The following is a 57,671-nucleotide window of genomic DNA, read 5'->3' as shown; positions in this document are numbered from 1 at the left end:
TTTATTCTAAATCTAGTTGTGACTTTAATTCGTTTTGAACTCTTTGTTTTTCTTCTTCTGAGACCAATCCATAATAGATGTTATCAATCCTTGTTCCTTCTTCTTTTAACTCCATTTGCTCAATAGATGTTGCTACATCTTTATATCCTTTTTGTATAGCTACCATTTGATCAAAGGTAAGGTTCGTTTTTACATTTTTTCCAAGTACAGAAAAGATATCGGAGAACTTCGTTAAGCTTGATAAACTAGCCCCTTCTTTGACCACACCTTCAATAATTTGCCGTTGTCTTGTTTGGCGGCCAAAGTCGCCTCTAGGGTCTTGTTTTCTCATTCTTGTATAGCTTAACGCCTTTTTACCGTTTAGCGTCAATTCTCCTTGTGGAAAATGGTACCCATCCTGGGTGAAATCTAAGTCGTTATTGACCTTTACGCCGCCAACCGCATCGACCATGCCTGTGAATCCTTGCATGTTAACCTCGATATAATAGTCAATTGGTATATCAAGAAAGTTTTCGACTGTATCCATGGCCATTGGAATACCTCCAAAAGCATAGGCATGATTAATTTTATCCTGTTTCCCTTTTCCAATAATTTCAGTTCGAGTATCACGTGGAATGCTAAGCATTTTTATGGAATTCTTGTTAGGATTAACGGTTAATACAATCATCGTATCAGAGCGGCCCCTGTCTCCTTCTCGCTCGTCAACACCAAGCATTAATACGGAGAAAGGCTCTCTTTCCTTCAGTGATACAGCTTCCTTGCGTTTTTCTGAGTGTTTTCGTTCAATCGGCTGCTGCATCGAAGCAACAGCAGTTTTTAAAGAATTATAGACAGTGGACCCGTATATTCCCCCGCCAATCAACATTATGAGAAGGATGGTGCCGGTAACCCTTACCCATTTTCTAAGTCTTCGTTTCCTTTTTTTTAATCGCATTCATAAACCTCCAAACTATCACAATCAGTTGTTCATATCATACGATAAAAGTGTTTGAAAGTCGTCTGTTTTTGGGTGCTATTGTCAAAATGTGTCGGAACTCCTATGGAAAAAGGTTTAAAAAATGTGATTGAACCGAAGGATTCTGGTTGATTATGACTATATTTAATAGAATGAACGATGCCTGTGAATTACTAGGGATACCTCCTTTTATTTTACAAACCAAGCAATTTTCATTGATTAAATCCGGTCAATATGTTATTTCTCAATGGAGGAAATCTTAGCAAATGGAAATTTGTTTGCCTGAGATTTCCGTGATTGACACGCTGTTTTTACTATTATCGAGAATCAATTATGATAGTTCGTTTCAATCAATCAGTGACTGTGAGCAATCATTATCAGATTACAAGTATTAAGATTATGGAGAGGAGCATAAATCAATGCGATTAGAAGGTAAAAAAGTACTCAGTCTTGTGCACCATGATTTTGAAGATTTAGAGCTGTGGTACCCGATTCTCAGACTGCAGGAAGAGGGTGCCGTCGTCCATCTGGCTGGAGAAAAAGCGAATGAGAAATATATTGGGAAGTACGGTGTACCGGCTACCTCTGAATTTGCCTATGATGAGATTCGCGGGGAGAATTATGATGCCATCTTAGTTCCAGGAGGCTGGGCACCAGACAAAATCCGGCGCTTCCCGGAAGTCCTGTCCCTGCTGCAGCAAATGAATGCGGATGAAAAGCCAATCGGACAAATCTGCCATGCCGGCTGGGTCCTGATTTCTGCAAAAATTCTTGAAGGTAGAAAAGTAACTAGTACTCCAGGGATTAAAGATGATATGGAAAATGCAGGCGCCAGTTGGTATGATGAGCCCGTCGTTGTCGACGGACACCTTGTCTCAAGCCGACGTCCACCGGATCTACCTGACTACCTCCGGGAATTTATTAATGTGTTAGAACAGAAATAGTTTTTGGGGAAGAATAAGATGATAGGTGCAATAGAAGCTGGCGGTACAAAATTTGTTTGTGCCGTCGGTGATGATCGCGGTCATATCGAGGAAAAAATCCAGTTTCCAATGACCATACCAGAGGAAACGATCCCAAAGGTCATCGTAAAAGTGAGATAGCGGGTGGTTGTCCGCTGTCTTTTTTTGTGTAGCGGTTATAGCTGAGTTCACGGGAAATGATTAATCTCTAATCGTTCCCGTCAGTATCATTTTTGTAAAGGGACGGTCACGAATAACCTCTAATTGTGCCCGTCGGCATCGTTTTTGTGAGGGAACGGTCACGAATAACCTCTAATTGTGCCCGTCGGTATCATTTTTGTAAGGGAACGGTTACGAATAATCTCTAATTGTGCCCATCGGCATCGTTTTTGTGAGGGAATGGTCACGAATAACCTCTAATTGTTACCGTCAGCATGAGTTTTGTGAGCCCAAGGGCACAATTACCTTCTATCGTTACCATCAGCACCAATTTTCTAAGCTAACGGTAATGATCACGGAATGATTAGATACTTAGATAGAAAAAATAGTAAAATGATGTTCCGCCTCGACCCTCCAATCCACACCCATGAAACCTTTCCCCAGATCATTCGTATGTAATCATAAATAAACGAACGAGGGTGACACACCATACATGGAAACAAGAGATGATTTATTGCAGGAACTAGCTGTCATTGAGAAGTGGGAAAATGAACAGAGCGATTTATGGATTTGGGACCGCCTTGGACGGCTTCCATTTAAAATTCTTGATAAAATTACGCCGCAATTCATCCACAACAAAGTAGGCAATTTACTGGAAGAAATCGGCACCTATATTCAAAATGGCGGCAGTTACTTAATTAAGGAACATAATCTATTTGAAAAAATTGAAAAAGAGACAGATAAGCCGATCAACCAGATATCTGATATCGCAGATATTCCTTTAGCTACAATGGAAAAGGTAAGTCAGGAGTTGACCGGCCAACGGAAGAAGTTTGCGACGATTCAAGGGGCGAGCACGGGAATCGGCGGGATTTTTACGCTTGCGCTTGATGTTCCGGCATTAATGGGCATTTCATTAAAAACACTCCAGGAAATTGCCATCATTCATGGGTATGATCCAAACGAAAAAAGCGAACGTATTTTTATGATCAAATGCCTGCAGTTTTCATCCGCCGATATCGTCGGTAAACGTGCGATTCTCAATGAGCTTTCCAGCTACTATCAACAAGGGAGCGGCTCCAGTGAAATGATGTCGCAGCTGCAAGGCTGGCGCGAGGTGGTTTATACATATAGAGACCAGTTCGGATGGAAGAAGCTTTTTCAAATGGTTCCTGTTGCGGGGATGATTTTTGGAGCATTTACGAATCGATCGATGATTAATGACCTTGCTGAGACAGGCATTATGCTATACCGGAAAAGAAGGATTCTTGAGAGATTGGAACAGAAATAGGTCAAAGTTAGGGACAGCATTTTGTGTGCTGTCCCTCTTGGCAAATATGGAAAAATGGCCCTAAATCGGATATCCCTAACCAAAAACTCAACTTTTCAGTGAGAATATCATAGATTAAATTTGCAGTGGTTGTTTTACCGGATCCAGGCAGTCCTTCTACCAATATTAGTTTTATATTCATAAAAGCACCAAAACCTCCATTTAAAACTAGACTATCAATATTAGAAAGGGCCGAATCCCATGGACCCGACCACTAATTCTATTTAACAATCATAATAAACACAGCGATACTAGATACTAACTAGTTCTTCAGCTTTTTCCTCAAAATATTTATTCATAAGTAAGTTAAGTTTTATGGAAAGGGTAATATATTCGGAGCTGCTTGGTCCGACTTGCTTATATATTGATTGTAGTTTCGTTTTAAGAGCAACGATTTCCTGTAAAAGTTCCATGTTTTCCATTTCGATTGTTTTCATCATACACCTCGTAATATTATTTTTTTTCCATTGGTTTGGAAGGCATGATGACTTGATTTGCATCTTTTTCGTCTTCTAAAGATAATACAATTCCAATACCATTACTGATAGTAACATAGTGGATTTTCCATGTGAATAACGAATATTAAAAGTAAAAATATTAGAAAAAAAGTAAATAATATTGGTATACCAATAGAGATTTCTATCTGCTTAAAAATAAACATCCTTTTTTACGTACAAGTTATATTGTGATAACATCAACAATAAAAATAAAACTATTAAAAAAATTCAAATAATATTGACAAAAAAAGAATCCGGCCAAATGCCGGATCTCAACAGAATTTATCAAAGGGGGTTTTGAAAAAAGAGAAAGGTAAATGCTTGTCCTCTTCATGTCCTTATCTTACCCTTTAATCATGAACAAACTATGACTAAATCGTTTATATTTTATTAATTAAGTTTTATAACTAGATTAAGGCTACATTAGGTAATAGTGACTAATTAGGTAGAGGAACTACTCTAGTTGAGGATGACAAAGATGGTTTTGTCCATTGGAACCCAGGTAATATGTAAAAGAGCTAAATGAAAGCAGGGGACTATTATGCAAGCGAATCATCATGGAACAAATGAAAAAATCAGAGTCATTATTACTGGTACAACGGGGATGGTGGGGGAAGGTGTGTTGCATGAGTGCCTTCTTGATCCACAGGTAGAGAAGGTACTGGTTATTAACCGTAAGCCGGGCGGAGTATATTTCCAATAAGATTATCTGAAAAAGGCCGAGGGTCATGCCCTTGGTTTTTTTGTGTTTAGGAATAAGATGGCACTTCAAATGTCATCATCTGACTCTCGTATATGTCCGTATTTTCCGAGAGATAAATGATCTTAGAAGGTACATCCAATATTTCTTTTGCCAGATGCATAAACAATAGCTGAGGTTCTCTGATTTTATCTTTCCCTTTTTTAACATCCACAAAAAAGCGTGTTTTCAGAATTGGTTTAGATAAGAAAAAAAGGTAAATTTTGTCGAGAATTGTGTTTTTTAGTTGGTAAAGAGATGGTACAATAGAATGATGGATTTAGGTATTTTTTAATGGTCAGTTAGTATGAATGAATGGAAGATATTATTAAAGGGGATATAGAAATGCCGGTCATGAGGGAAATAAAAACACCATTAAATCTTTTTAACATTCGCTATTTTCAGGATGAAAAGGGACAATATTATAAAAAGAAGGGTGACAATCACCGTAAAAGGGTAAGACCTTTTTGGAAAATGAAACGAATTATGCTGGGGATTCCGTTGCTGGTCTTGCTGGCGCTTGGAGTGGCCGGCTATAAGATTGGGATGAGCCTCGCTTCTGAAAAAATTGTCGACGAGCTTGCGAGTCAAATCAAGAAGGAAGATTACGATAAGATTTTAAAGGATCCTAGTATTCAGCAAATCATTGAAAAAGAAGTTGGGACTGACAAAAATAGTGAGTTACTAAAGAATATTTCCTCCGATCCGACGATTAAGGATACTATTAGTAAAGATCCTGCATCAGTCAAAGGAGAAGAAACTCCTGTAGCAACGACTGTAAATACAAATAATGAAAAGAACCTGGTAACTTCAAAGACAGATTCGAGTAAAGATAAGGACAATGTTGCAACTGTTGATACGAATAAGGGCAAGACAGCGACAGAAGAGAAACAACAACCTGCAGTGGAAAAAGAAGAACCAGGATTACGGTTTAATTCCAGTTCAGAGGTAACGAAATTTCTATTATCCAAGTTTTCGATGAGTGAGCTCAGTGCTTTAGCGAAAAAGGCAGAAGGCGGGGTCACTCCACAGGAGAAAGCTGAGATCAAAAGTACAGTGTTAGGAAGACTTTCAACAGAAGAATACAATGCCGTGAAAGTTTTCGCTGTTGTTGAAGCAAGTAAAAGGAAATAATTCCCTCCCGTAATAATAGTAATTAACTAGCGCGAAACCTCTTTATCTAAGGAGGTTTTTTTCTTTGTAAAAAAAATAGAGTGCTAAACCCGATCAGGGTTTGCACTCCATTTTTATAAACTAGCGCTTTACGGTAACTTTCGTACGGCTACTTACGTTTTTAGATTTATCTGTTGCTGTTACGTATAGAACGGTACCTTTCTTTTGGGCCTTGATCTTCACGCTGAAGTTCCCTTTAGAAGATGTTGTACCAGTTGCTAATACAGTTGATCCTTTTTTGATGGTAATGGTAGAGCCCGCTTCTGCCTTTCCTTTAACTACTTTATCGTTTGAATCGACAGAGTAAACGGTTGGTTTCGAAGGAGCAGTCTTATCAAGTACCTTGATTGATTTTGCTTTACTTACATTACCAGCAGCGTCTTTAGCAGTTACATAAAGGGTTGAGCCGGCTTTTTGAGCTTTCTTCATTTTGACGCTGAACGTGCGGTTAGAAAGTGCTTTCCCTGTTCCAATTGTTGTACTGCCGTTTTTGATAGTAATAATAGAATTTGCTTCCGCTGTCCCTTTGATTACCGTGTCATTATCGTCTACTTGATAAACAGTTGGTGTTGATGGAACGGTTTTATCCAATACTTTAATCGTTTTAGCCTTACTTACGTTACCAGCAGCATCCTTTGCTGTAACTGTTAGAGTAGAGTAAGCTTTTTGGTATTTAATTGGAAGGGCGAAGGCGCCATTCGCAAAAGCATAACCAGCTGCAACATTTGTATTTCCGCTCTTAACTGTAATGTACGATTTTGGTTCCGCTTTTCCCGAAATAACAATGTCGACATTACTGAACGCATTTACAGTAGGGATTCCAGGTGCTGTTGTATCTTTTTTCGGTAGAATGGTAATTTCTTTTGTGATGATTGGTCGGTCCATATAGTAGCCGATCACTTTTACTTTCCCTGTTGTGCGAGGCACAAGCTTACCATCCTGAGTCATGGTAGCGATTGATGAGTTACTTGTCTTCCATAACACAGCATCGGTAAGGTCTAGTTCAATTGTATTATTAAACACTTTTACTTTAAAAGTATAGGCTGGTGCAGTTGTCCCTAATGTATAGGTGTTAGGACCATAGATGTCTCCACCTTTGCTGCGGATTAATCCTGAGGAAAGAGCCGCCGATGCCATTTTAGTAGGATCAATCACGTTGTCTATAGCTAATTTCATTCTAAGGGAATCTTTCACCGAGATTCCTAAATGTCGAGAGAATAGACCATCAAATTGGATAAATTCAGGTTGAGCAAGGGTAGAATCAACTGCAGCTGTTACAATTTGATCATAGGTAATGCCTGGTGTAGTGAAGGAATTCACTAACTGGGTTTTTAGGTTCTCTTCAAATGCGTTTGTTAATGAAAGGGTTTGGTTAACGGTGATCTCTCCGCCAAAAATTTTGTTAAAATCCGATTCATGATTCGTTTCAAATGCACCGATACCTGTAAGGAAATCCTCAGCACTAGATACATATTGAAGTTTAGTAAAATCTTTTGCTAGATTAATAGCTGTTCCTGGTTTTGTTTTGCCGTCGATATTTGCAATTAAATCAGGTCCAAGAATCTTGGCAAAGTCTACTTTTTCTACATTGTTATATGCTACTTTAATATCAGCAATATCAGATGCAGTCAGCTTTTTAAAGATTTCGTTGTGGAATGAGACAAGGTCAAGCGCGCTAGCATGTACAGGAGCCGGTGCAAATGCTAGGTTTGCAGCAAATGGAGTAAAGGCAATGGCACTTGCTGCGAGTAGATTGATAGTACGTTTACGAAACGATATTTTCACTTTTTTTTCCTCCAAGTTCATATTCTTACATTATTATACTTTAAAGAATCAAAGTATAAAAGAAAAATGAGGTAAAATAGGGAAAAATGTCTTATTGACACCTTTCTTAGGGAATATCAATTCAATCGTAATAGGGCCATCGGTTTATTGGGGGTGGCGAATAACGAACGTATAGATATTAGAAAGGAGCTTTGGACTATTTTTACATGCAAATGCTCTTTTATTTTGCTCGGATGGTGTAAAATACACTCTTTTAGCGAATTTTAGAAGTCTATCAGGTGGTTTTGTTGGTTTTGGGTGCGAATTTTGTAGATGCAATAGCGAATCTTTACATTGAATCAGCGAATTTGACGGTTCTATCAGCGAATTCCACATCTCAATCAGCGGATTTTATCATCCAATCAGCGAAATTGGAATATCAACGGGCGAATTTTAAGGATCAACGGGCGAATCTCTGAATGTAATGGGCGAATTTTGCTATTTAATGGGCGAATCCCTGAATGTAATGGGCGAATTTAGCTATGTAATGAGCGAATCCCTGAATTCAATGCCCGTGCCTCTAAATTCAACGCCCGAAACCTAAATCCAACGAATAACCCAAAATACGGAAAAACAAAAAGTATCGGACAACCTCACATCAAACGGTCCATCTGTTATATGAAAGGGTATTTTTTAAAATAGAAATAAAAAATATGAAACTAATTTTAGGCTTTCTCAGTCTTAAGGGTGTTAGAAAGGAGGAAGTTATTAGGTGCCTAAAAATCAAATTGCAGATCTGCCATATAGTTTTGACCAACTAAATGAAGTGGAAAAAGGAAGAATCATTGATGAACTGATGAATCAGCATTCGCGAAAGGTTTATTTATTAGCGTACTCTTACGTCAAAGATAAGGGTCTTGCCGAGGATATTGCACAGGAGGTTTTTATCAAATGCTATAAATCTCTTCATCATTTCAGAGGGGATTCCCAGATTACGAGCTGGATTTATAGAATCACCGTTAATACCGCCAAGGATTTTCTTCGGTCGAAGAGCTTTAATATCCTAAAGTATCCAAAGAGTTTTTTTGAAAATATCACCAAAAGCGAGACCCCGGAGGATGCGGTGCTTCAGCAGGACCAACGGGAAGCGGTCTTGCAAACGGTGCTTGGCCTGTCCACTAAATATCGTGAAGTGATTATCCTCTATTATTTTCAGGATGAAAAGATGGAGGATATTGCGGAAATTTTAAATATGAATCTCAATACGGTCAAGACAAGACTATCAAGGGCCAGGTCGATGTTGAAGGGAAAAATAACTTCTTTTACAGGAGATGAGTTAATTGAAAAACGATCTTAAGGAAGTAAAAGAATACTATAATGAAATGCATTTTAATGATGAGATCGCCAATCGAATAAAAGAGGGCGTCCATCTAGGAATCCATCGTAAGAAACGGAGCAGTATTGGTAAAAAAGTCATCTATGTCATTGGTGCAGCTGCAGCAGCCTTCGGGTTATTTATTGGGTTAGCGTTTTTATCACCGACAGTGGCGAATGTGGCTGCGAAGGTTCCGTTTTTAAATATGATATTTGAATCGAAGCCAATTTCGGAAGTAATCACCGAAACTCTTAATAAAAAGGGGTATAAAGTGGATGGAGTCGGTGCTCAATATACCCCCAAAAAGGTATTTTCGGTGGGACTTCAAGGTTCTGAAGAATATGTAAAAAAGGTTAGTCCAGAAGTGAAGAAGATTGTGAAGGACCTGCTGCTAACTAGAGATTTTGATGCCTATGATGTTAAAGTATACAGCTCTGAAGGTAGAATCGTTGAACCTACACCGGAGGAAAAGAAAGCGGATGAAGAATTCAGCAAGATCACGGGAATTGTCATTGGTGTCCTAAAAAGTTATGGATATAAGGATATACCACCAATTGGAATCGATGCGGACCATAAAACGCTAGATTTTAGTTTGCCGAATACGGAGTCAAAAATAGACGAGATAAAGCAACAAGTTCAAAGTCAATTAAAGGCTAATAATTATGGTACTATTACCGTTAAAGTCGATGTCTATAACGCGAAAAAAAGAGAGCGGGAAAATAGATGGTCGCCAATTATCAGTACAATTGGAGAAGGGACGTTTGGCGCGAAGAAGTATAAAGTAAACGGTGTGGGATATACAAATAGGTACGCTGAATATATGGAGATTACCATTAGTACGACGGTATCGTCATCAGACTCTGACTATGAAGAAGTCGTGAGCGATATTAAGGATACGATTCAAGAATTCTTAACAAGTAAAGAAACCAAGGCAATCATTAAGGATGATGCTTATAAAGTCGTCATCACTTCGAAGGATAAGAAAGATACTGTGATTACCTCTAACTAATCTCGGATCTGCCCCCCGCTGGTTTATAGCGGTAAAGCAAAAAGCTTCTAGTGTGGACTAGAAGCTTTCTGCTTTTTACATACCTAATTTAAGGCTTATTGCCAAACAATTTTCGATATTAAATTGTTTTATTGCTATATCAAGAGAGTCAACAAAGGTATAGCATACTAGATTCTAGAGTTACCTGTACATTCCATTTTGGCACAATTAAGTCACTAAATGCAGCAATATAGGCATGTCGCACTCTTATATTAAGATAATTAGAACTTCTACATACATTATTTTGTTATTGCTTTAAGATTCTAAAAATTCTGTCGAATACATTTACTTTGTGTTATAATTGGTATTTAATAGATATGTAGGTTAAATTTTCAATTAAATTAGGGGGAAGAGGAATGAGAAAACTACTAAAAAAGTCTTTTGTTTTAATTTCTGTTCTATTACTTGTTGCGTTAGCAGCTTGCAGTAGTAATAGTACAGAAACTTCAGGAAAGGACGACGCTGGACAAGCTAAAAAAGGCTTGAAAGCAAAAATTGGAGTCATCTCGTATTTAAGTGGCCCTGGAGCAGCTTACGGTGAAGCGATTACGAATGGTTTTAAGTTAGCTCAAAAAGAAATTAACAAAAAAGGCGAGGTCAACATCGAACTTGTTACGGAAGACTCAGCTGGAAAGCAAGAACAAGCGTTAACAGCTGCCCAAAAACTAATGAGTGACGATGACATTGTTGCATTATTGGGACCAACTTTAAGTACAGAAATGAATGTTGTAGGGCCTGAGGCGGATTTAAACGGAATTCCAATTATGGGTACTTCCACTACAGCCGTTGGAATTCCACAGATTGGAGACTATGTGTTTAGAAATTCATTGCCTGAATCACTTGCAATCCCAGCATCTATCAAAAAAGCGGTTGATAAATTTGACGTGAAGAAGGTTGCGATCCTTTACGGTAATGACGATGTCTTTACAAAATCAGGATTTGATACGATGAAAAAAGAAGCCGAAAAAATGGGACTTGATGTTTTAGCGATTGAAACCTTCCAAAAAGGACAGTCAGACTATAATGCACAATTGACTAAAATCAAGGGACTTAAACCAGATTTAATTTTATGTTCAGCTCTTTATAATGAAGGCGCTGTCATCATGGATCAGGCAAGAAAAATGGGTATCAATGTACCTTTTGTAGGAGGAAATGGCTTTAACTCACCACAGGTTATTGATATTGCAGGTAAAGCTTCTGAGGGATTAATTGTTGCAACTCCATGGTTTGGAGAAAAAGAGGATCCAAAAGTACAAGACTTTGTTAAAAAATATGAAGCAGAATACGGCAAGAAACCAGACCAGTTTGCAGCCCAAGCCTATGATGCTCTATATATCATGGCCGAAGCATTAAAAAATGCTGGAGAAGCAGATCGGGATGAACTTCGCGATGCTCTAGCTGAAATCAAGGACTTAGATGGCGTACTTGGTAAATTCTCCTTTGATAAAGATGGAGATGTTGTCATGGACCCAACAGTCCTCATCATAAAAGATGGAAAGTTCCAATTGTTTGAATAAAATAAATTCGCAGTTAAAGGGTGAGATGTCTTGCTATTAGAGCAGCTAATTAATGGTATTACACTGGGAAGCATCTATGCAATCGTTGCCCTTGGATTCACGCTTGTTTTCGGGGTTCTAGGGATCATTAATATGGCCCATGGTGAAATCTTTATGTTCGGTGCTTTTATTGGAGTAATTGTAACAAGTACGTTGGGGCTGCCACTTTGGGTGGCATTTGTTGCCGCAATCATTGTAACGATTATTTTAGGATATATGCTTGAGCGCTTTGCTTTACGCCCACTTCGGGGGAAGCAAGGCGTCTCACACCTTGCTCCATTAATAAGTACCATTGGCGTATCTATTTTACTTGAAAATCTTTCGCATCATCTATTCGGAGCAGGGAATCATCCTTTCAGTAATGCATTTTCTGAGATCCATTTTAAAATTGGTTCCATAACTGTTTATCTTGTTCAAATTTTAATTTTTGCCATTTCCGTTATCTTAATGATGTCGCTTTCGTATTGGCTTTCAAAAACAAAAGCAGGGAAAGCTCTCCGTGCTACAGCAGAAAATTTAGAAACGGCTAGTATCCTTGGAGTAAATACCAAACGAATCATTACTTTAACGGTCATTATTGCATCAGCAATGGGAGGAATCGCTGGAATTCTAGTAGGTATGGCGTTTAATTCTGTTAATCCGCAGATGGGATTATCGATGGGGCTAAAAGGTCTAGCCATTATTATTTTAGGTGGAATGGGTAATGTGAAAGGTGCAATGGCTGGAGGGTTGATTCTTGGATTGGCTGAAACGTTTATTGTTGCTTACGGAGATTCAGGATATCGTGATGCCATTGCATTTATAACAATCATTTTTATCCTTTTATTAAGGCCACAAGGGTTATTTGGCCAAAAGACATCTGAGGCGGGGCGGTGATGTTATGCTCGGAGAATTAATCAATCCATATTACTTACAAGTCGCTTCCTTTATCATGATCAATATTATTCTCGGCTTAAGCATATACATTACTCTTTCTTCTGGACAACTCTCATTAGGAAATGCCGGGTTTATGGGGATTGGAGCATATACATCTGCGTTGCTCACCATCAACTATGATGTTCCAATTATCATTGGAATCATTGCGGGTGCATTAGTTGCAGGGATATGCGGTATTCTTATTGGAATTCCTTCTCTTAGATTAACAGGTGTTTATCTGGCAATTGCCACACTGGGTTTTGGTGAAGTAATTCGTGTATTCTTTGTTAACTGGGAATCACTAACTAATGGTGCAGTAGGTATTTCTGGTATTCCTCATATAGGAAGAGAGCTGTTTAGGTTTTTTAAAGAAGCTGGTTTTGATCCAGACATGATTGGTTTAAAGAATAATCAATTTGTTTATTTATTGGTACTCATCCTCTTAGTGGTCATTGACATTCTATTAGTATGGTTTTTGATTAGACAAAAGAATTCCCGTGTTGGACGAGCTTTTGCATCGATTAAAATGGATGAGAAAGCCGCAGAGGCAATGGGAATTAATATTACATACTATAAAGTTTTGTCCTTTACTCAAGGCGCTATTCTATCCGGTTTTGCGGGAGCTTTATTTGCTCATGTTATGGCCTATATTAGCCCAGCTGATTTCTCTTATCATCGCGCTGTTGAGATCCTTATCTTTGCAGTATTCGGCGGTAGTGAAGTAATCTGGGGTGCTATTTTTGGAGCAACATTTATGACGATGATGCCTGAGGTTTTAAGGTTTATCAGTGAATATCGCTATGTCATTTATGGTCTCATTTTAATTTTAATGATGGCATTTCGTCCTCAAGGACTTATTGATGTTTCGATCTTGCAGTGGTTAAAGCTTAAGCTGCCAAAAAGGGGGAGCAGTCATGGTTCTAAATATAAAAAACATCAGTAAAAACTTTGGCGGCATTTCTGCTTTAACCGATGTATCGTTTTCTGTTAATGAAGGTGAGATCTTCGGTTTAATTGGTCCTAATGGAGCAGGGAAGACGACGATGTTTAATGTCATTACAAACATGTTTCCTCCGACATCTGGGGAGATTAGCTTTTTTGAGGATAAAATTACTGGGATTAAGCCCCATAAAATTACTGATAAGGGTATTTGTCGAACGTTTCAAAACATCCGTCTCTTCTCACAAATGACTGCTTTGGAAAATGTCCTGGTTGGGGGGCATTCTCAGAGTAAATCAGGCGTGCTTAGTGGTGTCTTTCGAACAAAATCGCAGCGCGATGAAGAAGAAAGGTTACGTGTAACGGCAAAAGAACTCCTAGAACTGGTAGGTTTATCAATCTACGAAGATGCTATCGCAGAAAATTTAGCCTATGGCCAGCAAAGAAGACTTGAAATTGCAAGAGCATTAGCCAGTGATCCTAAGCTATTATTGTTAGATGAGCCTGCGGCAGGGATGAATGAAACAGAAACAGACGACTTGTTCTATTTAATTAAAAAAGTACAAGAAAGAGGCATAACAGTACTTTTAATTGAACATGACATGCCGCTTGTCATGAAGTTGTGTGACAGAATGACAGTTTTAAACTTCGGGAAAAAACTTGCAGAAGGCACACCTGAGGAAATTCAAAACAATCCAGCTGTTATTGAAGCCTACCTCGGCCGAGAGGAGGAGGATTATATTGCTTAAAGTAACTGGAATCGAGACGTATTACGGAAAAATACAGGCACTAAAAGGGATTAGTCTTGATGTGGAACAAGGTAAAATTGTAACCATACTGGGTGCAAACGGAGCCGGAAAAACGACTACAATGAAGACAATCGCCGGTTTAATCAAGCCAAAGAAGGGGACTGTTGAATTCTTAGGAGAGGACGTTACAGGGCTAAGACCAGACCAACTTGTAGCAAAAGGGATATCTCTTGTACCAGAAGGAAGAGCTATATTATCTAGTATGACAGTTATAGAAAACCTTGAAATGGGAGCATACCAGCGAAACGATAAAGAAGTTGAAAAAGATATTGAAGAGGTTATGAAACACTTTCCAATTTTAAAAGAAAGAAAGGATCAGCTTGGTGGAACCCTTTCCGGAGGACAGCAGCAAATGCTCGCCATTGCAAGGGCAATACTTTCACGGCCTAAACTATTGTTGCTGGATGAGCCTTCAATGGGACTAGCTCCTTTAATCGTAGCGGATATTTTTAAGATAATCAGAGAGATAAAAGATGCCGGGACGACGGTACTTCTAGTAGAGCAAAATGCAAAACAAGCTCTGAAAATCGCCGACTATGGTTATGTTATGGAAACTGGAAAAGTAATTATCAAAGGAAAGGCAGAAGACCTTTTAGTAGATCCGAGAATTGTAGAAGCGTATCTTGGAAGAAGATCAGGTTAGTTGCACTATCTCTATCGAAATATAAGATAACCAGCAAAAGGGTGGTTACCAAGACAAACTATCCTTTTTTGACAACCACCACCCTGTTGGTAGAGGTTTCAGGAGACAAGTGCTACCAGCCTTGTCTCTTTTTTTTATAGTCCCTTTATTCACTGAAAATCAATTGTTAAAAATATAATTTTCCTTATATATATGGTAAGAGTCCGAAAATCAGTGCTTTATATCAGGTGGAATTTTACAAATATTGTCTAATTGCACAAAACCCCTGAATTTTGGCACAAAACCTACTTGAAATTGCACAAAAGCCTGTTAAAATCGCACAAAACCCATGGAAAATGGCACATACCCCTCCCCAAAATGCACAAATCAAAATTTTTTGATACAAAGAGCCTTCATAAAAACATGAAAACCTCCCAGCTCTTATTTCTGTAAATTAATAGACAAATTTTGATAGGAACTGGATGATAATTTCTTGAACCAGCTAGCCGTTCTATTCAATATACAGGTATAATATACTAATTAATAGTGTCGAAATTTGTCTGAACTCAGGAGGAACCATGTATCTAAAAGTAGATTCTTTAGCATTGCTTAATAGTTTTAATCAAATATGGATGGAATGTTGGCTGGAGAAAGGATATGTTTTGGAAAATGAAAGTGGTGCATCTAATCGTTACATCATCACGGATGAGAAAGATCAAAGAGTAGGAACAATTGAATTTAAGCCTTATTCTCTCGATTTACAAAATAATATTAATACCGTATTCCCGTTTCAAGAAATAGAAGAAATTGCGGTCACTCCTCATTCAGTTATTGAAATCGATAAGGTAGCCATCTTAAAACAATATCGAGGGAAAAATTTAGATCGATTATTATCGTTGTTTGTTCATTATTCAGAGAAACATCAGATTTCTCATTGTGTGGTTCTGCTCGAAAGAATGTTCTACAAAGCACTGAGAAATGTATATAAAATACCATTGCAGGCGGTGGGGGAAAAAATTTATTATAAAGGAGATTATGTCATCCCTGCGATTATTTATCCGCAAAAAATCTATCAAAATAAGAAAAATTATAGATGGATTTTAAATGACACACAAACACAAAAGAGAAAACTTATCTTTACGTAAAAACACGATTGGAGAACCACATGTTTAGTCTTAAAACAAAAAAGTTTGCCTATTCTTTTATCTTTGTTTTTATCGTTACGAACGTCCTTTGGAATATGATTTTCCATCATAAACAAGCTTTTTTAGATTGGGGCGGTATCTGTTTTCAAATTATTGCTTGCCTTACCTCTGTTTCCTGGCTTATGAATACCTTTTTCAAACATAAGGGAAGAGCTAAAAGTTTTTGGTTAATGCTTGGCTTGGGGATTCTTAGTTATCTAATCGGAACGTTAATTTGGACCTTTTATGAATTTGTACTGAATGACAAAGGCGAAGCTCACACCCTGCCGGGGATCTTTTGGATCTGTCAAAATGGCTTCTACTTTATCGCTCTGCTCGTCCTCATGAATGAAATTAGAAGTCATTTGTTAACGATACGATTTTTCTTAGATATGTTAATCGTTATGTCTGTAGCGACGACCTTTAATTGGATATTCATTATGAATCCATTGATAAATCATAAATCGATGCTTGAATTTAATCTCACAGAAATCATGTATCCAATCTTGGATTTGGGTGTCCTTGTAGGTGTTTTATGTTTTTATGCGGCACAAAATAGGATGTTTAACAAACCGACATCTTATCTGTTGATTTCTGGATTTCTCATTCAGATAATTGCCGATTCCATCTTTTCCTATTTAAAAGTAATGAAAATATACTCCGTTGGTAGTGTAAATGAACCATTATGGATTCTGTCCATCTTATTAATTGGTCTGTCAGGGATATATCATGTACCAACGGTTGCCAAAGAAACACCAGTCAAAAGGCCCGAAAAAGGGATGCTTATTCGGCACAGTATTCCCTATTTAAGTGTTCTGTTTCTTTCTATTTACGTTATCTCCTCTCTTTATAAAACTCATCCCATTGTTGTGGGCCTGTTCTTTTGTATTTTATTAGTAATCTTAAGGCAATTATTCACATTATTGGAGAATGATAAATTAGTATATGATTTAAATCAACTAAATGAAGATTTGGAATTAAAGGTAAAAGAGCGAACAGATAAGTTAGTAGAAACGGTCAATTCAATGGAACATCTTGCCTACCATGATGTTGTAACAGGTTTGCCTAATCGCCGATTTATGGAAAAAAGAGTCTCCCTTGCGATTGACAATAAAACAGGAAAACGAAAAATTGCCTTTATGCTGCTTGATTTGGATCGTTTCAAACATATTAATGATAGTCTGGGACATTCTTATGGGGATCTTTTGCTAAAAGAAGTCGGGAAAAGATTGGTAGAATGTCTCAAACCAAACGAAGTGGTGTGCCGATTTGGCGGAGACGAGTATGCATTATTAATTGAAAATACGTCAATTCAAGGCATCGAAAGAAAGGCCTTACGAATTTTAACTGCTTTGCGAGAAACGTTTACAATCGAGGGCTTTGAGCTCCATATAACTCCGAGCATTGGGATCTCCCTTTTTCCTGACCATGGACATGATTTTGAGGCGTTATTGATGAAAGCCGATACAGCCATGTACAAGGTAAAGGAAAAAGGCAAGAATCATTATATGATTTATAGTGGTTCTATGAGTATGGAACCGATGATGGAGTTAGAAAGCTCGATCAGGAAGGGTATTGAACGGAATGAATTCTTACTTTATTACCAGCCGCAAATCTCCCTCAATACGAATGAAATTGTCGGGGTAGAAGCATTGCTTCGTTGGGACAAACCCAGCTATGGAATGGTGCCGCCAGCAAAATTTATTCCTTTGTGCGAGGACACGGGTTTAATCGTGCCGCTTGGAGAAAAAGTTTTACTAGAAGCTTGCAAGCAATCAGTTGCCTGGAGGGAAAAGGGGATTACTGATTTAAGAATTGCCGTTAATATCTCCTCCTTGCAATTTCAAGATAATGATTTTATTGAGTCGGTTGCAAGAATTATTAAAGAAACAAGGGTTAACCCAAATGATATCGAATTGGAAATCACAGAAAGTATTGCGATGGGCTCGATTGAGAAAACCCTCGCGAAATTATCTTTTTTAAAACAAATGGGTTTTCAAATTGCGATGGATGATTTTGGAACAGGATATTCCTCACTCCATTATTTAAGCCAATTTCCAATCGACCGCCTCAAGATCGATCGTTCGTTTATTTCTTCATTAGAGAAGAGCGAGAAGGATGCGGCAATTGTAAGGTTGATTGTTATGATGGCGAAAGGCCTGAACTTCCAGGTTTTAGCTGAAGGGGTAGAAGAAGAATCACAAAAGGCATTTCTGGATGACATTAGATGTGATGAATTCCAAGGCTACCTATTTAGCCGTCCATTGTCTGTCGAGGAATGTGAGCAGTTAATTTTACATCAAAAACAAGGGGCAGACCCTTGTATTGTTCATGCATAATGGTGAAGTGAGACGAGGGGCGTTTGCTCTTTGTCTCTTTTTATTTAATCTATTCGGGCAAAAAGCTACTTAATACCTACGAAAATCGTCAAATAGTACAATAGTTTTTAAAAAATTCAGAAAAATATTGTAAAAAGGTTCTATTTAGACAATAATGAAAGTGGAAAAGATTGCTTTTTTGTCGGAAAAGATATATTTTTGGTTGTAAGATTAGTAGAAAAGTAGGGGGATTACGTCGACAAATAGAGATGGGGGTTCTTGGAGACGTACGCAGTAATGACTAAAACTTAACCTGAAAAGAAGGGGATGGAATAATCATTTGAAACAATTGAATTTTAAAGTACTTGTTGCATGGGTTTTGGTCATACAACTGGCCTTGCTGGGTCCAGTCAATACCATTCAGCATTCTTCCGCAGCAAGTCAAACGATGTCAGAACAAATAATCCATGAATTTAATCAAAATACGTGGGCCTATAATCATTTATTTACTAGTCCAAGCGGGCAGCTCTATCTTTCCCATGTGAAAAATAATACAGAGATCGTCGTGAAAAAATGGAGCCAAAGTACGTGGGATGAGCTTACATCGATTAAGACCAGTGCCACTGGTGATACCAATTTTAATGGTGTTTCCGACTTAGCTGTTGATGCAAACGAACGTGTCCATGTAGCCTTTTTATTTGAAAAAGGAACAGGTTTGACGAGCCAAAGGGGCGTTAAATACGGTGTCTATCAAAATGGCAGCTGGTCTTTTCAAACTGTCGACAGTGCTTCTGACACATGGGGCTGGAAAAACATGTTTGAGCCTAGTATCGCGATTGATAGCAATGGCAAGGCCCATGTCGTTTATATGTACAATGATGCAAACGACCCGCGGAAATATGAAATTCGTTATGCTACCAACCAATCTGGATCGTGGGTAGTGCAGACCCTTGCTAGTGGGTCCAATTCGAAAGATGAAGTAAAAGACCCACAAATTGAAGTCGACCAACAGAATAAGATACATATTACGTATGTTAAAGAAGATAATCAGAATAGTTATTATGGAAATTATTATTACACTCACAAGCTAACTAGTGGGACTACATTCTCAGCTGCAGAAAAAATTGTCGATGCGGTATCGGATCAAAAAGGATATTACTACACCCCATTTATAGTTGATGCTGCTGGAAAAATTTCTTTCGCTTATTATCAAGGCAATAGTTACTCTAGTAATCTTGCGAATGAAACCTTTATCACCCATATTCAAACCAATCAATCAGGTACCTGGACCGATGAGGTTGTTTACTCGGATCAAACGAAAATTACCTATCCTGTCCAAGTAACGAAAGCAGGTTCAAAGAATGTTCTACTGATGTATTCCGCCTCGAAAAATTCGGCCGCACCATCACCAAGTTTTTTCGCGATGGAAAAGGATGAAGGAGCATGGACGAAAGGGACAGCGGAAGTGACCCCTAGCATAACCACTCAGACTCCAAGAGAAATCACCTATTCAATTGATCAGAATGGCAATATTAAGGTGGTTCTGTTAGATAACGGTTTACGAAAAATATCGTTTCTAAGTGGATCAGGCGCAGACTTTGGCTTGAGCTTTAAGTCTAGTAATGCCGATCTAAATCAGTTAAACGTGAGTCCTGGGGGCTTGCAGCCTGGATTTAGCCCTGCCATCACTAACTACACCACGACTGTAGGGAATGCGGTCCAAACGATCACTGTTACCCCAACAGCTGCGGACTCCAAGTCAAAGGTCACTGTCAAGGGGTTACCTGTTGCCAGTGGAAGTTCAGCATCTATTCCATTAAATGTGGGAAGCAATTCAATTACCGTTGTTGTAACGGCCGAAAATGGAACCACTAAAGTCTATTCCGTAACCGTTACTAGAGCGGCACCATCAAATAATGCGAATTTGAGTAATTTAACCGTCAGCACAGGGACCTTAAGCCCTTCATTTGATGCGGAAACTCAGCAATATCAGGTGATTGTTCCTGCTAGTACCAATCAGATTCGTGTCACTCCAATGGTCGCGGATGCTACAGCGACCGTGACGGTAGATGGCCAAGCTATATCAAGTGGTCAGGATTCAAATCCAATTAATCTAGAACCCGGCGAAAATTCGATTCCTGTCGTCGTTACTGCACAAGACGGAACCACTAAGACCTATACGGTGATCGTGAAACGAAATCAACCGCCAACGACAGCCGACAAGACTCTGACCGTTGATGAAAATGCGGAAAACGGAACCATTGCAGGGATTTTACCAGCAAGTGATGCAGAGGGCCAATCACTGACCTACAGCATTTTAGCAGGGAATACGAACAATATTTTTGTGTTAAATTCGGTGACCGGAGAAATCAAGGTAGCGGATGGCAGTCTATTAGACTATGAAACAACCCAGTCCTATACATTAACGATTCAAGTTAGTGATGGGATCGATCAAGCAACAGCACATGTAAAAATAAATGTGAAGGATCGTAATGATAACAGCCCCGTTCCAAAAGGGTTTACGGCAACGATTGCTGAAAACGCGGCAAATGGAACAACGGTTGGAACCGTAACAGCAACCGATGTGGACATAGAAAATCTCTTTACGTACAAAATTAATGCAGGAAACACAGCTGGTGCGTTTGCAATTGACGCCCATACTGGAAAAATAACGGTCGCGGACGCTAGCAAACTAGATTATGAAACGATCAGGAATTTTTCCTTAACGGTACAAGTTAGTGACGGTGCCAATACGGCCGACACAACCGTGACCATTGACTTGACCAATCTGAATGACAATACACCCGTTGCCAATGATGCGAGCTTTACTGTCAATGAAAACGCCGCCACTGGAACCGTCGTTGGTACAGTTACGGGCAGTGATGCTGATGGTGACCCGCTCCAGTATACAATTGTTTTAGGAAATGATAATGGTGCTTTTACGATTAATCCGACCTCTGGAGAGATCATCGTATTAGACGGGAGCCAACTAGATTATGAAACAAATCCATCCTATACACTAACGGTTCAAGCTAGTGATACGGTTTTACCGAAGAATCGATTGCTTACGCCTTATAAGGTATACACTTCCTTGTTTGCGGCTAGAACGACCGAAACGGATTTAGCCACGATTACCATTCATCTAAATGATCTAAATGATAATCGTCCCGTTACAATAGCTATTACTAAAAATATCGATGAAAATAGTCCGAACGGTACATCCGTTGGTACTGTCACCGCTACTGACGCAGATGCGGACAGCACGTTTACCTATACTCTTACAGACGGAAACTCAGCAGGTGCGTTTACGATTGATCCTTCTAGTGGTGAAATCACTGTTGCTGACGCGACCAAACTAGACTATGAAACCGTCAAGAATTTTAACCTGCATGTAGAAGTAAGTGATGGAACCAATACAGCTGAAACAACAGTGACGGTCAACGTAACTAATCTAAATGACAATTCACCGGTTGCGGAAGATGGCACCTTTACGATTGAAGAAAATACAGCAGACCAAACTGTCATTGGCTCAGTTAAGGCAAGTGACGCTGACGAAGATCGCTTAACCTACAAGATTTTGAGCGGAAATCAAGCAGGTGCTTTTGCGATTGACGCTAGTAATGGAGAACTGACGGTTTCGGATCATACACAACTAGACTATGAAACGAACAAGAGTTTTACTCTAACCGTACAAGTAAGTGATGGAGCAACGAGTGCAGAGGCTGCAGTAACAATTAACCTAACCAATCTAAATGATACGATACCAGTTGTGAAGGATGGGAAGTATTCCATTGATGAAAATGCCGGAAATGGGTCAGCCGTCGGCACGATTGAAGCGAGTGATGCAGATGGAGATTCCCTCAGCTATCAGATTACGAGTGGAAATGGAGCAAATACGTTCACGATTGATGCTGCTACTGGAAAAATCACCGTAGCGGATAGCAACTATCTGGATTTCGAAGAATACCAGAACTATAAGCTAACGGTAAAAGTAAGCGATGGAATCCATACAGCTGATTCAGGAGTAACCATCGACCTAACCAATCTGAATGACAATCCACCGGTCGCCGATGATGCATCGTTTACGATCGATGAACAGGCTGCAAACGGAACCGTGTTAGGAAAGGTTACGGCACGTGATGACGATGGAGATGCTCTTACGTATTCGATTGCATCAGGAAATGACAAGGGTATTTTTTCCATTAACGAAACAACTGGAGAGTTGACTGTTGTAGATGGTTCCTTGTTAGATTCGGCAACCCAAGCATTGCACACCCTTTCGATAGATGTAAGTGATGGACAATATACGGCTGCTTCTACCGTGACTGTTCATCTCCTCTCAAGAGATGCAACGCTAAGTAGTTTAACGAGTAGTAAGGGCAAGTTGGATCCGGAATTTAAACCTGGAACCACTCAATATCGGTCGACGGTAGGGGAAGGTATTCATAGTCTCAAACTAACCCCAACCACCACAAATGCAAACGCAACAGTGAAAATAAACGGGAAACCAATCTTGAGTGGGCAAGAAAGTGATGAAATCGCGTTAAATTTCGGGAAAAACAAAATTACCATCGAAGTAACCGCTCAAAATGGCAAAAAAGTGACTTACACCCTCACGGTCATGCGGTTAAAACTCGTTGTTACAACCGTGCCTGTCCTTAATGGAAAAACCGGAACTGTGCCGGATGAAGATGTGGAATTGCTTGATGATAACGGAACACTAGTGGTTGAATTAAAGAAGGATCTGTCTCATCTCAAATTTACAACTAAGCAACTAGAAACGTTAATCAATCGACATGTACGAATAAAGATTGTAAAAGATGATGTTGAACTGTCGATTCCGGCGATTAATTTTGAAAAAGGAAAAGACCTTATCATTAGTTTAGAAAAACTAGAGAAAAATCCGAAGAACCTTCCTTTTTCCAATTTCGCGATCAGTGCCGTATATGACTTCACCATTTTACAAGGCGATAACATCATCCGTCAGTTTGACCAGGGAATTGAATTAAGGTTTTCAACGGCAAAGGCTGATCAAGCCGCCAAAGTGTATTACTGGAACGAAGAAAAGAAAAAATGGGAGCTCGTAGGCGGAACGTATGAAAATGGCCAGCTTAAAGTATCGACGCACCACTTTAGTACATTTGCTGTATTTGATCCGAAAGATCTAGTGGCTGCAAAACCACCAACCAATCCAGAAAGACCAGATACGAGCAAAACGCCAACAACCGATACAGGAACACCTGATACCGATAAAAAACCAACTTCTAAATCGGATTTACCAACAACAGCCACCAACATGTATAACTGGCTGTTTGCAGGTATCCTTGTGATTATCCTCGGAGGAGCCTTGCTCGTTGTCCAACGAGTAAGACGAAGCGACGAAAATATTCATTAATAAAATGGCTGAATCAAAGTCGAGTAAGAACATGACTTTGATTCGGCTTTTTTTATGTACTGGGGGTGGGTGAGTATCTATTTTTATTTTGAAATTAAATTTCAGCCATATTATATTAAGTACAAAATAAAATTACATTAGGGGGATTCATAGGTGAAATATAGACTATTAGCAACGGATTTGGATGGCACATTATTTAACGATCACAAAGAGATTGATGCGGAAACTATTGAGGCCATTCATGAGTACCGCCGAAAAGGGGGAAGAGTGGTTATCTGCAGCGGGCGCTCACCGCTTTCCACTCAATGGATTGCCCGAACGATTGGGCTTAAGGGGGAGCCGATCATTGCGTACAATGGGGCGATCCTCATCGATGAGAAGGGAGAGGTCAGCGAGCAATCGGTTTTTCCGATAGAACCACTCATCAGCTTTTGGGAATTATGTAAAGCGGAGGGAATTTATGCACATTTTTATGAAGGGGATACGCTCCTAGTCCCGCAGGTAAATAAATGGAATGAGAACTGGATTGAAAATAACATTCCCACTCTAGAAAAATCAGGGGGAGAACAGCAACATTGTCAACGTTTTCGTAAAAAATGCCAGGTGAAAGTGGTCGCGGACTTTTACCAATACTTAAAGGAACAGGAGCGGAACATTACCAAAATTGCCGTATTTGATGATGGGAACAAGATCGCGGATTTTACAAAACGGCTAAAGGAACAAGTAAAGGAGATGGAGATTAGCAGCAGTTTTAATTTTGTTAATTTAGAAATAACTCCTGGTGGTGTGACGAAGGCATCGGCCCTTGTAAAGCTTACCGAGCAGCTGGGAGTTCCACTCTCACAAACGGCGGCGATTGGCGATAATTATAATGATGCCCTTATGCTCTCGGCTGCAGGCTTGGGAATTGCAATGGGGAATGCGCCTGAAAAGGTGAGGCAATTAGCGGATCAGGTGACTGGGACTAATAACGAAGCAGGAGTTGCGAAGGCCATCCATCGCTACTTACTTAAATAAATTCTGATATATTGTTTTGAAATAACATTTCAAAATTTATATAAATATATTGAAATTTAATTTCAGTGAGCATATAATAAGTGTATGGTAACCGTTTTCATCCGAGAAAAGACTTACAGGAGGATTTCGATAAAATGGCAGAAAATCTTGAATTATTAACGACAGAATCACGAAATGAACAGTCCATGCAGATAGATACAGCAAATCCAATTGATATATTACGAATCATGAATGAACAAGATCAACTAGTTGCACTTGCAGTCAAGGAAGTTTTACCAGATGTGGAGGCGGCCGTTCAATTTGTGTTTGAATCCTTTAAAAACGGCGGACGTCTCATTTATTTAGGTGCAGGCACGAGCGGACGGTTAGGGGTTCTTGATGCAGTCGAATGCCCGCCTACCTTCAGCACGGATCCTGAAATGGTCCAAGGGATTATGGCAGGGGGCGAACGCGCCTTTCTGAAAGCAGTCGAAGGAGCGGAGGATCAGCCTGAGCTTGGGGTAAGTGATTTGAAGGAGTTGGGTCTGACCAAACATGATACCGTTATTGGCATTGCAGCCAGCGGTCGGACACCTTATGTGATTGGAGCCCTTCGCTATGCACGAAGCATTGGAGCGAAAACCGTTGCTCTTTCCTGCAATAAAAATGCGGCGATTAGTAAGGAAGCTGACCAAAGCATCGAAGTCATTGTCGGTCCAGAGGTGCTGACTGGTTCCACACGATTGAAAGCGGGAACCGCCCATAAAATGATTTTGAACATGATTTCAACCTCTTCCATGATCCTTTTAGGAAAAGCCTATGAGAATTTAATGGTGGATGTTCATGTCAGCAATCAGAAATTAAAGGAACGGGCGATCGGCATCATCCGCAAAATTACTGGGGTTTCGTATGAAGAGGCATTGGAGACACTAGAGGCATCCGATCTACAAGTCAAAACGGCGATTGTAATGATTAAAACGAATACGAACAAGCAAAAAGCAGAAAAATTATTAATCGAAGCGAATGGCTATGTAAAAAAAGCCATCCAAAACGTAGCAGAGTAAATTTTTTTAAAGGTGGTCTTTGGTGTGGCAGCAGGCGGGTTAAAAATGATACGAAATATGCTGGAACAGCTTCCAGCATCCGAGCGGAAGATTGCTGAATTTATTCTTGAGGATCCTCAAGCAATTTTAAACAGTACCGTCCATGACATCGGATTACAGGCCCATACAAGTGGGGCCGCTGTGATTAGACTGTGTAAGTCATTGGGCTTAAACGGCTTTCAGGATTTAAAAGTAAGAATTGCTGGTGATCTAGTGAAACCAGTGGAACAAGGGTACCGTGACATCGAGCCGGGGGAGTCCTTTTTCTCTATCGCGCAGAAGACTACAAGCAATAGTATCCAAAGCATCCGCGACTCGGAAGAAATGATTAATTACGATGAATTGGAACGTGCTGTTCACACCTTGTCGGCTGCTCAAAATGTTCATTTTTTTGGGATCGGGGCTTCAAATATCATCGCTAGGGACGCACAGCAAAAGCTCCTTAGGGTTCATAAAAATGCAACCGCTTTTACGGATACACATCTTGTTGCTACCTTAATTGCCAATGCCAATAAGGATGATCTTGTGTTTGGAATCTCCCACTCAGGCGAAACACCTGAGGTCATTAAAGTCATGTCACTCGCAAAAGAGCGCGGCGTGAAAACAATTAGTTTAACGAAATATGGGCAATCAACAGTCTCTGCTCTGGCGGATATTAAGTTGTTTACCGCTTATTCTGGAGAGGCTCCGTTTCGAAGTGCAGCCACTTCCTCACGCCTAGCGCAGTTATATATCATGGATATTTTGTTTTTATCGATGGCAACCGTCCAATATGAGGATACGATTCAATCCATTGATAAAACAAGAGAAGCAATCAGGTTTATCAAAGAAGGGAAATAGTCCTTTCGGGAGGTGATGTGAACCACTTTTCCATTTATAGACTTGGGGAAATAAGTTCACTTTAAAAAATTAAACAACAGAGAGAAGGGGAATTAGTATGGCTGGAGAGAACAAAATTTTAGCAGAAAAGATTCTTGAACAATTAGGTGGCCCAGCGAATATTGGCAATTATACTCATTGTATGACAAGACTTCGTGTCACACCGAAGGATGACTCGCTTGTCGACAAAGCGGCGATTAAGAAAATAGAGGGAGTCATGGGAGTGGTTGAAGAAGAAACACTCCAAATTATCCTTGGCCCTGGGAAAGTAAATAGAGTGACAGAAGAGTTTGCTAGATTGATAGAAGCTGCTGGCGGGATTGATTTAAAAGAAAAGGCTGCCAGCAAAAAGGCTGAAATTAACCAAAAGAATGCCACACCCTTTAAATTGTTTTTACGAAAAATCGCCAGTATTTTCATTCCATTAATCCCAGCCCTTGTTGCATCAGGTTTGATTACAGGGATCACCAAAGCGATCGTTCAAGCGGGCTGGTTAGCAGCGGATTCTCAATTAGCGACGATCTTGTCGGTGATTGGAAGTGGATTATTTGGTTATCTTGGTATTCTAGTGGGTACCAATGCCGCAAAAGAATTCGGTGGTTCACCAGCACTTGGGGCGATTGCCGGTATTTTAATCATAAATCCAGCTGTAGCAGGAATTAAATTGTTTGATACTGCCTTACTTCCTGGGCGCGGCGGCTTAATTGGAGTTTTATTTGCAGCAATCTTTATTGCCCTGGTTGAAAAACGAGTTCGTCGTTATGTTCCACAATCACTTGACCTTTTTATCACACCAACGGTTGCTTTATTGATTACTGGTATTGTAACTTATCTTGTCTTTATGCCGCTTGGTGGTTTTGTGTCAGACGCGATTACAAAAGGATTAACTTCATTGCTTGATGTGGGTGGAGTTGTAGCTGGATTTGTTCTTGGAGCAACCTTCCTGCCGCTCGTTGTCACAGGTTTACATCAAGGATTAACCCCGATTCATCTGGAGTTAATCAATACGCTTGGAAATGACCCGCTTCTGCCAATCTTGGCGATGGGTGGGGCAGCGCAAGTCGGAGCTGCGTTTGCGATTTACTTTAAAACGAAGAAAAAACGCTTAAAAAGAGCGATTGGCGGGGGGCTTCCTGCAGGAATTCTCGGCATTGGCGAACCGCTAATTTTCGGTGTAACCTTACCATTAGGACGTCCATTCTTAACTGCCTGCTTAGGTGCAGGTGTCGGCGGTGCGTTCCAGGCCGTGTTCCATGTAGCCACAATTGCGGTAGGGGTTTCTGGTTTACCGCTAGCCTTCCTAGTCGTTTCAGGGCAAGTCCTGCTTTATCTGCTTGGTGTGTTAATTTCTTATGGTGCTGGTTTCTTGTTCACCTATTTATTCGGCTTCAATGATGATATGGCCGGTGAATTTGATTGATTGGTATTAGTTTTTATTTAAATGACCCTTTAGCAGAAGAGCGGATTAGGCTTGCTGGAAAAATGGGTGTGAGGCGGGCGTTTACGTCGCTTCACATCCCTGAAGAGTCAGGGGATTTAGCGGCCCGCGCGCAACAGCTGCTTCAAACAGCAAAAGAAGTGGGAATAGAGGTTTATGCAGATGTATCGGCACGAACACCTGCCCATTTGGGACTTGAAAGTTTATCTTCGTTAAAATCGTTAGGGGTAATCGGTTTGCGTTTGGATGACTTTTTTGCAAATGAAACGATTTTAAACCTGGCTAAGGAATTCAAATTGGCGCTTAATGCCAGCATTTTGTTTAAGGAAGATGTGCGTACGCTCCTTGAGGGAGGGTTAGAGCCGAGTCAGTTGCTTGCCTGGCATAATTTCTATCCAAGGCGCGAAACGGGCTTGGGAGAATCGTTTTTTGGAGAGCAAAATGAGCTTTTTAGACGGTATGGGATTCCGGTAAGTGCGTATATTCCAGGGGATGGTGAAAAGCGAGGCCCTTTATATGAAGGGCTGCCAACCTTGGAAGCGCATCGTGAAGTCGATCCGTATAGGGCTGCGCTGGAGCTGTTTCAGGCTGGTGTGGAGGATGTCTATATCGGCGACCCGGAGGTAAGCGAGGACCTTCTTCAAAGGTTAAACGATTTTGACTGTCATCATCGTGTTTCGGTCCGCATAGAAGGTTTTGAAACTGGGGAGTTCCTGCTACGGCCTGATTTTTCACGTGACGTACTTCGGCTTATGGATACGAGAAGCTCTGGTTCGGTGGTCGCTGAGAATACGGTAGCACGGCCGATAGGGTCGATTACTAGAGATAATGACCACTATGGACGATATCGCGGAGAGGTACAAATCACGCTTCATGACCTTCCAGCCGATGAGAGAGTCAATGTGGTCGGCAGGGTAATAGAAGCGGATGTGCCGCTGCTTTCCTTGCTGCGGCCGGGTCAAATCGTTAAACTGGTGCGGGTTTGATTTTATAGAGTGTCTTAAAAATTATATTCAAAAAGAATGGCTCTAAGTTTTCTCGTAGCCATTCTTTTTTGTTGTTTTAGTAGATTTCGGATGGCAAGCTGTCCGAATAGTGCTCACATTCGGTAAGGGGAAGGCGATTTCGGGAGGAAGCTGTCCGAATAGGGCCCACCTTCGGACAAGTCAAGGTGATTTCGGAAGGAAGCTGTCCGAATAGGGCCCACCTTCGGACAAGGCAAGGAGATTTCGTGAGGAAGCTGTCTGAATAGGACTCGCATTCGGACAGGGCAAGGAGATTTCGTGAGGAAGCTGTCTGAATAGGACTCGCATTCGGACAGGGCAAGGAGATTTCGGGAGGAAGCTGTCTGAATAGTGCCCACCTTCGGACAGGGCAATGAGATTTCGTGAGGAAGCTGTCCGAATGGGGCCCACCTTCGGACAGGTCAAGGTGATTTCGGGAGGAAGCTGTCTGAATAAGGTCCACCTTCGGACAGGGCAATGAGATTTCGGGAGGAAGCTGTCTGAATAGGATTCGCATTCGGACAGGGCAATGAGATTTCGGGAGGAAGCTGTCCGAATAGGGCCCACCTTCGGACAGGGCAATGAGATTTCGGGAGGAAGCTGTCCGAATGGGGCCCACCTTCGGACAAGTCAAGGCGATTTCGTGAGGAAGCTGTCCGAATAGTGCCTACCTTCGGACAGGTCAAGGAGATTTCGGGAGGAAGCTGTCTGAATAGGACTCGCATTCGGACAAGTCAAGGTGATTTCAGGAGGAAGCTGTCCGAATGGGGCCCACCTTCGGACAAGTCAAGGTGATTTCGGGAGGAAGCTGTCTGAATAGGAATCGCATTCGGACAAGTCAAGGTGATTTCAGGAGGAAGCTGTCCGAATCCCACCCGCATTCGGACAATCCTAAGTAATCTCCCACCTCTCTTGTCCGAATAGTTCTCCACCACCACCATGTCCTATTAATCAACCCAACAAAAAAAGACTAGGAATCTCCTCCTAATCCTTCTTAACCCTCTATTTATTTTTCCATAAGCCATTTTGTAACAATCTCTGATTTTTCTTCATCTAATAGATTACCAGGCATTTTTTTTGTGCCTTCGTTCACTATTTTCAGTACTTCAGCTTCTGAATACTTACTTTTCATATTTACGATAGTCGGACCCACAGCCCCTTGTAAATTCTCCCCGTGACAAGCTGCACAACTTTCCTTATAGAGCGATTCTCCATCCATGGCGGTACTAGATTTGCCTGATGAACAGCCGGTTAATAATAAGAGTATTAGTGCAAAAATAGCCCAAAGTCGATTCACGATGTTTCCTCCAAACACATAATAATGTCCTTATCTACATCTTAATGGAATCTCGGTGTGAAAAATCGCTTCAATTATGAACAAAAATGTAAACTTTATCGACCACAGCCTTTTTGCTTGTTAAACCGGGCGATTCCGCTTTTATTATAGTCCTGATCCACCGCCTAGGGTCACGGGTCATAAACCCATTCGTCCTGAGGGGAGAGTCCATGAGGACAGAATTCCTAAAAAAAATGCAAAACTTGTCCACATGGAGTGTTCATAAGGTCAGAAATTTAAAAAAATGCAAAAGTTATCCACATGGAGAGTTCGTGAGGACAGAAATCCAAAACAAAATGCAAAACTTGTCCACATGGAATGTTCATAAGGTCAGAAATTTAAAAAAAATGCAAAAGTTATCCACATGGACTGTTCGTGAGGACAGAAATCCAAAACAAAATGCAAAACTTGTCCACATGAAATTAACAGATACTCAATTAAAAGGAAAAATTTTTTCCGGTGTCGAAATAATTAGAAGGTAATTTATTGATACTGGGGGTATCGAGGATGGCAGGAAGCAAAGGAATCGCAGCAGAGGATTTATATCGATTAAAGTCAGTGGTGAATCCACAGTTTTCACCAGATGGACAGTCATTTGTTTATGTACAGACCACGATTGATAAAGAGAAAGACGAATATCAATCGCAAATCTTTTTTCAAACACTTGAAAAGGGGGCCGAGTCAGTCCAATGGACATTTGGAAAAGGCAAGAATCATACACCGCGCTGGTCACCTGATGGGTCTGAGCTCGCTTTTGTCTCGAATCGGTGCGGCAAGAATCAAATTTATGTATTAAGTGTAAAAGGCGGCGAGGCGAGGCAAGTAACCTTTCTGCCAAGTGGAGCGAGCAATCCTGTCTGGTCTCCGGATGGATTGACGCTGGCGTTTAGTACTTCCTTAAAATCTACTAAAACTGTTTTCGATCCCGAGGAGAAGAAACAAGAGAGACCCGTCCCTCTGGAAGTGACGAAAATGAGATATAAATCGGATGGTGAAGGATTTTGGCAGGGGCATTTTAAACAAGTGGCCGTTGTGAATGCTCAAACCGGAGAAGTAACGCAGCTAACCACGGGTGATTATGATGTGAGTTTATATTGCTGGTCACCGGATGGGAAGTTTCTTGCGGTAGGTGCAGATGTAACAGAAGAGGCGGATTTATCGTTTAAGAATGATGTTTATCTTTTAAATATCGATAGTAAAGAATTATCCCCTGTAACTAATGGAACAGGCTATTTTGGAAACGTGTCTTGGTCGCCAGACGGAAAATACCTTGGGATGCTAGGGCATGAGCGAGAATATCAAAATGCTACTCTCTCAAAAATTTGGCTTTATCAGATTGATACAGGTGGGTTCTCCTGTTTATCCCCTGAATGGGATGTTCCTGTCGGTGATTACATGGTAGTTGACTTCCAGCAAGGAGCATCCTCACCGGGGTTAATTTGGGCAGGGAACAGCCAAGGTTTTTATTTTATCGCCTCAGAGCAAGGAAGTACGAATATTTACTTTGGCGATCTGAAAAACGGAGTGAAGCCAGTTCTTGTCGGTGAGCAGCACGTCTATGGATTGTCCGTTGATTCAAATTCAGGACAATCGATTGCAGCGATCAGTACCACGACAGAGATTGGGGATTTGTACTTGTTATCTCTAAACGGCGAAGGACCGCTTGAGAGACTAACCGAGGTGAACGATATCCAGGACGTGGTTCTCTCTAAGCCGGAACCGATTGAATATGAAGGAGCAAATGGCAGGAAGATTCATGGCTGGCTCATGAAGCCAGTAGGTTTTGAAGCGGGCCAAAAATACCCGTTACTCCTTGAGATTCACGGCGGTCCACATGCGATGTATGGGAATACATATATGAATGAATTTCAAATTTTAGCGGCGGAAGGTTACGTGGTTTTATACGTGAATCCACGCGGCAGTCACGGTTATGGCCAGGATTTTGTTAATGCGGTTCGCGGCGATTACGGCGGGGGCGACTATCTGGATTTGATGCTTGCTGTTGATTTTGTGTTAACACAGTTTGATTTTATTGATGAAACCCGTCTGGGGGTTACAGGCGGCAGTTACGGTGGTTTCATGACGAACTGGATTGTCGGTCATACTAACCGCTTTAAAGCTGCGGTAACCCAGCGTTCCATTTCGAATTGGATTAGTTTTTATGGAGTCAGTGATATTGGCTATTATTTTACGGAATGGCAAATCGATGGTGACTTCCGCGATGTTCCGATGCTGTGGAAACATTCACCCCTTGCGTATGTGGAAAACGTGGAGACGCCATTATTAATCCTTCATAGTGAAAAAGATTACCGCTGTCCGATTGAGCAGGCGGAACAATTGTTTATTTCATTAAAGAGATTGGGAAAGAAAACCAAGCTTGTCCGTTTCCCTGAAGAAAATCACGAGCTATCGAGAAGCGGAAGACCAAGTTTGCGCAAAAGCCGGTTAGATTACATTGTGGAGTGGTTCCGAGCGGAAATCTAATATAAGGGTCGACCCCGTCTGCTAAAAGTTATGCACAGGAACACATTTCATTGCTCCTGTGGGGTTGGGGGAATTTGAAATAAGTGGGAATGGTCAATTGATTGTATCCCATAAATAATAAATGTTTGATGCTATACAAATAAGCCACTTGAGTAAGAGCTCAGGTGGCTTATTTGTATTTTTAAAACATGCACAAATTAAGAGAATGGATAAGTTTTAGATTATATGGAAAAAGCTTATCTCTTTCCCTAGAGGTAATATCCCTATCAATAAACAGCCAATCACATCCTAGGAACGAAAGTGGGCAGGCAGGGTTATATTTGATACGGTATTACCTTCAACCAATTGGAAATTTATCATATTTTGTATAGGTGCATTTTCTCCATCAATTTGTTTGAGGAGTAATTCTACTGCTTTTGTTCCAATTAAATCTTCATCTTGTTGAATATGCGTGAAATTTAAATCATTATACAGCGCTCCGGGATGATCGAAGCAAGCTATCGAATAATCATTTGGAATGGATTTTCCAAGTGATTTAAGTACTTGTGCGAGTACACATGCTATTTCATACTCACAAGCAATGAATGCTGTTATATCTGAATTTTCCTCGATGAATTTCCGTAATTTTATTTGATCTTCCAAAAACTCATCTGATTGATTAAACATCGGCGATGTACTGAACATATCGGTTAATAAATAATTTGGACTAACCCCAATTCCCTTTTGCGAATAAGCGGTCATAAATCCTTGAATTCTCTCTTCGATTGATGAGGTAAATTCCTCTGGTGGGGAAACGAACGCAATATGCTTATGTCCCTGAGAAAACAGATATTGAGTTAGGCTTTGAGCGGCTGTCTTATTGTCCGTATAAACGGCACAAGCTGGTATTCCTTTTAAATGCCTGTCTATTAAGACGAGGGGAAATCCCTCAAGTACCAATCGCAATAAGCTTGCGGTGTAATGCTGCCCGTTGACTGGATAAATAATGATCCCTTTCACCTGGTGCTGAATCATTGTGTTTATGGCTTCTTCCTCTTCTTCTTGGCTCCCATATGTCAACTTAACCAACAAGTTCAAACTCAATTCTGAGCAGCGTTTCTCAATATTTCTCAGCATTTTCCTGCCAAAAAAATCCGAAAAGAATTCTGGGATGATCACGCCTATTAACCCATTCACTGCTTGACTTTGCCGGAAACTTTGCTCGTCATCGTTCTTTGGAACAAGTGCTCCAAAATCAGGAAGTGTGTCCGATACAAAGGAACCTTTACCTCGAATGCGTTCTATTGCTCCGATTTGCACTAATTTATCAAGCGCTTTTTTTGAAGTAATTCTACTGACTTGATATTGGTCTGCCAATTCTTTCTCGGTGGGAACCTGATCCCTTAGTTGTAATTGACCAGTCTCAATCTGTTTTAATAAATTAAGATAAATTTTTTCATATAATGGGGTTTCCATCTTTATATCCTCATCCTTACTAATCGTCGTAATGATATATTAAATATATTATATATTACAACTATTAACAATACATTTTTTTACGTTGTATGAATCCTATCTATATCATAATAGAAAATAATTGATATATTTTAAGATCAATTAGGTTAAAGGTCCAAAAGATAATAAAAAAAATCGGGAGGATATTACCAGGACATAGTACTTTTATATCATTTATTGATTGAATATAATAAATATTCAATCAATAAATTGACATATAGCAAATATATCAATTATGCTATCAACATATCAAATTGGATAATTAAAGGGGGAAGGAAATAAAAGTAATCCAAGCAGTGGTATCATCCTTTTTTAAAAATTCAATTTGTAATCGTTTTCTTTTTTTAAAAAAATAAATTGGAGAATGGGTGGGAGGTTTATGAAAATGAAAAAGTATAAGAGAATTGCCGCTGTTTCCCTTATTGCCGGCAGCGTTTTGTTGAGTGCAGCATGTTCGAATCAAAGCGCTTCGACAAATGGCAGTAATAAAGAGGTCATTAAAATTACATATCGATCTGGTGGAGGATCAAACAAAGGGTTTACAGATTGGCTCAATAAAGAAATTATACCTCAATTTGAAAAGGACAACCCAAAAGTAGATGTTCAACTGTCACCACTAAATGTTTCAGAAGGGGATTATTTTGCAAAAATTGCCTTAATGCTGAAATCCAAAAATACAGCACCTGACATCGTAACAGAGGATACCTTTATGGTGAATTCAGATGCGAGTGCTGGTTATTTGACACCGCTTGATGATAAGGTCAAGGACTGGAGTGATTGGAGCAATTATACCGAAAATGTCAAGAAGGGTGTTATGGCTCAGGACGGAAAGATTTATGGGGTGCCTTATAACACTGACTCTCGGGGGCTTTGGTACAACAAGGATCTATTCACGAAAGCGGGACTTCCTGTTCCTTGGGAGCCTAAGTCATGGGATGAAATCCTACAAGCCGCAAGAACCATAAAAGAAAAGCTGCCTGATGTGACACCGTTTTGGATGAACTCCGGCAAAGCAACAGGGGAAGGAACATCGATGCAAACATTTGAAATGTTGCTTTATGGTACGAAAACTCCACTTTATGATACCGATTCGAAAAAATGGATTGTGAAAAGCCAAGGACTTACGGATACCTTCAAATTTATAGATACGATTTATAAGGAAAAGCTTGGTCCAAATCTTTCTCAAGTATTAAATGGACAGGCCGGTGCCGTGGCCTATCAGCAATTAATGCCTAAAGGAAAGCTTGCCATCGGACTCGACGGAATCTGGCAGACTGGTAACTGGGGTGAGTCGGGTTCCGCACCTTGGCCTGAAGCTTTTAAGACGTTAGGATTTGCACCGATGCCGACCCAAAAAGGTGAAGCTCCTGGAACCATTACGATGTCAGGTGGATGGGCGCTCTCTATTCCAAACAATTCACACCATAAAGATAAAGCGTGGGAATTTATTAAATTTGCTTCAAGTAAAGAACACACTCTTTCACTCCTCACGAAAGAAAGAAATTTGACAACGCGTGATGATGTTGCACAAGAGAAGTCGTATCAGGAAATTCCGATGTTTAAGGAAGCAACTGAATTTTTGAAATTTGCTCAATTCCGTCCTGCAGTTGATAAATATCCAACTGTATCAACACAAATTCAATCACTTGTCGAGGACGTTGTAACAGAGAAAATAACTCCAGAGCAGGCTGCAAAGGAATATCAGAAAAATGTTACAAAAATTGTCGGTCAAGACAATGTGATTGAAAAATAGTAAACCTCCAGAAGAAAAAGGTTACCTTTTTGTAGTTTATAAAAGGTAACCTTATTTTAAAAATAACAGGACGGGGTGTGAAATGAATACAAATACGGTTGTATCACCAACAGTCACCATAAAAGAGAATACGAGAAAGGATCATACTCTTGTAAAATCGATTCTCTTCTTATTGCCAGCATGGATCCTATTGCTTGTCTTTTTTGTCGGACCTATATTACTAACTTTTTATTTTGCTTTTACGAATCTTGCGTTAACAGGAACTGAGGCTAAGAATGTTCAGTTTATAGGATTTCAAAACTTTTTATCCATGTTTGAAGACCCCGACTTCCGAATCAGTGTTGTAAAAACCATCGTGTTCTTGCTTTTTTCTGCCGTTATTGGCCAGCAGGTTTTAGGGTTCATTTTGGCTGTCCTCATGAAGGAGAAAAACAAAACGTTTCGCCGGATCATCGGCATCATTGTTCTTGCCGGCTGGGTAACCCCTGAAATCGTGGTAGCCTTTTGTTGGGTAGCATTCTTAAGTGATAACGGAACCTTAAATTTGATTTTACAGCATATAGGCTTAAAGCCGGTCACGTGGTTATACACTTTTCCGATGGTTAGCGTAGTCGTTGCGAATATTTGGCACGGAACCGCCTTTTCGATGCTCGTTTTCCAAGCAGCCTTGGATGATGTTCCGAAAAGTGTGGAAGAGGCAGCTATGATGGATGGAGCTTCTCGTTTTCAAGTCATGTTCCGCATTGTACTGCCAATGGTTAAAGGATCAATCGTTACCAATATGGTTCTGGTAACCCTGCAAACATTAGGTGTTTTTACCTTAATTTTTTCTATGACAGGCGGAGGGCCTGGAACATCAACACAAACTCTTCCTATTTTTATGTACAACCAGGCATTTGTCAATTACCAACTTGGCTATGGAACGGCGATTTCACTAATCCTGCTCGTCATCGGTATCGGTGCAAGCTTGATTTATATCCGTTCCATGAAGGTCAATCTTTAAGGGAGGAGTTACTGTGAACCGTTATAAAACTGAAAAACTGGTTCCATACATTATTTTAACAGTTCTTGGAATCATGTTTCTATTACCGCTTTTGTGGGTTTTATTTGCATCCTTCGATCCAAATGCCCAGCAAGCTTTGAAAATGCCCAGCTCCTTTACGGTAAACAACTTTACTTCAATCTTGACGGATCCTGCCAATCTTCGTTCCTTTGGAATCGGGCTGTTTATTTCTTTAGGGCAGGCAGTGCTGGTTGTAGTTGTTGCCGTTATGGCAGCATATCCACTTTCACGTTATGCCTTGAAATTTAAAAAGCCCTTTATGTATACCATTTTGTTTATGACCGCTTTGCCGATTACTGCGGTAATGGTGCCTGTCTATCAACTCTTTATTTATATTAATATGCAGGATTCTCTCATCGGGACCATTTTGTTTTTGACTGCATCCGGGCTGCCATATGCGATTTGGATGATGAAAAATTTTATGGATTCTGTTCCATTGGAATTGGAAGAGTCTGCGTGGATCGATGGTGCATCCGTCTGGGCAGGATTAAGGAAAGTGGTTGCCCCATTAATGATTCCTGGCATTTGCACGGTCGCCATCTTTACCTTTTCCGGAAGTTGGGGGAACTTTTTCGTGCCGTACATCTTAATCCAAACCCCGGATAAATTTCCTGCTTCCGTGACGATTTTTCAATTTTTTGGTAATTTTGGAATGATCGAATACGGAAAGCTTGCCGCTTTCTCACTGATTTATACGATGCCTTCAGTCATTTTGTATATGTTTTCACAGCGATTTATGTCCCAAGGCTTCAGCCTAGGTGGAGCCTCCAAAGGATAATCATTATTTAGAGGAGCGTTTGATATGTTTTGGACTATTGAAAAGTTGGAAAGACGGATAGAGGAACTAGATTCATATCGTTATAGAAATATTCAGCCAGTGGCATCATTACAAGCTCAAGATGATGAAGAAGGCAAGGTTTCGCAAAGGCCTCCCGAAGACGGGTCATGGAGAACAATGAATGTACGGGAAAGGTGGGAAGGACGCGATAAGTACATTTGGCTTAAAACACTCATCCCAATTCCTGAAAATTGGGAACAACAAAAAATTGTCGGTGTATTTGATTTTGGAAAAACAGGCGGCGGTCATAATTCGGGGTTTGAGTCACTGCTGTATGTAAACGGGGAGCCCTATCAGGGCGTAGACATGAACCATCAAGAGGTATTTTTAGATAGAAGTCTGGCAGGGACGACCATTGAAATGTGCTTCCGGCTGTGGTCAGGGCTCGAAGGCGGAGGTAAGCCAACTCTGCAGGAACACCAGTTGAAAACGGCCTTTATCGCCTGTCTGGATGAAAAGGTAGATGATCTGTATTACACAGCTAGGGCTGCACTAGCGACAATCGAGTATCTACAGGAAAATCAGCCTGAAAGGCAAACACTATTAAAAGCCTTAGACAGGGCTTTCCTGAAGATCGATTGGTCTGTTCCTGGTTCAGAAGGTTTCTATGATTCCCTTTATCAAGCACAAACGATGTTAAATGAAGAAATAGAGCGAATTCCGAAAAATTATCCTGTTACCGTAACGGCCATCGGACACACTCACATCGATGTGGCCTGGTTATGGAGGCTGAAACATACTAGGGAAAAAGCAGCGCGCTCTTTTTCTACCGTTCTTCGTTTAATGGAGCAATACCCAGATTACGTTTTTTTACAAACACAGCCTCAATTATATGATTATATTAAAAAAGATTACCCGGAGATTTTTAAACAAATTGATAGAAGAGTTCAAGAAGGCCGCTGGGAAACAGAAGGTGGAATGTGGCTGGAAGCAGACTGCAATCTGACATCGGGTGAATCACTTGTCCGTCAATTGTTACTCGGTACTAAATTCTACCGCGAAAACTTTGGGAAGGAATGCGAATATTTGTGGCTTCCAGATGTTTTTGGATATAGCTGGGCACTTCCGCAAATTTTAGTGAAATCCGGCATTAAAACCTTTATGACTACAAAAATTAGCTGGAGCCAGTTTAATAGAATGCCGCATGATACCTTTAAATGGAGAGGGATCGATGGAACAGAGATTTTAACTCATTTTATCACTACCCCTGAGGATGACAGCTGGTTCTATACATACAACGGACAGATTACTCCCCGTTCGGTAAAAGGGGTTTGGGAAGCGTATCGCGATAAAGCTGTGAACCAGGAGCTGCTCATTTCCTATGGTTATGGAGATGGCGGCGGTGGCGTAAATCGTGAAATGTTAGAGATGAGAAGAAAATTAGATAAGATGCCGGGTTTACCAGCTGTTAAGACAGGCAGAGCGGATGAATTTTTTAAACGCTTGCATGAGACTGTAGACAATACCGATCAATATGTTCACACGTGGGATGGAGAACTCTATCTGGAGTATCACCGCGGGACCTATACATCTCAGGCGTATAATAAACGGATGAACCGTAAAATGGAGCTGCTTCTCCGTGAAACAGAATGGCTGAATACATTAAATAGTGTACTTTCAGGTTCATGGTCAGTTTATCCTGTACAAAATTTGGATGAAAGTTGGAAGATCGTGCTGCGCAATCAATTCCACGACATCATTCCGGGATCATCCATTCGCGAGGTTTATGAAGACAGCAAACTGGAATATGCTGAAGCGTATGAGCTTGCGGCTAATGCCTGGAAGGAGGCTTCACAGTCTTTAGCCGTAAATCATGGCCAGCAATTGTATACGATTTATAATTCCTCTTCGTGGAAACGAAATGATACCGTTAAAATCAACACGAACACGACTGGAGAATTAGTGTGGAAGAAAGAGACAGGAGAGGTATTGGAAGCCCAGCAAACGGCTGATGGAGAATGGCTAGTCAAGGTTGATGAAGTTCCTTCCCTCGGAAAAAGCTCCGTTTATTATGAACAGGGAATGAATGAAACAGCTTCACCTTTCAGTGTTTCTGGAAATAGTGTTTCTTCCAACTATTATGAGATTTCATGGAATGATAAAGGTCAGCTGACGAGACTATATGACAGGAAAAATAAAAGGGAAGTTTTAGCTCCAAATGCACGTGGGAATGTATTCCAGGTGTTTGAGGATAAACCGATGCAATATGATGCATGGGATATCGATCTTTATTATCAAGAAAAGATGAAAGAGATCTCGACTTTAAAGGGAACGAAAGTCATTGAAAATGGTCCAATTCAATGTGTAGTTGAGTTTACATGGGCCTATTCAAACTCGGTCATCAATCAGAAAATGACCTTGTATGCGAACAATCCGCGTATCGATTTTGAAACAAAGATTGATTGGCATGATCAAAACCAACTGTTGAAGGTAGCATTCCCTGTAGAAATTCGGGCAACAGAGGCGACATACGATATTCAGTATGGAAATGTAAAACGTCCAACTCATTGGAATACAAGCTGGGATTACGCTCGGTTTGAAACAGTTGGTCATCAGTGGGCGGATCTCTCTGAAAGAGATTATGGTGTGAGCTTATTGAACGATTGCAAATACGGACATGACATTAAGGATAATGTCATGCGCCTTACCCTATTAAAATCGGCTACTTATCCGGATATAGAAGCAGACCAAGGTGAACATTTGTTTACGTATTCCTTGCTTCCCCATACTGGAAGCTGGTATGAAGGAAATACTGTACGGCATGCCTGGGAGCTCAATAATCCATTAACCTACGCAGAAGGCCAAACAGAAAGCGTTTCGCTTTTCAACGTGACTGCTCCGAATGTGATGGTCGACGCTGTTAAAAAAGCAGAAAATGGTGACCATCTCATTATCCGGTTGCATGAGTTTGCTGGTGCAAGAGGAACTGTCGAAGTAACAAGTGATTTCCATATTGATTCCTGGCAGGAATGCGATTTAATGGAAAGGAGCATTTCCGAAGTCCGAGGAAATGAGGCCTTTACGTTTGACATTAAACCATACGAACTTAAGACATTTATCGTTAAGTTAAAATAGGATAGAGGTAAAAAGGGGAGAATTCTCCCCTTTTTGCATGCTGGTTCGTGGTTTTAAATTGGGCCCAAAAGCTAGCAGAAGAAAAGGGAGCTAGCGCCATTGAAATTGCCCTCGCTTATGTGCTGAACCAGCATTATCCAACGGCTGCGATTATTAGTCCTGAAAAAGTAGAGGAGTTATTGTCTTCGCTCAAGGGGTCGGAAATATTGTTAACTTCTGAAGAAATGGACCTGCTCAACTTATGTGAATCGAAAATAGGAGGAGCGAAATAAGATGAGACATAAAGCTTAGAACTTAGCCTAACGAATCTCATAAAAATGTCGGAAATAGTAAACGCATAGAGTCTTACATAAGGTGGCGAATAGTAACATGAAAGAGATTGAAGTGGTTCATGTCATCTTTAAAACACATCTGGATATCGGCTTTACCGATTTAGCAGAGAATGTGACTGAACAATATATTAAGTCATACATACCCAAGGCCATTGAACTAGCAGACAGCCTTGAGAAAGAAGATTCTTCAATAGGTTTTGTATGGACGACAGGCTCGTGGCTTATTCAGGAGTATTTGAGACAAGCAAATAATGAAGAGAAACGAAAAATGGAAGCTGCGATTCAAAAAGGATTTATCACATGGCATGGACTTCCATTTACAACACATACGGAATTAATGGATGCTGAGCTATTTCAATATGGTCTATCGATTGCAAAACGATTAGATTCTCAATATGGAAAACAGACTTCCACTGCAAAAATGACGGACGTACCTGGTCATACAAAAGCAGTGATTCCCTATTTGGCAAGTAATGGAATTAAATATTTGCATATAGGAGTGAACCCAGCCTCAAAAGTTCCTTCCGTTCCATCGATATTTGTATGGAAGGGGCAAGATGGTTCTGAAATTATCGTTAACTATGCGGACAATTATGGTGATGTTCTTAAACTAGATGACCTACATGAGGTAATGGTGTTTGCGCATACCGGAGATAATTGCGGGCCACCGTCAATTGATGATATTAAAGCAGAGTTTGCCAGTTTACAGGAAAGATTTCCTAACGCTGCCATAAGAGCATCTACTATGGATGCATTTGCTGCAAAGATACAGGACTTTAAACACAATTTTCCTGTAGTCCATGAAGAAATTGGTGATTCCTGGATACATGGAGTGGCTACAGATCCTAAGAAGGTAGCTCAATACCGGGAATTACTTAGACTCCGAAATAAGTGGGTTTCTGAAGGTAAGTTAGAAGTAAATAGTGAAGAGTATACACAGTTTTCTGATTGGCTGCTTTTAGTTCCAGAACATACATGGGGATTAGATGAGAAAAAACACCTCAATGATTATAAAAATTATTCAAAGCAAGATTTTCAAAATGCTAGAGAAAGAAATGAGATTGCTGAAGATTCGGTTCCAGATAAATATAGTTATATAGGTTCATTTGCCATGGATGAGTTTGACCGTTTATCAGAGCAGGTTTTTTCTGAATCACGGAAAAGTGGAACCTATCAACTATTCGAAAATTCCTGGAAGGAACAGCGTGGATATATTCAAAAAGCTGTTGCTGCCTTATCTGCTAATCTCCAAAAGGAAGTTTTTGCTGCATTCGGATCATTAGAGGCACAAAAGCGGGAACCGGGTAGTGAGACATTAGAAACGAACAAGTCTTATTCTCTTGGAGGGTTTACAGTACAATTTGCAGAGGATGGCTCCATATCTAGTTTAGTTAACGGAAACGGAAAAGAGTGGACGAACAGACAAAACCGGATTGGCGTTTTTGTTTACGAGTCATTTGGAGTAGAAAATTATTATCGATGGTTCGACGAATATGTTGAGAACACTAGTCAAACCTATCAGTGGTCTGATGCGGACCAGGGAAAACCGGGGATAGAACTCGTCAATCCAAGACCGAAACATGAAATCTATCAACCTTCTATCCTTTCATTAAGCAAAATTGAAACAAAAGCAAGTGATGATGTAATCGTCCATTTAAGTATGCCGAAACATGCAGTAGAATCATTTGGATCTCCAAAAGAGGTTACGATAGAATACAAGTTTTCTAAGAACAATGAACAAATAGATATTGAGCTTAATTGGTTCGATAAGGAAGCAAACCGCCTGCCAGAAGCAATGTGGTTTTCGTTTGCCTTGCAAGTTGATAATCCAAATATATGGAGACTGGATAAGCTGGGTGAACAAATATCTCCACTAGAAGTTGTGAAAAACGGCAATCGAAACCTTCATTCTGTTGCTTCAGGTCTATATTATTATGGGGCAGAAGGAGAAGCGGTAATCGAGACAAAAGATTCTCCTCTAGTCTCACCAGGTGAAAAAAGACTACTACAGTTTGACAATACTTTTGCTTCATTAGAAGGTGGATTTCACTTTAATCTCTACAACAATATTTGGGGAACCAACTTCCCAATGTGGTATGAAGAAGATGGAAAAAGCAGATTTACATTGAAATTGAAATCACATTAGTTATAAAAGTGTAAAGGCCCAAGGTATGGGCCTTTACACTTTTTATCTGGGTAAAGAATTTTCTATAACCTTATTCCAGTCGATTCACTTTTATAAAATTTAGTCAGATATTCTAATCGTTCGAAAACAAAGTAAAAAGAGTAAATAAGCTGTGACGCTAAAAACAAAAGTCAGAACGATGGGTAGGAAATAGGTGATTGTTGCCATTATGCATACGATCATAATAATAATGAAAGTTGACGGAAAGCAGGTTAAGGATAATAGGAACGAATTCTTCCACAATGTTTGTATGGAGAGATTATAATGCACCATTATTGTGACCATATAAATTGACATAATAACAAGCAAGAAACCTATGGTAATTAAAATTGATAAAATAACCGTACGAAACATGCCATTGAAATTATCAAGAATGCTAAGATTGGCATATGCAATGCCTAAATAAAATAACCAAGCAAGCTCAAGAACCATGCTTTGCTTAAAATTTTCTTTGAATTTTTGAAAGAAGAGTCGAAAAATACTCGTTTCCTTTTTAGTCACCCATTCTCTAAAAACACCGAACATAGCAGCTGTAGAAGGGATTATAGTGAAGAGTGGTAAACATGCTACAATCCAAAGTAGATTTAAAAAAAAGAGATTTGATACACGTTCAGTAATAGTAAAAAACTTCCCGTACTGCACTTTCATAAATATCCTCACTTCCCCTAACCAATTACTTGATTTGATAATAGCGCTCCGTCACAAATTTCGCAAAATCCCCTCGAACAATAGTGGTTGAATATTCGATTGGGATCATTTCAGTTGAATACGTAAGGGACTCTGATTGGAAGGATGGGGTGTTCTCAGGAATCCCTAATAAATTACTAATTTGCAGCGTTGGGATTACAGGCTCGATCGATTCAATAGATTTTAAGAATTTCAAACTATATTTTGTTTTAAGCAATTCGAATAAAGAGCCTGAACAATCATCATGAATTAAGTCAGGTGCTACTTTCCAAGGTACATAGGATGTGGAATGCTGATAAGGTTTTTGCCCGGCAAACCGCAAACGAACAAGCTTAAAGACAGGGTCGTTCGGCTGTATGTCTAAAGAATTTGCGAGAAATAAAGTTGCAGGTATCGTTTCGATACTTAACACTTCGGAATGAGATTGAAGTCCCATACTCATCATTTGCTCTGAAAAACTTTTAATCGTTTGAGTAATCGTTTCTTGGATTTTTGGTTGTGCAACGAAGGTTCCTTTTCCTTGCAATTTGTAGATTCGTCCTTCTTGTTCAAGTTGTTGAAGAGCTAGACGAATGGTAGTCCGGCTAACTTCAAATTCCAAACAAAGAGCAGTCTCACTAGGAAGTTTCCCTCCTACTTGATATATTTCTCGATCGATCCGCTCAATAATTTTTTCTTTTATAGAATAATACAATGCAGTTCCAGTTTTGTTTTTCATATATTTTCACTCGCCCTTAAAATTCTTTTCTTTTGTAATCATGTTATAACAAGTTGACGAAAAAAGAAAGTTGAGATTTTTTTGATAAGTTCAACTGAGTGGTGAAAAACGTTTTATACAGGGGTATTAGTTGTATTTTGTTATGAATTTAGAAAATTAGTGAAATTCATATTGACGTTCCTTTGCCCATGTACTAACATAAGATGTAGTAATGACATAACAAGTTGTTCATTAACTTCACATCAAGAATTCTGCAACTTAAAATTTTTTACTTGAATTTGAAACCGTTTTCACTTAGAAGTATAAGATTTTAATATATCTCTAAATTTTGAACACACCATGAAACAATGTAAGTGAGTACAGTTGTAATAACAACATTATGAGTAAGACTTCACGAAAGGAGAGACACATGGAAAAATATGATGTATTAGTTCAAGGAGTAGTGTCCACAGATGTAATATTTTCATCCATACCAAAAATGCCGAGTCCAGGAGAGGAAGTTTATTGCGGTGCATTTGAGTTCACATGCGGTGCAGCCTATACTACTGCAGTTGCTTTTGCAAGATTAGGCCTCAAAGTAGCGATTATTTCCCCTATTGGTAATGACGTGTTAAGTCAGTTTGTGTTAACCAGCCTTGAATCAGAAGGTGTATCTACCAAACTAATGAAAAAATTGAATCAACCTCTTCGAACGCTATCCGTTGCCATCAACTATGGTGGTGATCGTTCATTTCTCTCTTATCAAGATGATACAAAGGATTTCAACTTGGAAGAGTACACGAATTCTATTATTGAGAATGTGGATGCTTCCATCCTACACTTGGGAGCAGGGCCTAAGTCATTATCCTCCATTCAATTAGCAAAAGAAAAAGGAATGAAAGTATCGGTTGACATCGGATGGGATGAGAAATGGTTAAAGGATCCCAAATTAATAGAAATGATACAGCATAGTGACTTTTTTACACCAAATTTAAAGGAAGCTCTATATATGACCAGCAATACTTCTGCCGAAGATGCCCTACATACCCTTCAAAAGTGGTGTGAAGACACTTTGATCATAATCAAAATTGGACCAAAAGGAGCTTTGGTAGGTATACAAGGGGAAGATGTTGTAGTTCCTGGATTCAAGAAAAATCCTATTGATACAACTGGAGCAGGCGATGTGTTTGCTGCCGGCGTTTTAACCGGTCTTTTAAAAGGATATGAAATAGAGGAAGCAGTTCGATTAGGGAATTTTTGTGGTGCATGCTCAGTAGAAGGTTTAGGCGGAGCGACTAAAAGTCCGTATTGGACCCAAGTAGAAGCAGAGTTTTTAAATACCAACAAACAAAATGAAACGGAGGAATTGGTATGAAGTTAACAGTTCTTGGAGGAGCTGGAATGAGAACTCCTCAATTAATCCAGGGGTTATTTAAACATCCTGACCTACATTTAAGCGAAGTGACACTATTTGATAATGATGAAAATCGACTTTTGGTGATGGGAGAACTTTCAAAATATCTTGTAGAACAACACAAAGCTTCGTTTAAACTGACTTTTACTTCTGACATCAGAGAGGCTGTCAGAGGTGCTGAGTTTATCTATTCTGCTATTCGGGTCGGTCAAGAAGAGTCTCGAGTTCTTGATGAACGTGTATCACTAAAACATGGAGTAATCGGTCAAGAAACAACTGGACCTGGCGGATTTGCAATGGCATTGCGTACCATTCCAGTTATGATTGAGTATACCAAAATCATTCATGAAGTTGCTCCGCAAGCATGGCTCCTGAATTTCACGAATCCATCAGGGCTTCTTGCTCAAGCCCTCAATACATATGGTCATCATGATAAAGTCATTGGAATTTGTGATGCTCATGCGGGCATTAAAAATGCATTAGGGAAGTTTCTTGGAGTACCTCATACAAGACTACAAGCTACTTACTTTGGTTTAAATCATTTAGGATGGGTGCCTTCGGTGATCGTAGGCGGCGAAGATAAGCTTCCTGAAATTCTAGAAAACTATGAGTCTCTTTCACGTACTTCTCATATTTTTAGCTTTTTTGATCCAGACTTAATACGTAACATCGGAATGCTTCCAAATGAATATCTATACTATTTTTATTATACAGATCAGGCTGTAAAAAATATCAACGAGTCAAATGAAACTCGTGGGGAACAAATTGTTAAACTAGGAAGACCTCTTTTAGAGCGGTTATATGATCATGTGAAATCAGGAAATGTTGCAAAAGCTTGGGCAGACTACAAGCAAACAATGGAAGAGCGAAACAACACATATATGTCACGTGAAACTTCTGGTAATGTTCATAATGTGTATGAGAAAGAAGAAAAAATTGAAATCACATATGAAGAAGAAGGTTACGAAGGTCTTGCTTTAAATATTATCAAAAGCATTAAATATAACAAGCAGCAAGTATTAACATTGAACATACCAAATAACGGTACAATAGCTGGGCTTCATCATGATGATGTGGTTGAGGTTCCTTGTTTAGTGAACGAAAATGGCTATTTTCCATTATCTGTTGGCGAAGTACCAGATGTAGCGATGTCGTTAATAAAGCCTGTTAAAACATATGAGAGATTAGCGGTCGAGGCAGCAGTGACCGGTGATTATGACACAGCGCTAAAAGCATTAACTGTACATCCTTTGGTTCCTTCATATACCGTGGCAAAAGCGATATTGGATGAATATTTAGAGGTTCACAAACAATATCTCCCACAATTTAATAGTGAGAAGCAGGAATTAATCAATTAAAAGACTTCCTCTAATGAAAGCATAGAATAGATTAGTATGATGGTTTTTATGTCACGTTTAATTTCCTTGAAAAATAATAACAATATCAAAGGGGAGAAACACATGAATAGATCTTTAAAAAGATTTGGATTGCTACTATTAGGTCTTATGCTTATAGTCATGTCAGCATGTTCCAAAACAAGTTCAAATAACGAAGCAGCAAATGGTGAAATTGTTATTAAATTTCCTCATTATTATGTAGGGACAGATCCAAATGCTCAATGGTTTAACAAAGTAGTAGAAAAATTTAATAACGATCATAAAGGTAAAATTAAAGTTGTTACTGAAGAAATCGCTGGAGAGCAAAACTACGTTGACAAAATGAAGCTGCTTTTGCAGTCAGGTGATATGCCTGATATTGGAATGTCGCCACTAGGACTACTTGATCTTGCCTACAAAGCAGGAAAAGCGGTCGATTTAACACCTTACTTAGAAGCGGATTCGGAATTTAAAAGTCAGTTCGATCCAAAGTCCTTGGAAGTGAATACATTCGACGGAAAAGTGTATGGTTTTCCTACCTTTAGAGGAATGATGGAATACTACTATAATAAAGAACTATTTGCAAAAGCAGGAATTACACAACCAGCTCAAACATGGGATGAATTGTTCAGTCAATTCGACACATTAAAAAAAGCAGGAATCACGCCAGTATCAATGGATACAGCAGAGACAGGGTGGCTTACATCTCTTTGGTTCAATGCCATGATCGGGAGTCACAGTCCAGAGGGATTGGAATTTATGAACACCTATTTCCCAAAAGACTTTAATAAACCATACGTGGTTGATTCTCTAGAAAAAATTCAAACAATGTTAAAAAAATATACGACTAAAGATGCGGTCGGAGCAAAATATGATACGGCTGCCATGCACTTTTTAAATGGTGAGACAGCAATGATTGCTAACGGTCCATGGATGATCGGTGATTTCAGTGATACGAAAAAAGCAAAAAAAGGATTAGATAAGCATATTGGTGTGGCACTATTCCCTGAAAACACTGTATTTAACTCACCTGAAAAAGGATATTTTGTTTTATCGAAAGATAAAAAACATGCAGATGCTGCTGTAGAATTCTTAAAATTTCTTGTAAGTCCAGAGCATCAAAAGGAATTGCTATTGCTTAAAGGAGAGCTACCTGATTCTCCTAAAGTAGAAATTACAGACGATGTAAAACAGAAGTTTCCGATTTTAGCAGATTTCTTAACCCAAACTGAAAGTGCGAAAAATGAAATCTTGTATTATCAAAAAACATGGCACAACAATGTTCAAAATGAAGTAAGTAACATTTATCCAGCCTTGGCAAATGGACAACTTACTCCTAAAGAAGCTGCTCAAAAATTAACAGAAGCTGCTCAAAAAAATTAATACACAAAATAGGCTTTATCATGAATCGAAGGACGTAACGTCCTTCGATTCAACTTACATGATACTAGGAGGTGCAGCATGAAACGCAATCGACTTTGGTATGCTATTTTTCTAACACCCGCTGTTATCATATTTCTTCTTGTGTTTGGATATCCGGTTGTTAATGTAATCTTTACATCTTTTTTCGATTATAAAATAAATCAGCCGATGAAATTTATCGGTATTGATAACTACATTGCACTGCTTTCAGATCAAGCTTTTCTGATTGCGTTCAAAAATACGATTATTTGGGTGGCGCTACAGGGTTCATTCCATGTGGCATTAGGTGTGTTGGTTGCATTGGTCCTATCACATAAACCATTGGGATGGAAGTTCGTCCGAACATCCTACATGATTCCAATCATCATATCCTCAGCCGCGAGAGCCATGTTGTTACTATATGTATTTAATCCCCAAATGGGTATGATCAATTCCTTTTTAAAAATGATCGGTTTTGAAGACTTTTCACTGAATTGGTATTTCGATCCATCTACATCGTTTTGGACTGTAACAAGCGGTTGGTTATTTTTTTCTGCTCTTATCACCATTATTGTTATGGCTGAAATTGCAACCATTCCCCAATCACTCTATGAAGCAGCAAAAATCGATGGAGCCACAAGGTTTCAAACGGATCTATTTGTTGTCTTGCCATTATTGCGAAATGTAATAGGGATAAGTGTTATTCTTGCGACAACAAGTATGTTAAAAGAATTTGAATTAATTTTCTTAACGACAAATGGAGGTCCCAATGATTCAAATTTAAATTTACCACTTTATTTATATAAAGAAGCAATGATGTTAAACAACTATGGGTACGCAAATGCGATTGGAACATTGTTGATTTTCCTAGGCTTGTTCATTATTCTTGTTGCAACTCGAATATTTAAATTTGGACACTCGGATGTCTAGGTGTGAAGGAGAGATGAAATTTGCGAGATAGCACCAAACAAATTATATGGAAATCACTGACCTACGTCTTTTTGGTGATAATTGTTTTTATCTCAATTCTGCCAATTTTTTGGGTCTTAATATCTTCTTTTAAAACAACACAGGAAATAACTTCTACACCATTATCTCTTCCGACTTCACTTAGTTTTGATGGATATATCACGGCCATAAAGGTTTCACCGATTTTCCAATACTACGGAAATAGCATTATTGTTTCTATAGCATCAACTGTATTCAATTTAATTTTTATGGGGATGGCCGCCTATGTTTTTGCAAGGGTAAAATCAAAGGTCATCAATTTATTGCTTGCTGTAATGAGTATCACATTGTTTATACCAATTACATCTATGATGCAATCAATTTACAGTGTGGTTGAGTTTATTGGGCTTTATGATACAAAGACAGGGTTGGTTTTGGTATATACTGCCATTGGTATTCCCGTTACCCTTTTTGTTCTTCGAAGCTTCTTCCTTACGATTCCTAATGAAATTGAGGAATCTGCTTACATTGATGGGGCAAGTTTTCTTCGTACGTTTTACTCAATTGTGGTGCCAATCGCAAGACCTGGGTTTGCAACAGCCGCGATTATTCAATTTATCAATTGTTGGAACGAATTTTTGTTTGCCTTAACGCTTACTTCAAGCAACGAAAATAGAACCGTTCCGTTGGTGTTGAATTATTTTACCTCCATGTTTAGTTATGATTATACTGCGTTATTTGCCGCTCTTACGATGATTACCATCCCAAGCATTTTGATGTTTGTTCTTCTTCAAGAGCAAGTGGTGAGCGGATTAAGTTCTGGATCAGTCAAGGGGTAACTTGCAGTTAAAAACTCATGCCTTCTGATACTAGAAGGAAATGAAAGTCGCCACACTGGCCAAACACCGAAACGGGAGGAGAAATTTATTTGAATGAAATTAGCCATATTCACTATCAAGTATTAAATGATTATGATGAAATGTCCCGACAGGCTGCCGAAAAAATTATCGAACAAGTGAATACCAATCCTGCTTCCCTCGTCTGTTTAGCGGCAGGAGGCACACCTAAAGGGACACTGAAGTATTTGGTCGAAGCCGCGAGGAACAAAGAAATTGATTTTTCGCAGTGCCATTTTGTTGGGTTGGATGAATTCGTAGGACTTTCCTGGGAAGATGAGGGTAGCTGCTATCGTTATATAAATGAACACTTTTTCACACCTCTGGCCATTTCCCGTGACCGAATTCATTTTTTTAAAGCCGATAGTGATGACCTTCAAAAAGAATGTGAGAAAACGGATAGCTTCATACAAAAGCATGATGGGATTGACATTCTGCTTTTAGGGGTGGGTGTCAATGGCCATCTTGCCTTAAACGAACCTTATGTGAGCAGGGATCTTAATTCCCACGTCATAAACCTAGATGAAACAACGAAGAGAGTGGGACAAAAATATTTCAGTCGAGGAGCTAAGCTGGAAAAGGGCATTACAATTGGTTTAAAGCAAATGCTCGAAGCAAAGACCACAATCGTCATCGCAAATGGCGAAGTGAAAAAAGAGGCGATTTCTGCATTTTTAAAAGGGGAAGCCGATGAAAAATACCCGGTTTCGATTCTAAACCTGCATGAAAACTGCTATGTGTTTGTCGATCAGGAAGCAAGTCCTGTTTCATAACGATTTCAGCCCGGATTCATATCCTGGCTTTTTTTCTTGTTCATTATTTGAAAGGTAATAATTTAGTACTTTTTACTCATTTTTTTCTAAAATAATATATCTGAATTTTTAGTAAAAATATCTAAAGAACTATTACAGTTTTTTTATTATAACTATAATGTAGGTTAATTAAGGATGTGAAAGTTTTTTAAAGTAAAAATTGAAGGGAGAAAAAAGTATGAAGAAAAAGTTTTCAACAATTGCTAGAACATTAACTTTAACGATGATGTGCAGTCTTTTTCCATTAGGTTCTAGTTTGGCAAAAACTGAAGAAAAACCGGTCGATTTAGATATGTTGTTCATCGGAGCTCATCCTGATGATGAAGCTGGAGGTTTGTCTACATACGGACAGTGGATCGAACAATATAACTATCATATGGGTGTTTTGACAATTACACGTGGAGAAGGAGGAGGAAATGCAGTAGGACCTGAAGAAGGCTCTGATTTAGGTATTTTAAGAGAAAAAGAGGAAAGAAATGCTATATCCATTGCTGGAATCAATCATGTATTTAATCTAGATAAAGTTGATTTTTACTACAATGTTAGTGCACCATTAACAGAAAAAGTGTGGGGCCATGATTCAACACTTGAAAAGGTTGTTCGTACAATTCGAATGACAAAACCTGAAATTATCTTTACAATGAATCCGTCTCCAACACCAGGAAATCATGGTAACCATCAATATGCGGCCAGAATGGCAGTAGAGGCATTTTACGCTGCTGCAGATCCTACTAAGTTTCCAGAGCAAATTTCAAAAGAAAGATTAAGTCCTTGGAAAGCAAAGAAAATTGTTTATCGTGGTGCAAACGGTGTAGGAACCAACTTAGGGGAAAAATGTGAAACTACTTTTGTTCCAGCTGAACCAACTGATAAAGTATATAGCATTTGGAGTGGAAGAAAATCAACAAAGCAAAACAAGACTTGGGGACAACTAGAACGGGATGCTCAAAGAATTTATGAGTCACAAGGCTGGAAGACATTTGAAGATGTCCCAAGTGATCCAAATCAATTGAGCTGTGATCGTTTTACAGAGTTTGACAGCCGTGTCCCGATAACAAAGGATAATCAACAATCGACTTCATTACTTGAAGGTGCACTTCTTTCTAATAAACAAGGTCTTCCTCTTGGAACAGAATTATCTGTTACAACTTCAAATTACAAAATTGTGCCTGGTGATACATTTGAAGTTAATGTTGAAGTAACCAACAATAGTGAAATGAATTTAAAAGATGCAACTCTAACTCTCGAGTTACCTGTTGGATTGGAAGCCGAGAAGAATGATCAAGTGTCTATTAAGCAGCTTAATAAAGGTGAAACGAAGGAGTTTAGTTTTAAAGTAAAAGCCTCGCAAACTATGGAAACAAAAAGATATCGACTTAACGCTAAATTAGCTGTTGGGGAAAAACAAGGTTTTTCAAGCAGGGTAATTGAAGGTGTATCAGCTGTACAAGCCACACTTCAGCCATTGCCACACGTTAAGGAGTTCCAAGAATGGACGGGAAAAAATCGAGTACAGCATTTACAGAATTTGATTAAACCTGTATTTTCAATTGGATTAGGTGAAACGCGGAATATTCAAGTTAATGTAACGAATAATAGCAGCAATGTTCAAAGTGGAGAAGTATCTATTCAGCTGCCGGAAGGCTTCCAAACACTTCAGCCTTCAGTATCGATTGATTCTATGAAACCAAATGAAACAAAGGCAATCCAGTTTTCGGTTACGAATACAAATCCTTCATTAAAAACTTCTAATGAGGGAGGGACAAATGGTGATTACGACTTTACGATAACGACCAAAACAATGGAAAAATCTGTGGTTCAAACTGCAGCCATTAATTTAGTTCCTATTACTGATATTCATCAAGCAACAACTCAACCTGCTATTGATGGTGAGGCGCACGAAGGTGAGTATCTTGATCAAGATATAGACTTAAGCCGAGTATGGGAAGGGACGGTACCAACTTCTTCTATGGACGCCTCAGGTCATGCCAAAGTAAGCTGGGACAAGGATTCCTTATATTTCTACGTGAACGTTCAAGATGATCTGTTAGGTACAGTCTTAGATAAGGCGGATGCAAAACGTCATTGGAGAACGGATTCCGTAGAAATTGCAATCGACCCACAAGGAAATTCAGAAAATACATCTTCCACCTTTAAGGTCGGTATTTTCCCAACAACGACAGAACATAAGCCTGCGGCTTATCGTGATGCTGATAACCATCAGGGGCCAATCGAATTGACTGCGCCAGGAATGGAAATCGCATCAAAAATTAACGAAGATAATTATAATGGGTATTCGATGGAAGTAAGGATTCCTTTCTCTGTATTGCCTGCCGCAGTTGATCCTGAAAAGTTTGCCTTTAATATTTTCGTCTATGATTCAGATACAAAGGACAAAACAGGACAAACGCGCCTAGGTTGGTCAACTTGGGGTGGTGTACAAGGTGATCCGTATCGTTGGGGACATGGAAAGCTAGAAGACTACCAACCGGATGGAAAGATATTGCAACCAACAGAACCGTTTTTCCCAATAGATGTTACGAAAAGTGTTTTATCGCCACAATCAATATTGCAGTCTTCTTTAAACGGAGTTCCACTAGCCAGCGGAAGGGCTGCTGAGCAAGATAGCATAATGATTTTGGGTCAGCCAAAAGTGGATCAAAGCACGGTGAAAGTAAAACTAAAAGCGCAAAATCCTGGCATAGCAAACGTGTTTCTATGGTCAAATAACCGAATCTTAGACAAGAAAACAATAGATTTTAAATTTAATCAACAATCTGAAGCCGTATTGCAATATCCGTCTGACAAATTACCTGAAACTGCCTATGTGCTTATTTCTTATGAAACAGAAGACGGTAAAACAGAAAGTATATCCTATCCGATAGGAAAATAATGATTATGAATTCCCTTGGCCAATTATTAATAGCCAGGGGTATTTTTTTATATCATAAAATTTTACTTGTTATTTTATATGAAACAATTTTAAATTTCTAAGAAAATCAGCGTGAAACTTAGACATAAACCGATGATCTAAAATCGAAGTATTTATTAATTAGTTCAAAAAATCTGAATAAATAGTTAAATTTAATTAGAATTTTATTACATATAAAATTAAAATAGAGAAAATATAGAGTTGTTGAAATGAAGCTAACCATTTTAGGTGGTTCTAGTGCTAGATTACCGTTAATTGTAAGCGCTTTAATTCAGTAGGGTGATAAATTCCACATTTCTAGACTAGTACTCTATGATACAGACGGGAAGAATCTACAGTTAATAGGATCATTGATAAAGCATAGCGTTTGGAAAAATTGAAATTTTTATTTATTGTGGGGGGCAATCCGTAATAGCAATTGGTGGATTTTACGGGGCACCATCTGAAAGCTTTGTATTAGATTCTATTAGTGTGAAGTAAGGAGTGTAATTATGCCAAACTATCCCAAAGCCTTGCAAACATTTGTAGATCCATTCCTTTTTCAAATATTTGTGGACCATAATGAAGGTGATTGGAAAATGCCTTTTGAGTGGCATGATTCCTTAGAAATTTTTTATACCTTGAAGGGGAAAGGACATTACTTTATAGAGGATAAATTTTATACGTTTCAAGAAGGTGATATGTTTATTATCGGCAACAATGAATTACATAAAAGCCAACTAATTGACGGGGAACCATTTGAGGCTTTAATTATCATGTTCCACCCTAAAATAGTTCGTATGCTACAAACAGATAATCAGTATGATCCGCTTACAATCTTTAAGGAACGTCCACCTGGTTTTTCACACCAAATGAAGATGAATCAAGATGATCAGATCATTTTTGATATGATTAGGAAACAACTTCAAACAGAGTTTGAGTTAAACCGTGACGACTCGATGTGTAGTATCGTAAGTTTATTGAATTGGCTTCTTGTACTAATAAACAGACAATATGAGAAGGAAAAACAATTACCTTCTTTAAATCCTAAATACTCCTTTAAATTAAATAATACCATTTCAAAAGCTTTAGAGTACGTGAACGAAAATTTTTATAAAGATCTTAAACTTTCTGATTTAGCAGAAAACCTTTTTGTCAGTCCATCTTATTTAAGTAGAGAATTTAAGCGTGTTACAGGATTTACTCTAATCGAATTTATCACATCAAAAAGAGTCAGACATGCAAAAAATTTGTTAACGAATTCATATTTACAAATAACTGATATTGCAAGTCAAGTTGGCTATAACAATGTTACTCATTTTCACTTGGTATTTAAAAAAATAGTTGGAATGAGCCCAGGAGAATATCGGAAGTATGTTAGTAAAATAGATTAATAGTTTGGTGGATCATTTATTAAAATTGAATTTAAAAAAGTATTGAAATATCAATCGAATTTAAATATAATCGGAAATAAGGTAAGCGCTTTCCTTTCGTGTGAGGAAGATGAATTGATTATGCTTTTATAATAATGGAAGTTCTCCATCACGAAAATTTGTTAACATAAAGACCATAATTATATAATTGAGAAAAGCACTTCGTGGTATATGAATCCAAAGCACGAAGAGGAGTATACAGATGAAACCAACCATTTATGATGTAGCTAAGGAAGCGAATGTGTCCATTGCAACAGTTTCCAAAGTAATAAATAATACGGGCCGAATCAGTGAGAAGACGAAAAACAAGGTCCTTGAAATCATGGAAGAACTCGAATATCAGCCGAGCAGTTTAGCTGCAGCTTTAACGGGAAAAAAAACGTTCACCATTGGCGTGCTCGTTCCCGATATCGCCAACCCTTTCTTTGCTGAAGTAGCCCGGGCGCTAGAAAACAATGCACGGGAGACTGGCTATGCGCTCATCTTGTGCAGTACAGATTATCAACGGGAACGCGAGAATGACTATTTGGAGCTCCTTATTAAAAAGCAAGTTGACGGCATAATCATTGCAACGGAACCTAAAGATCTGAAGAAATTCAAAAACCTTCACAATCGGAATATTCCTTTCGTCATGTTTTCTTTTGACCATCTTGCATTAGAATCAAACGTTGTTACTACCGATGATGTAAAAGGTGGGTATCTTGCGGGCCGTTACTTATTGGAAAAAGGGCATCAGAATATAGCTGTCATTACAGAAACAGAACGTGCAAGCGGTCAATTACGTTTAGAGGGGTTTAAGCAGTCGCTCGTTGATGGAGGAATTAAAATTGATAACACTTTGGTTATCCAGGCAAAATCTAAAATTGAAGAAGCAAAAAAAGCGGCGCATCAAATATTGGAGTTGGATACCTTGCCAACAGCGGTGTTTGCTACAACAGATTTAATTGCTGTGGTCTTTATAAATGAAGCACGGAAGGCGAAATTATCGATTCCGCATGATATATCGATCATTGGCTTTGATAACACGATCCATGCCGAAATAGCAGACCCTGGGTTAACGACCATTGCACAGCCTATTTCTGATTTGGCCAGTTATGCCATTCAGCAGCTGATGGAATCGATTGAAAAGCCAGGTATGCCTACTCACCGTATTATGCTTACCCCAACGCTTGTAGAACGCGAGTCCGTAAGAGATATTAATAGATATAATTCATGAACCATAAGCGACCGAACTATCGGAAGCTTTTCATTATCACTTTTGGTTAAGCGCTTTACTTATATTGATCCATATTCTTTTAAAAAACTGTAAGATTAAGTATAAAAAGAGCAATATTTTATTAGAGAGAGCGCTTAACCATTTGTATTTGATCGTAAAA

The 57,671-nt window shown here is 39.4% G+C and carries 45 protein-coding genes and 2 pseudogenes; 40 read left to right on the top strand and 7 right to left on the bottom strand.

Annotation, left to right across the window (positions count from 1 at the left end; all coding sequences use genetic code 11):
* Position 1: 1 nt before the first annotated feature.
* Positions 2-934, bottom strand: coding sequence for a polyisoprenyl-teichoic acid--peptidoglycan teichoic acid transferase TagU (tagU, locus tag KW850_RS03460; protein WP_218346176.1), 933 nt, complete (start codon positions 932-934; stop codon positions 2-4).
* Between the two features lie 287 nt (positions 935-1,221).
* On the opposite strand from tagU, the gene KW850_RS33090 reads away from it, so the two are divergent.
* The 4 genes and pseudogenes from KW850_RS33090 (at position 1,222) to KW850_RS03445 (ending at position 3,367) form a co-directional block, all read left to right on the top strand.
* The gene (locus KW850_RS33090; RefSeq protein WP_256358055.1) at positions 1,222-1,350 is read left to right on the top strand and encodes a hypothetical protein; all 129 of its coding nucleotides are present in this window, start codon (positions 1,222-1,224) and stop codon (positions 1,348-1,350) included.
* Between the two features lie 24 nt (positions 1,351-1,374).
* Positions 1,375-1,899, top strand: coding sequence for a type 1 glutamine amidotransferase domain-containing protein (locus KW850_RS03455; protein WP_218346175.1), 525 nt, complete (start codon positions 1,375-1,377; stop codon positions 1,897-1,899).
* 18 nt (positions 1,900-1,917) lie between these two features.
* Positions 1,918-2,043: pseudogene (locus tag KW850_RS03450) on the top strand (ROK family protein); the annotation flags it as partial.
* A 526-nt stretch (positions 2,044-2,569) separates the two neighbouring features.
* Entirely contained in the window at positions 2,570-3,367 is a 798-nt protein-coding gene (locus KW850_RS03445) for an EcsC family protein (protein WP_218346173.1), read from the top strand.
* A gap of 290 nt (positions 3,368-3,657) precedes the next feature.
* Here the strand turns inward: KW850_RS03445 and KW850_RS03440 are convergent, their stop codons facing one another.
* A complete protein-coding gene (locus tag KW850_RS03440; RefSeq protein WP_218346172.1) occupies positions 3,658-3,843 on the bottom strand; it encodes a Spo0E family sporulation regulatory protein-aspartic acid phosphatase in 186 nt (61 codons plus the stop codon).
* Positions 3,844-4,444: 601 nt separating this feature from the next.
* Here KW850_RS03440 and KW850_RS03435 point away from each other — a divergent pair.
* Both KW850_RS03435 and KW850_RS03430 read left to right on the top strand, forming a co-directional pair.
* Positions 4,445-4,606, top strand: a complete 162-nt coding sequence (locus KW850_RS03435; protein ID WP_256358054.1) for a hypothetical protein — start codon at positions 4,445-4,447, stop codon at positions 4,604-4,606.
* A gap of 381 nt (positions 4,607-4,987) precedes the next feature.
* A complete protein-coding gene (locus KW850_RS03430; RefSeq protein ID WP_218346171.1) occupies positions 4,988-5,776 on the top strand; it encodes a hypothetical protein in 789 nt (262 codons plus the stop codon).
* A 120-nt stretch (positions 5,777-5,896) separates the two neighbouring features.
* Here KW850_RS03430 and KW850_RS33985 read toward each other — a convergent pair whose 3' ends face one another.
* Positions 5,897-7,600: an Ig-like domain-containing protein gene (locus KW850_RS33985; protein WP_218346170.1), complete on the bottom strand. Its 1,704-nt coding sequence runs from the start codon at positions 7,598-7,600 to the stop codon at positions 5,897-5,899.
* 293 nt (positions 7,601-7,893) lie between these two features.
* On the opposite strand from KW850_RS33985, the gene KW850_RS03420 reads away from it, so the two are divergent.
* From KW850_RS03420 to KW850_RS03345, 16 genes are all read left to right on the top strand, one after another.
* Positions 7,894-8,058, top strand: coding sequence for a hypothetical protein (locus KW850_RS03420; RefSeq protein ID WP_218346169.1), 165 nt, complete (start codon positions 7,894-7,896; stop codon positions 8,056-8,058).
* Between the two features lie 293 nt (positions 8,059-8,351).
* The gene (locus KW850_RS03415; RefSeq protein WP_218346168.1) at positions 8,352-8,936 is read left to right on the top strand and encodes a sigma-70 family RNA polymerase sigma factor; all 585 of its coding nucleotides are present in this window, start codon (positions 8,352-8,354) and stop codon (positions 8,934-8,936) included.
* Positions 8,920-9,963 (top strand): DUF4030 domain-containing protein, encoded by a 1,044-nt coding sequence (locus tag KW850_RS03410; protein ID WP_218346167.1) that lies wholly within the window; start codon positions 8,920-8,922, stop codon positions 9,961-9,963. The genes KW850_RS03415 and KW850_RS03410 overlap by 17 nt, the downstream gene beginning before the upstream one ends.
* A gap of 395 nt (positions 9,964-10,358) precedes the next feature.
* Positions 10,359-11,519: an ABC transporter substrate-binding protein gene (locus KW850_RS03405; protein WP_218346166.1), complete on the top strand. Its 1,161-nt coding sequence runs from the start codon at positions 10,359-10,361 to the stop codon at positions 11,517-11,519.
* Positions 11,520-11,549: 30 nt separating this feature from the next.
* Positions 11,550-12,434, top strand: a complete 885-nt coding sequence (locus KW850_RS03400) for a branched-chain amino acid ABC transporter permease (protein ID WP_218346165.1) — start codon at positions 11,550-11,552, stop codon at positions 12,432-12,434.
* Positions 12,435-12,438: 4 nt separating this feature from the next.
* The gene (locus tag KW850_RS03395; RefSeq protein WP_218346164.1) at positions 12,439-13,416 is read left to right on the top strand and encodes a branched-chain amino acid ABC transporter permease; all 978 of its coding nucleotides are present in this window, start codon (positions 12,439-12,441) and stop codon (positions 13,414-13,416) included.
* On the top strand, positions 13,388-14,161 hold the full coding sequence (locus tag KW850_RS03390) for an ABC transporter ATP-binding protein (protein ID WP_218346163.1): 774 nt from the start codon (positions 13,388-13,390) through the stop codon (positions 14,159-14,161). Before KW850_RS03395 ends, KW850_RS03390 begins: the two co-directional genes overlap by 29 nt.
* The gene (locus tag KW850_RS03385; RefSeq protein WP_218346162.1) at positions 14,154-14,864 is read left to right on the top strand and encodes an ABC transporter ATP-binding protein; all 711 of its coding nucleotides are present in this window, start codon (positions 14,154-14,156) and stop codon (positions 14,862-14,864) included. Before KW850_RS03390 ends, KW850_RS03385 begins: the two co-directional genes overlap by 8 nt.
* A 557-nt stretch (positions 14,865-15,421) precedes the next feature.
* Positions 15,422-15,988, top strand: a complete 567-nt coding sequence (locus KW850_RS03380) for a hypothetical protein (protein ID WP_218346161.1) — start codon at positions 15,422-15,424, stop codon at positions 15,986-15,988.
* A gap of 20 nt (positions 15,989-16,008) precedes the next feature.
* Positions 16,009-18,366, top strand: a complete 2,358-nt coding sequence (locus tag KW850_RS03375) for a putative bifunctional diguanylate cyclase/phosphodiesterase (protein ID WP_218346160.1) — start codon at positions 16,009-16,011, stop codon at positions 18,364-18,366.
* A 319-nt stretch (positions 18,367-18,685) separates the two neighbouring features.
* Positions 18,686-23,740, top strand: coding sequence for a cadherin domain-containing protein (locus KW850_RS03370; RefSeq protein WP_218346159.1), 5,055 nt, complete (start codon positions 18,686-18,688; stop codon positions 23,738-23,740).
* A gap of 153 nt (positions 23,741-23,893) precedes the next feature.
* Entirely contained in the window at positions 23,894-24,757 is an 864-nt protein-coding gene (locus tag KW850_RS03365; RefSeq protein WP_218346158.1) for an HAD family hydrolase, read from the top strand.
* 134 nt (positions 24,758-24,891) lie between these two features.
* The gene (gene murQ, locus KW850_RS03360; protein WP_218346157.1) at positions 24,892-25,800 is read left to right on the top strand and encodes an N-acetylmuramic acid 6-phosphate etherase; all 909 of its coding nucleotides are present in this window, start codon (positions 24,892-24,894) and stop codon (positions 25,798-25,800) included.
* A 24-nt stretch (positions 25,801-25,824) separates the two neighbouring features.
* Complete coding sequence (locus KW850_RS03355; protein WP_218346156.1) at positions 25,825-26,679, top strand: MurR/RpiR family transcriptional regulator; 855 nt, start codon at positions 25,825-25,827, stop codon at positions 26,677-26,679.
* A 97-nt stretch (positions 26,680-26,776) separates the two neighbouring features.
* Entirely contained in the window at positions 26,777-28,138 is a 1,362-nt protein-coding gene (locus tag KW850_RS03350) for a PTS transporter subunit EIIC (RefSeq protein WP_218346155.1), read from the top strand.
* Positions 28,135-29,142 carry a MupG family TIM beta-alpha barrel fold protein gene (locus KW850_RS03345; protein WP_218346154.1) on the top strand — a complete coding sequence of 336 codons (1,008 nt, stop codon included), beginning with the start codon at positions 28,135-28,137 and terminating at the stop codon, positions 29,140-29,142. Before KW850_RS03350 ends, KW850_RS03345 begins: the two co-directional genes overlap by 4 nt.
* A 1,024-nt stretch (positions 29,143-30,166) precedes the next feature.
* Here KW850_RS03345 and KW850_RS03340 read toward each other — a convergent pair.
* The gene (locus KW850_RS03340; protein ID WP_218346153.1) at positions 30,167-30,457 is read right to left on the bottom strand and encodes a c-type cytochrome; all 291 of its coding nucleotides are present in this window, start codon (positions 30,455-30,457) and stop codon (positions 30,167-30,169) included.
* Positions 30,458-30,666: 209 nt separating this feature from the next.
* Here KW850_RS03340 and KW850_RS03335 point away from each other — a divergent pair, with 209 nt between their 5' ends.
* The 3 genes and pseudogenes from KW850_RS03335 to KW850_RS34200 form a co-directional block, all read left to right on the top strand.
* Positions 30,667-30,978 carry a hypothetical protein gene (locus tag KW850_RS03335; protein ID WP_218346152.1) on the top strand — a complete coding sequence of 104 codons (312 nt, stop codon included), beginning with the start codon at positions 30,667-30,669 and terminating at the stop codon, positions 30,976-30,978.
* Positions 30,979-31,003: 25 nt separating this feature from the next.
* The gene (locus KW850_RS03330; protein ID WP_218346151.1) at positions 31,004-32,980 is read left to right on the top strand and encodes an alpha/beta hydrolase family protein; all 1,977 of its coding nucleotides are present in this window, start codon (positions 31,004-31,006) and stop codon (positions 32,978-32,980) included.
* A 40-nt stretch (positions 32,981-33,020) separates the two neighbouring features.
* Positions 33,021-33,098 (top strand): annotated as a pseudogene (locus KW850_RS34200) (hypothetical protein); the annotation flags it as partial.
* A 170-nt stretch (positions 33,099-33,268) separates the two neighbouring features.
* Here the strand turns inward: KW850_RS34200 and KW850_RS03325 are convergent.
* Complete coding sequence (locus tag KW850_RS03325) at positions 33,269-34,435, bottom strand: GntR family transcriptional regulator (protein ID WP_218346150.1); 1,167 nt, start codon at positions 34,433-34,435, stop codon at positions 33,269-33,271.
* 424 nt (positions 34,436-34,859) lie between these two features.
* Here KW850_RS03325 and KW850_RS03320 point away from each other — a divergent pair, with 424 nt between their 5' ends.
* The 6 genes from KW850_RS03320 to KW850_RS03295 all read left to right on the top strand — a co-directional run bounded on the left by KW850_RS03320 (position 34,860) and on the right by KW850_RS03295 (position 43,681).
* Positions 34,860-36,227, top strand: coding sequence for an ABC transporter substrate-binding protein (locus tag KW850_RS03320; protein WP_218346149.1), 1,368 nt, complete (start codon positions 34,860-34,862; stop codon positions 36,225-36,227).
* Between the two features lie 82 nt (positions 36,228-36,309).
* A complete protein-coding gene (locus KW850_RS03315) occupies positions 36,310-37,230 on the top strand; it encodes a carbohydrate ABC transporter permease (RefSeq protein WP_218346148.1) in 921 nt (306 codons plus the stop codon).
* A gap of 73 nt (positions 37,231-37,303) precedes the next feature.
* Positions 37,304-38,068, top strand: a complete 765-nt coding sequence (locus KW850_RS03310; protein ID WP_218346286.1) for a carbohydrate ABC transporter permease — start codon at positions 37,304-37,306, stop codon at positions 38,066-38,068.
* A gap of 24 nt (positions 38,069-38,092) precedes the next feature.
* Positions 38,093-41,203 (top strand): alpha-mannosidase, encoded by a 3,111-nt coding sequence (locus KW850_RS03305; protein ID WP_218346147.1) that lies wholly within the window; start codon positions 38,093-38,095, stop codon positions 41,201-41,203.
* Between the two features lie 47 nt (positions 41,204-41,250).
* Positions 41,251-41,475 carry an aldo/keto reductase gene (locus tag KW850_RS03300; protein WP_218346146.1) on the top strand — a complete coding sequence of 75 codons (225 nt, stop codon included), beginning with the start codon at positions 41,251-41,253 and terminating at the stop codon, positions 41,473-41,475.
* A gap of 97 nt (positions 41,476-41,572) precedes the next feature.
* Positions 41,573-43,681, top strand: coding sequence for a DUF5054 domain-containing protein (locus KW850_RS03295; protein WP_218346145.1), 2,109 nt, complete (start codon positions 41,573-41,575; stop codon positions 43,679-43,681).
* A 99-nt stretch (positions 43,682-43,780) separates the two neighbouring features.
* Here the strand turns inward: KW850_RS03295 and KW850_RS34195 are convergent, their stop codons facing one another.
* Positions 43,781-44,368, bottom strand: a complete 588-nt coding sequence (locus tag KW850_RS34195; protein ID WP_218346144.1) for a YesL family protein — start codon at positions 44,366-44,368, stop codon at positions 43,781-43,783.
* Positions 44,369-44,393: 25 nt separating this feature from the next.
* A complete protein-coding gene (locus KW850_RS03285; protein WP_218346143.1) occupies positions 44,394-45,125 on the bottom strand; it encodes a GntR family transcriptional regulator in 732 nt (243 codons plus the stop codon).
* A gap of 409 nt (positions 45,126-45,534) precedes the next feature.
* Between KW850_RS03285 and KW850_RS03280 the strand changes: the two genes are divergently transcribed.
* From KW850_RS03280 to KW850_RS03240, 9 genes are all read left to right on the top strand, one after another.
* Positions 45,535-46,479 carry a carbohydrate kinase family protein gene (locus tag KW850_RS03280; protein WP_218346142.1) on the top strand — a complete coding sequence of 315 codons (945 nt, stop codon included), beginning with the start codon at positions 45,535-45,537 and terminating at the stop codon, positions 46,477-46,479.
* Entirely contained in the window at positions 46,476-47,876 is a 1,401-nt protein-coding gene (locus KW850_RS03275; RefSeq protein ID WP_218346141.1) for a 6-phospho-beta-glucosidase, read from the top strand. The genes KW850_RS03280 and KW850_RS03275 overlap by 4 nt, the downstream gene beginning before the upstream one ends.
* A 102-nt stretch (positions 47,877-47,978) precedes the next feature.
* Positions 47,979-49,277, top strand: coding sequence for an ABC transporter substrate-binding protein (locus tag KW850_RS03270; protein ID WP_218346140.1), 1,299 nt, complete (start codon positions 47,979-47,981; stop codon positions 49,275-49,277).
* Positions 49,278-49,355: 78 nt separating this feature from the next.
* Entirely contained in the window at positions 49,356-50,225 is an 870-nt protein-coding gene (locus KW850_RS03265) for a carbohydrate ABC transporter permease (RefSeq protein ID WP_218346139.1), read from the top strand.
* 20 nt (positions 50,226-50,245) lie between these two features.
* Positions 50,246-51,082, top strand: coding sequence for a carbohydrate ABC transporter permease (locus KW850_RS03260; RefSeq protein WP_218346138.1), 837 nt, complete (start codon positions 50,246-50,248; stop codon positions 51,080-51,082).
* An 89-nt stretch (positions 51,083-51,171) separates the two neighbouring features.
* A complete protein-coding gene (locus KW850_RS03255; RefSeq protein WP_218346137.1) occupies positions 51,172-51,912 on the top strand; it encodes a glucosamine-6-phosphate deaminase in 741 nt (246 codons plus the stop codon).
* Positions 51,913-52,129: 217 nt separating this feature from the next.
* A complete protein-coding gene (locus KW850_RS03250; RefSeq protein WP_218346136.1) occupies positions 52,130-54,844 on the top strand; it encodes a sugar-binding protein in 2,715 nt (904 codons plus the stop codon).
* A gap of 530 nt (positions 54,845-55,374) precedes the next feature.
* Entirely contained in the window at positions 55,375-56,256 is an 882-nt protein-coding gene (locus KW850_RS03245; protein ID WP_218346135.1) for a helix-turn-helix domain-containing protein, read from the top strand.
* A gap of 241 nt (positions 56,257-56,497) precedes the next feature.
* Complete coding sequence (locus tag KW850_RS03240) at positions 56,498-57,511, top strand: LacI family DNA-binding transcriptional regulator (RefSeq protein WP_218346134.1); 1,014 nt, start codon at positions 56,498-56,500, stop codon at positions 57,509-57,511.
* The last annotated feature ends 160 nt before the right edge of the window (positions 57,512-57,671 follow it).

It is taken from the genome of Bacillus sp. sid0103 (assembly GCF_019219025.1).
Note: the sequence above shows the minus strand (reverse complement) of the source record. Positions and strands in the feature narration are given on the sequence as shown.

What these genes read in the sequence shown, in the direction of transcription:
- tagU (WP_218346176.1), bottom strand. Translation starts at nt 934, where the DNA reads ATGCGATTAAAAAAAAGGAAACGAAGACTTAGAAAATGGGTAAGGGTT.
- KW850_RS33090 (WP_256358055.1), top strand. Translation starts at nt 1,222, where the DNA reads ATGGAAATTTGTTTGCCTGAGATTTCCGTGATTGACACGCTGTTTTTA.
- KW850_RS03455 (WP_218346175.1), top strand. Translation starts at nt 1,375, where the DNA reads ATGCGATTAGAAGGTAAAAAAGTACTCAGTCTTGTGCACCATGATTTT.
- KW850_RS03445 (WP_218346173.1), top strand. Translation starts at nt 2,570, where the DNA reads ATGGAAACAAGAGATGATTTATTGCAGGAACTAGCTGTCATTGAGAAG.
- KW850_RS03440 (WP_218346172.1), bottom strand. Translation starts at nt 3,843, where the DNA reads ATGAAAACAATCGAAATGGAAAACATGGAACTTTTACAGGAAATCGTT.
- KW850_RS03435 (WP_256358054.1), top strand. Translation starts at nt 4,445, where the DNA reads ATGCAAGCGAATCATCATGGAACAAATGAAAAAATCAGAGTCATTATT.
- KW850_RS03430 (WP_218346171.1), top strand. Translation starts at nt 4,988, where the DNA reads ATGCCGGTCATGAGGGAAATAAAAACACCATTAAATCTTTTTAACATT.
- KW850_RS03405 (WP_218346166.1), top strand. Translation starts at nt 10,359, where the DNA reads ATGAGAAAACTACTAAAAAAGTCTTTTGTTTTAATTTCTGTTCTATTA.
- KW850_RS03395 (WP_218346164.1), top strand. Translation starts at nt 12,439, where the DNA reads ATGCTCGGAGAATTAATCAATCCATATTACTTACAAGTCGCTTCCTTT.
- KW850_RS03390 (WP_218346163.1), top strand. Translation starts at nt 13,388, where the DNA reads ATGGTTCTAAATATAAAAAACATCAGTAAAAACTTTGGCGGCATTTCT.
- KW850_RS03380 (WP_218346161.1), top strand. Translation starts at nt 15,422, where the DNA reads ATGTATCTAAAAGTAGATTCTTTAGCATTGCTTAATAGTTTTAATCAA.
- KW850_RS03375 (WP_218346160.1), top strand. Translation starts at nt 16,009, where the DNA reads ATGTTTAGTCTTAAAACAAAAAAGTTTGCCTATTCTTTTATCTTTGTT.
- murQ (WP_218346157.1), top strand. Translation starts at nt 24,892, where the DNA reads ATGGCAGAAAATCTTGAATTATTAACGACAGAATCACGAAATGAACAG.
- KW850_RS03350 (WP_218346155.1), top strand. Translation starts at nt 26,777, where the DNA reads ATGGCTGGAGAGAACAAAATTTTAGCAGAAAAGATTCTTGAACAATTA.
- KW850_RS03335 (WP_218346152.1), top strand. Translation starts at nt 30,667, where the DNA reads ATGAGGACAGAATTCCTAAAAAAAATGCAAAACTTGTCCACATGGAGT.
- KW850_RS03330 (WP_218346151.1), top strand. Translation starts at nt 31,004, where the DNA reads ATGGCAGGAAGCAAAGGAATCGCAGCAGAGGATTTATATCGATTAAAG.
- KW850_RS03325 (WP_218346150.1), bottom strand. Translation starts at nt 34,435, where the DNA reads ATGGAAACCCCATTATATGAAAAAATTTATCTTAATTTATTAAAACAG.
- KW850_RS03320 (WP_218346149.1), top strand. Translation starts at nt 34,860, where the DNA reads ATGAAAAAGTATAAGAGAATTGCCGCTGTTTCCCTTATTGCCGGCAGC.
- KW850_RS03315 (WP_218346148.1), top strand. Translation starts at nt 36,310, where the DNA reads ATGAATACAAATACGGTTGTATCACCAACAGTCACCATAAAAGAGAAT.
- KW850_RS03310 (WP_218346286.1), top strand. Translation starts at nt 37,304, where the DNA reads ATGTTTCTATTACCGCTTTTGTGGGTTTTATTTGCATCCTTCGATCCA.
- KW850_RS03305 (WP_218346147.1), top strand. Translation starts at nt 38,093, where the DNA reads ATGTTTTGGACTATTGAAAAGTTGGAAAGACGGATAGAGGAACTAGAT.
- KW850_RS03295 (WP_218346145.1), top strand. Translation starts at nt 41,573, where the DNA reads ATGAAAGAGATTGAAGTGGTTCATGTCATCTTTAAAACACATCTGGAT.
- KW850_RS34195 (WP_218346144.1), bottom strand. Translation starts at nt 44,368, where the DNA reads ATGAAAGTGCAGTACGGGAAGTTTTTTACTATTACTGAACGTGTATCA.
- KW850_RS03285 (WP_218346143.1), bottom strand. Translation starts at nt 45,125, where the DNA reads ATGAAAAACAAAACTGGAACTGCATTGTATTATTCTATAAAAGAAAAA.
- KW850_RS03280 (WP_218346142.1), top strand. Translation starts at nt 45,535, where the DNA reads ATGGAAAAATATGATGTATTAGTTCAAGGAGTAGTGTCCACAGATGTA.
- KW850_RS03275 (WP_218346141.1), top strand. Translation starts at nt 46,476, where the DNA reads ATGAAGTTAACAGTTCTTGGAGGAGCTGGAATGAGAACTCCTCAATTA.
- KW850_RS03270 (WP_218346140.1), top strand. Translation starts at nt 47,979, where the DNA reads ATGAATAGATCTTTAAAAAGATTTGGATTGCTACTATTAGGTCTTATG.
- KW850_RS03265 (WP_218346139.1), top strand. Translation starts at nt 49,356, where the DNA reads ATGAAACGCAATCGACTTTGGTATGCTATTTTTCTAACACCCGCTGTT.
- KW850_RS03250 (WP_218346136.1), top strand. Translation starts at nt 52,130, where the DNA reads ATGAAGAAAAAGTTTTCAACAATTGCTAGAACATTAACTTTAACGATG.
- KW850_RS03245 (WP_218346135.1), top strand. Translation starts at nt 55,375, where the DNA reads ATGCCAAACTATCCCAAAGCCTTGCAAACATTTGTAGATCCATTCCTT.
- KW850_RS03240 (WP_218346134.1), top strand. Translation starts at nt 56,498, where the DNA reads ATGAAACCAACCATTTATGATGTAGCTAAGGAAGCGAATGTGTCCATT.